At 41.6% G+C, this 57671-nt stretch carries 52 protein-coding genes, 1 other RNA gene and 1 pseudogene (1 of these 54 running past the window's edge); 23 read left to right on the top strand and 31 right to left on the bottom strand.

The window, feature by feature from the left end:
* Window positions 1-1277: the 3' portion of a galactarate dehydratase gene (gene garD, locus PJ15_RS14615; RefSeq protein WP_047431991.1), read on the top strand. 271 nt of this gene lie to the left of the window's left edge; only the last 1277 of its 1548 coding nucleotides appear in the window; its start codon lies beyond the left edge, outside the window; its stop codon occupies window positions 1275-1277.
* Between the two features lie 125 nt (window positions 1278-1402).
* Entirely contained in the window at window positions 1403-2278 is an 876-nt protein-coding gene (locus tag PJ15_RS14610; RefSeq protein WP_047431988.1) for a DMT family transporter, read from the top strand.
* Between the two features lie 146 nt (window positions 2279-2424).
* Here PJ15_RS14610 and ssrA read toward each other — a convergent pair.
* The 4 genes from ssrA to PJ15_RS14595 all read right to left on the bottom strand — a co-directional run bounded on the left by ssrA (window position 2425) and on the right by PJ15_RS14595 (window position 7927).
* Window positions 2425-2784: a transfer-messenger RNA gene (gene ssrA, locus PJ15_RS18465) on the bottom strand.
* Window positions 2785-2942: 158 nt separating this feature from the next.
* Window positions 2943-4937, bottom strand: coding sequence for a gamma-glutamyltransferase (gene ggt, locus PJ15_RS14605; protein WP_047431985.1), 1995 nt, complete (start codon window positions 4935-4937; stop codon window positions 2943-2945).
* Between the two features lie 308 nt (window positions 4938-5245).
* Window positions 5246-6772 carry a DHA2 family efflux MFS transporter permease subunit gene (locus PJ15_RS14600; RefSeq protein WP_047431981.1) on the bottom strand — a complete coding sequence of 509 codons (1527 nt, stop codon included), beginning with the start codon at window positions 6770-6772 and terminating at the stop codon, window positions 5246-5248.
* 6 nt (window positions 6773-6778) lie between these two features.
* The gene (locus PJ15_RS14595) at window positions 6779-7927 is read right to left on the bottom strand and encodes an HlyD family efflux transporter periplasmic adaptor subunit (RefSeq protein WP_005256433.1); all 1149 of its coding nucleotides are present in this window, start codon (window positions 7925-7927) and stop codon (window positions 6779-6781) included.
* 476 nt (window positions 7928-8403) lie between these two features.
* Between PJ15_RS14595 and PJ15_RS14590 the strand changes: the two genes are divergently transcribed.
* The gene (locus PJ15_RS14590; RefSeq protein WP_047431979.1) at window positions 8404-9387 is read left to right on the top strand and encodes an AraC family transcriptional regulator; all 984 of its coding nucleotides are present in this window, start codon (window positions 8404-8406) and stop codon (window positions 9385-9387) included.
* A gap of 59 nt (window positions 9388-9446) precedes the next feature.
* Here the strand turns inward: PJ15_RS14590 and PJ15_RS14585 are convergent, their stop codons facing one another.
* The 5 genes from PJ15_RS14585 to PJ15_RS14565 form a co-directional block, all read right to left on the bottom strand.
* Window positions 9447-10781: an MFS transporter gene (locus tag PJ15_RS14585; RefSeq protein ID WP_047431976.1), complete on the bottom strand. Its 1335-nt coding sequence runs from the start codon at window positions 10779-10781 to the stop codon at window positions 9447-9449.
* Between the two features lie 134 nt (window positions 10782-10915).
* Window positions 10916-11947 carry an anthranilate 1,2-dioxygenase electron transfer component AntC gene (gene antC, locus PJ15_RS14580; protein WP_047431974.1) on the bottom strand — a complete coding sequence of 344 codons (1032 nt, stop codon included), beginning with the start codon at window positions 11945-11947 and terminating at the stop codon, window positions 10916-10918.
* Between the two features lie 12 nt (window positions 11948-11959).
* Window positions 11960-12451, bottom strand: coding sequence for an anthranilate 1,2-dioxygenase small subunit (antB, locus tag PJ15_RS14575; protein WP_004771000.1), 492 nt, complete (start codon window positions 12449-12451; stop codon window positions 11960-11962).
* 3 nt (window positions 12452-12454) lie between these two features.
* A complete protein-coding gene (gene antA / locus PJ15_RS14570; protein WP_047431971.1) occupies window positions 12455-13870 on the bottom strand; it encodes an anthranilate 1,2-dioxygenase large subunit in 1416 nt (471 codons plus the stop codon).
* Between the two features lie 253 nt (window positions 13871-14123).
* Complete coding sequence (locus PJ15_RS14565) at window positions 14124-14621, bottom strand: thioesterase family protein (protein WP_004770998.1); 498 nt, start codon at window positions 14619-14621, stop codon at window positions 14124-14126.
* A gap of 169 nt (window positions 14622-14790) precedes the next feature.
* On the opposite strand from PJ15_RS14565, the gene hemB reads away from it, so the two are divergent.
* Both hemB and thiO read left to right on the top strand, forming a co-directional pair.
* Window positions 14791-15804, top strand: a complete 1014-nt coding sequence (gene hemB, locus PJ15_RS14560; protein WP_047431968.1) for a porphobilinogen synthase — start codon at window positions 14791-14793, stop codon at window positions 15802-15804.
* A 323-nt stretch (window positions 15805-16127) separates the two neighbouring features.
* Complete coding sequence (thiO, locus tag PJ15_RS14555; RefSeq protein ID WP_047431965.1) at window positions 16128-17249, top strand: glycine oxidase ThiO; 1122 nt, start codon at window positions 16128-16130, stop codon at window positions 17247-17249.
* On the opposite strand, the gene PJ15_RS14550 is transcribed toward thiO, so the two are convergent.
* The 3 genes from PJ15_RS14550 to PJ15_RS14540 all read right to left on the bottom strand — a co-directional run bounded on the left by PJ15_RS14550 (window position 17235) and on the right by PJ15_RS14540 (window position 19411).
* A complete protein-coding gene (locus tag PJ15_RS14550) occupies window positions 17235-18140 on the bottom strand; it encodes a TIGR01777 family oxidoreductase (protein WP_047431963.1) in 906 nt (301 codons plus the stop codon). The genes thiO and PJ15_RS14550 overlap by 15 nt on opposite strands.
* 85 nt (window positions 18141-18225) lie before the next feature.
* Window positions 18226-18672 (bottom strand): ABZJ_00895 family protein, encoded by a 447-nt coding sequence (locus tag PJ15_RS14545; RefSeq protein WP_047431961.1) that lies wholly within the window; start codon window positions 18670-18672, stop codon window positions 18226-18228.
* Window positions 18673-18958: 286 nt separating this feature from the next.
* The gene (locus PJ15_RS14540; RefSeq protein ID WP_047431958.1) at window positions 18959-19411 is read right to left on the bottom strand and encodes a GNAT family N-acetyltransferase; all 453 of its coding nucleotides are present in this window, start codon (window positions 19409-19411) and stop codon (window positions 18959-18961) included.
* Between the two features lie 161 nt (window positions 19412-19572).
* Between PJ15_RS14540 and PJ15_RS14535 the strand changes: the two genes are divergently transcribed.
* The gene (locus PJ15_RS14535; RefSeq protein WP_004770991.1) at window positions 19573-19950 is read left to right on the top strand and encodes a VOC family protein; all 378 of its coding nucleotides are present in this window, start codon (window positions 19573-19575) and stop codon (window positions 19948-19950) included.
* A 92-nt stretch (window positions 19951-20042) separates the two neighbouring features.
* Here PJ15_RS14535 and PJ15_RS14530 read toward each other — a convergent pair whose 3' ends face one another.
* A complete protein-coding gene (locus PJ15_RS14530; protein WP_047431955.1) occupies window positions 20043-20825 on the bottom strand; it encodes a crotonase/enoyl-CoA hydratase family protein in 783 nt (260 codons plus the stop codon).
* 163 nt (window positions 20826-20988) lie between these two features.
* Here PJ15_RS14530 and PJ15_RS14525 point away from each other — a divergent pair, with 163 nt between their 5' ends.
* Genes PJ15_RS14525 through PJ15_RS14515 form a run of 3 tightly spaced genes read left to right on the top strand, consistent with a single transcriptional unit; the run spans window position 20989 to window position 26552 of the window.
* Entirely contained in the window at window positions 20989-22239 is a 1251-nt protein-coding gene (locus PJ15_RS14525) for an exonuclease SbcCD subunit D (RefSeq protein WP_047431953.1), read from the top strand.
* Between the two features lie 9 nt (window positions 22240-22248).
* Entirely contained in the window at window positions 22249-25845 is a 3597-nt protein-coding gene (locus tag PJ15_RS14520) for an AAA family ATPase (protein ID WP_047431950.1), read from the top strand.
* Between the two features lie 41 nt (window positions 25846-25886).
* Window positions 25887-26552: an HAD family hydrolase gene (locus PJ15_RS14515; protein ID WP_047431949.1), complete on the top strand. Its 666-nt coding sequence runs from the start codon at window positions 25887-25889 to the stop codon at window positions 26550-26552.
* A 35-nt stretch (window positions 26553-26587) separates the two neighbouring features.
* Here PJ15_RS14515 and PJ15_RS14510 read toward each other — a convergent pair whose 3' ends face one another.
* Window positions 26588-27280 (bottom strand): YggS family pyridoxal phosphate-dependent enzyme, encoded by a 693-nt coding sequence (locus tag PJ15_RS14510; RefSeq protein WP_047431946.1) that lies wholly within the window; start codon window positions 27278-27280, stop codon window positions 26588-26590.
* A 126-nt stretch (window positions 27281-27406) separates the two neighbouring features.
* Between PJ15_RS14510 and PJ15_RS14505 the strand changes: the two genes are divergently transcribed.
* Both PJ15_RS14505 and PJ15_RS14500 read left to right on the top strand, forming a co-directional pair.
* Window positions 27407-28444, top strand: a complete 1038-nt coding sequence (locus PJ15_RS14505) for a type IV pilus twitching motility protein PilT (protein WP_004770978.1) — start codon at window positions 27407-27409, stop codon at window positions 28442-28444.
* Window positions 28445-28468: 24 nt separating this feature from the next.
* On the top strand, window positions 28469-29587 hold the full coding sequence (locus tag PJ15_RS14500; protein WP_004770977.1) for a PilT/PilU family type 4a pilus ATPase: 1119 nt from the start codon (window positions 28469-28471) through the stop codon (window positions 29585-29587).
* Window positions 29588-29683: 96 nt separating this feature from the next.
* Here PJ15_RS14500 and fur read toward each other — a convergent pair whose 3' ends face one another.
* Window positions 29684-30121 carry a ferric iron uptake transcriptional regulator gene (gene fur, locus PJ15_RS14495; protein WP_004770976.1) on the bottom strand — a complete coding sequence of 146 codons (438 nt, stop codon included), beginning with the start codon at window positions 30119-30121 and terminating at the stop codon, window positions 29684-29686.
* Between the two features lie 111 nt (window positions 30122-30232).
* On the opposite strand from fur, the gene PJ15_RS14490 reads away from it, so the two are divergent.
* The gene (locus tag PJ15_RS14490) at window positions 30233-30631 is read left to right on the top strand and encodes an outer membrane protein assembly factor BamE (protein ID WP_004655148.1); all 399 of its coding nucleotides are present in this window, start codon (window positions 30233-30235) and stop codon (window positions 30629-30631) included.
* A gap of 56 nt (window positions 30632-30687) precedes the next feature.
* Here PJ15_RS14490 and PJ15_RS14485 read toward each other — a convergent pair whose 3' ends face one another.
* The 10 genes from PJ15_RS14485 to PJ15_RS14440 form a co-directional block, all read right to left on the bottom strand.
* Window positions 30688-31008 (bottom strand): RnfH family protein, encoded by a 321-nt coding sequence (locus tag PJ15_RS14485; protein WP_047431942.1) that lies wholly within the window; start codon window positions 31006-31008, stop codon window positions 30688-30690.
* Window positions 31008-32090 carry a membrane protein gene (locus PJ15_RS14480; protein WP_047431940.1) on the bottom strand — a complete coding sequence of 361 codons (1083 nt, stop codon included), beginning with the start codon at window positions 32088-32090 and terminating at the stop codon, window positions 31008-31010. Before PJ15_RS14480 ends, PJ15_RS14485 begins: the two co-directional genes overlap by 1 nt.
* 246 nt (window positions 32091-32336) lie before the next feature.
* Complete coding sequence (locus PJ15_RS14475) at window positions 32337-32792, bottom strand: bacteriohemerythrin (RefSeq protein WP_004770972.1); 456 nt, start codon at window positions 32790-32792, stop codon at window positions 32337-32339.
* Window positions 32793-33075: 283 nt separating this feature from the next.
* Entirely contained in the window at window positions 33076-33924 is an 849-nt protein-coding gene (locus PJ15_RS14470) for a class II glutamine amidotransferase (protein WP_032863849.1), read from the bottom strand.
* A 99-nt stretch (window positions 33925-34023) separates the two neighbouring features.
* Window positions 34024-34800 (bottom strand): GNAT family N-acetyltransferase, encoded by a 777-nt coding sequence (locus tag PJ15_RS14465; RefSeq protein ID WP_004770970.1) that lies wholly within the window; start codon window positions 34798-34800, stop codon window positions 34024-34026.
* Between the two features lie 127 nt (window positions 34801-34927).
* Window positions 34928-35827 (bottom strand): acetylglutamate kinase, encoded by a 900-nt coding sequence (gene argB / locus PJ15_RS14460; protein ID WP_004770969.1) that lies wholly within the window; start codon window positions 35825-35827, stop codon window positions 34928-34930.
* A 13-nt stretch (window positions 35828-35840) separates the two neighbouring features.
* The gene (locus tag PJ15_RS14455) at window positions 35841-37262 is read right to left on the bottom strand and encodes a phosphomannomutase/phosphoglucomutase (protein ID WP_047431936.1); all 1422 of its coding nucleotides are present in this window, start codon (window positions 37260-37262) and stop codon (window positions 35841-35843) included.
* Window positions 37263-37455: 193 nt separating this feature from the next.
* Entirely contained in the window at window positions 37456-37908 is a 453-nt protein-coding gene (gene dut, locus PJ15_RS14450) for a dUTP diphosphatase (RefSeq protein ID WP_004770966.1), read from the bottom strand.
* 23 nt (window positions 37909-37931) lie between these two features.
* Window positions 37932-39971 carry a UvrD-helicase domain-containing protein gene (locus tag PJ15_RS14445; protein ID WP_047431934.1) on the bottom strand — a complete coding sequence of 680 codons (2040 nt, stop codon included), beginning with the start codon at window positions 39969-39971 and terminating at the stop codon, window positions 37932-37934.
* A 198-nt stretch (window positions 39972-40169) separates the two neighbouring features.
* Window positions 40170-40823, bottom strand: a complete 654-nt coding sequence (locus tag PJ15_RS14440) for an OmpA family protein (RefSeq protein WP_004770962.1) — start codon at window positions 40821-40823, stop codon at window positions 40170-40172.
* A 378-nt stretch (window positions 40824-41201) separates the two neighbouring features.
* Between PJ15_RS14440 and PJ15_RS14435 the strand changes: the two genes are divergently transcribed.
* The 7 genes from PJ15_RS14435 to PJ15_RS14405 all read left to right on the top strand — a co-directional run bounded on the left by PJ15_RS14435 (window position 41202) and on the right by PJ15_RS14405 (window position 46363).
* On the top strand, window positions 41202-42119 hold the full coding sequence (locus PJ15_RS14435) for an acyltransferase (protein WP_047431932.1): 918 nt from the start codon (window positions 41202-41204) through the stop codon (window positions 42117-42119).
* Between the two features lie 24 nt (window positions 42120-42143).
* A complete protein-coding gene (locus tag PJ15_RS14430; RefSeq protein WP_047431929.1) occupies window positions 42144-43202 on the top strand; it encodes a hypothetical protein in 1059 nt (352 codons plus the stop codon).
* Window positions 43203-43318: 116 nt separating this feature from the next.
* Window positions 43319-44038: a septum site-determining protein MinC gene (gene minC, locus PJ15_RS14425; RefSeq protein ID WP_047431926.1), complete on the top strand. Its 720-nt coding sequence runs from the start codon at window positions 43319-43321 to the stop codon at window positions 44036-44038.
* 65 nt (window positions 44039-44103) lie between these two features.
* The gene (gene minD, locus PJ15_RS14420; protein WP_004770954.1) at window positions 44104-44916 is read left to right on the top strand and encodes a septum site-determining protein MinD; all 813 of its coding nucleotides are present in this window, start codon (window positions 44104-44106) and stop codon (window positions 44914-44916) included.
* A gap of 2 nt (window positions 44917-44918) precedes the next feature.
* The gene (gene minE, locus PJ15_RS14415) at window positions 44919-45191 is read left to right on the top strand and encodes a cell division topological specificity factor MinE (protein ID WP_004655180.1); all 273 of its coding nucleotides are present in this window, start codon (window positions 44919-44921) and stop codon (window positions 45189-45191) included.
* Window positions 45192-45377: 186 nt separating this feature from the next.
* Window positions 45378-45665 carry a PA4642 family protein gene (locus PJ15_RS14410; protein ID WP_004770953.1) on the top strand — a complete coding sequence of 96 codons (288 nt, stop codon included), beginning with the start codon at window positions 45378-45380 and terminating at the stop codon, window positions 45663-45665.
* Window positions 45666-45823: 158 nt separating this feature from the next.
* The gene (locus PJ15_RS14405; protein ID WP_047431923.1) at window positions 45824-46363 is read left to right on the top strand and encodes a hypothetical protein; all 540 of its coding nucleotides are present in this window, start codon (window positions 45824-45826) and stop codon (window positions 46361-46363) included.
* 65 nt (window positions 46364-46428) lie between these two features.
* Here PJ15_RS14405 and rhtC read toward each other — a convergent pair whose 3' ends face one another.
* Window positions 46429-47046 (bottom strand): threonine export protein RhtC, encoded by a 618-nt coding sequence (gene rhtC, locus PJ15_RS14400; RefSeq protein ID WP_047431920.1) that lies wholly within the window; start codon window positions 47044-47046, stop codon window positions 46429-46431.
* A 128-nt stretch (window positions 47047-47174) separates the two neighbouring features.
* Window positions 47175-50258 carry a DNA translocase FtsK gene (locus PJ15_RS14395; RefSeq protein WP_047431918.1) on the bottom strand — a complete coding sequence of 1028 codons (3084 nt, stop codon included), beginning with the start codon at window positions 50256-50258 and terminating at the stop codon, window positions 47175-47177.
* A 252-nt stretch (window positions 50259-50510) separates the two neighbouring features.
* Between PJ15_RS14395 and trxB the strand changes: the two genes are divergently transcribed.
* From trxB to PJ15_RS14375, 4 genes are all read left to right on the top strand, one after another.
* The gene (gene trxB / locus PJ15_RS14390) at window positions 50511-51461 is read left to right on the top strand and encodes a thioredoxin-disulfide reductase (protein WP_004770946.1); all 951 of its coding nucleotides are present in this window, start codon (window positions 50511-50513) and stop codon (window positions 51459-51461) included.
* A 134-nt stretch (window positions 51462-51595) separates the two neighbouring features.
* Window positions 51596-53152, top strand: coding sequence for a class I SAM-dependent methyltransferase (locus tag PJ15_RS14385; protein ID WP_047431915.1), 1557 nt, complete (start codon window positions 51596-51598; stop codon window positions 53150-53152).
* Between the two features lie 86 nt (window positions 53153-53238).
* Window positions 53239-53970, top strand: coding sequence for a leucyl/phenylalanyl-tRNA--protein transferase (gene aat, locus PJ15_RS14380; RefSeq protein ID WP_047431912.1), 732 nt, complete (start codon window positions 53239-53241; stop codon window positions 53968-53970).
* Between the two features lie 28 nt (window positions 53971-53998).
* Window positions 53999-54814 carry an arginyltransferase gene (locus PJ15_RS14375; RefSeq protein WP_005256372.1) on the top strand — a complete coding sequence of 272 codons (816 nt, stop codon included), beginning with the start codon at window positions 53999-54001 and terminating at the stop codon, window positions 54812-54814.
* On the opposite strand, the gene rimI is transcribed toward PJ15_RS14375, so the two are convergent.
* From rimI to PJ15_RS18460, 4 genes and pseudogenes are all read right to left on the bottom strand, one after another.
* Window positions 54800-55261, bottom strand: a complete 462-nt coding sequence (rimI, locus tag PJ15_RS14370) for a ribosomal protein S18-alanine N-acetyltransferase (protein WP_205620026.1) — start codon at window positions 55259-55261, stop codon at window positions 54800-54802. The two genes, PJ15_RS14375 and rimI, sit on opposite strands and share 15 nt — an antisense overlap.
* A 92-nt stretch (window positions 55262-55353) precedes the next feature.
* Window positions 55354-56238: a metal-dependent hydrolase gene (locus tag PJ15_RS14365; RefSeq protein WP_047431905.1), complete on the bottom strand. Its 885-nt coding sequence runs from the start codon at window positions 56236-56238 to the stop codon at window positions 55354-55356.
* 217 nt (window positions 56239-56455) lie between these two features.
* Window positions 56456-57337, bottom strand: coding sequence for a metal-dependent hydrolase (locus tag PJ15_RS14360; protein WP_004770935.1), 882 nt, complete (start codon window positions 57335-57337; stop codon window positions 56456-56458).
* A gap of 201 nt (window positions 57338-57538) precedes the next feature.
* Window positions 57539-57671 (bottom strand): annotated as a pseudogene (locus tag PJ15_RS18460) (elongation factor Tu); the annotation flags it as partial.

The following is a 57671-nucleotide window of genomic DNA, read 5'->3' as shown; positions in this document are numbered from 1 at the left end:
TAGAGGATCTTGAGTTAGCAACTCGTCCTGATCCAAAGCTTCCAGCCTTGAGCGGATATACATTTAAAGGTTATAAAAATAAGGATGGCAGCGTCGGCACAAAGAATATTTTAGGTATTACGACCAGTGTGAATTGTGTCGAAGGTATTGTCGATTATGTCGTTAAAATTATTGAACGTGATTTACTTCCTAAATATCCAAATGTAGATGGTGTAGTCGGATTAAACCATTTATATGGTTGTGGTGTGGCAATTGATGCACCTGCTGCAATTGTTCCTATTCGTACAATTCATAATCTTGCACTCAACCCTAATTTTGGTGGAGAAATTATGGTTGTGAGTCTGGGCTGCGAAAAAATGCAACCCGAACGACTTTTAAATATTCCTAAAGAAAACAAATATATTCCCCTAGCAAACGAAGATATTATTCAGTTGCAAGATGAACGCCACAACGGTTTTGAAAGTATGGTCAACCATATTTTATCCGTGGCAGAACAACACCTTGAAAAGCTTAATCAACGTACTCGAGAAGAAGTTCCAGCATCTCATTTGGTTGTAGGCATGCAATGTGGCGGTAGTGATGCATTTTCTGGAGTCACCTCTAACCCTGCCGTTGGTTTCGCAGCTGACCTGATTGTACAGTGTGGCGGTACAGTCATGTTCTCTGAAGTTACGGAAGTCCGAGATGGTATTCACTTACTCACTCCACGTGCAGCAAGTGAACAAGTTGCCAAAGATCTAATTCGGGAAATGAAATGGTACGATGACTATTTAGCAGCAGGCCAAGTAGACCGAAGTGCCAACACCACACCAGGTAATAAAAAAGGTGGGTTGAATAACATTGTAGAAAAAGCGATGGGATCGATCGCCAAATCGGGTCGCTCACCGATTGTAGAAGTTCTCGCACCAGGTCAAAGACCGACTAAAAAAGGTTTAATCTTTGCGGCAACCCCTTCAAGCGACTTTATCTGTGGTACGCAGCAAATGGCCTCTGGAATTACAGTTCAAGTATTCACAACGGGCCGCGGTACACCTTATGGGTTGGCTGCCGTGCCGGTCATTAAAATGGCAAGTCGAAACAATATTGCAAACCGTTGGTATGACCTGATTGATATCAGTGCTGGCGATATCGCCATTGGGAAGAAAACCATTGAAGAAGTAGGTTGGGAACTTTTTGAACTGATTTTACAAGTGGCGAGTGGAGAGCAACAAACATGGTCAGACCGTTGGGGTATCCATAATTCACTCGCTGTATTTAACCCAGCACCAGTGACCTAATAAAGTTTAAAAGATGAGGCATATCACCTCATCTTTTTCACATTTCCCATATTAATTACGGCACATTTCCCTCAAACCAATCACTGCTGCTAAAATAATCCTGAAAACCAAGAACTCATTTGTATATGCAAAACCAGTCTGCTCCGACACAGCCCTCGACTCAAATTGGAAAAGCCTTGCTTTGTCTTTTGACATCAGCATTTTTGTTTTCCATTATGGGAGTGTGCATTCGTTTTGCTTCGCAAACCGTAGACAATGCCACAGTTGTGTTTTTTAGAAATGCAGTGGGTTTATTTATTTTTATCCCAATGCTGTTTAAACAAGGATTAGACTTCGTTAAAACAGATAAACTCTGGATGCACACTTGGCGAAGTTTGGTTGGTCTTGCTGCAATGTATGGTTTTTTCTATGCCATTGCCAACCTAAAACTCTCGAATGCTATGGTTTTCAGCTATTCCTCTCCTATTTTTATTCCACTGATTGCATGGCTTTTTTTAAAAGAAAAAATCACTAAATCAATGATTTTTGCTGCTCTTATCGGGTTGATTGGAGTTTTATTTGTTGCCAAACCCGATCAAGGCTTATTTAACGCGTTGTCTTTTATTGGCATAGGTGCGTGCTTTTTATCAGCCATGGCCTTTGTTACCGTAAGAGCCTTAACCAGTACAGAGCCACCTGAACGAATTGTATTTTACTTCTGCATTTTTGGTAGTTTAATTTCATCTATTCCAATGTTCTGGCACTGGCGTATTTTCACTTGGCACGAATTAAGCCTGCTCATTGCCGCAGGACTTTTAGCAAACATTAGCCAACTTTTTATGTCGTATGCTTATAGCTTAGCGCCAGCAGGACAAATTGGCCCAATGAATTATATTGCTATTATTTTTGCAGGGATTTGGGGATTTATTTTTTGGCATGAATTACCCGATCTGTTCAGTATTATTGGCATATGTATTATTTTATTTGCAATACTGCTTTGCAGCCCAAGATTTAGAAAGTAATTTACTGATTATTAAAAGTTAATGGATTGGGTTCTTTAATATTCAAATTCATTTATTGATTTAATTAAATACTATTCTTAATGCCTATCAAAAACCTATCCAATAAAAAAGCCACTTAGAATAAGTGGCTTTTTTATAGAGAATTTTGGTGGAGATGGCGGGAGTTGAACCCGCGTCCGCCAGCATTACGCTCGAGAATACTACATGCTTAGATATCGTCTATTGTTTTAACACTAAGCGACCCGACGAACAGGGTACAAAGCGCGATCCTCTAAGTTTGGTATAAAGCCCCGAGGCTTGACTCTATACGGACTTGTGTGCGTGCGCTTCAGTCGGGTTCACTGACCACAAGTATTCAGTGAAGCGGACAAGCTGCCCTTAGGCAGCTAGAGCGTATGATTCGTCGTTTGCGACTATTAAAATGCAAATTTTATTTACGAGAGAAAATGCGCTCTCGGCATGCATCTATGAGTTTCATCACCAGCGTCGAAGCCAGAAACATCCCCAAAGTACAGCGCAATCATAACATAGATCGTTAGAATTTAAATCTTAATTTCTAACCAATCAGCAAAATATACGCTTATTCTTCTATATTGTGACTGCACTTTATTTTTCAAGTTCAAAATTGAAAAGCCGCCACAAGGACAGCTTTTTTGAATTTTACCTATAGTGCGCCATTACCTAACACAATGCCCTCACGGCGTGGATCGACTCCACCCGCATATTTGCTTTGATTATCAATATTCACTTTCATAATCGTCGCAATCCCACTGGTTTGAGCGGTATTGGAAATACCATGTCCTTTTACTTTCAACGCATCAATCAGTTCAAGTAAGGACAACTGGTCATTCGAGCTATCAATATTGGTATTGGGACTATTGGTCGCCCCAAAGTTCACCAAAGACGTGGCTTGTTGTGCGTTCAAATTCCAGTCCAATGCACCGACCAGCGTTTTTACTACATATTGAATAATCGTGCCGCCACCCGGTGAACCTGTTGCCATATAAAAATCACCAGGTGCTGTTCCTTTAAATACCAGCGTTGGTGCCATGGTGCTGCGTGGACGCTTACCACCTTCTACCCGATTCGCCAATAATGCACCGGTTTGATCAACAGGATTGGCACTAAAATCAGTTAACTGGTTGGATAACAGGAAGCCATCTACCATATGGAATGAACCCATACTTGCTTCTACTGTCGATGTCATTGAAACCACATTGCCATACGCATCGACAATCGTGAATTGAGTTGTACCATGTTCAACCGTCTTATCAATCCCTGCATTGGAATCGAATTGGCCTGCTGGTGCAACGCCCATACTTTGATCTGGATTGATCAATGCCGCACGTTGTTTCAGATAGTTTTTGTCAATCAGACTAGCAATGCCCTTCGCAGGTAAAGGCACAAAATCTGTGTCTGCTACATATTTATCGCGGTCTGCATAAGCCAGTCGTTCCGTTTCAGAAACTAAATGTACGCCCATGACATCAGGGATCCCACCTTCATTCTCTGGATTTTTAGGCGGGTATTTACTCATCTCAAAGTTTTCTAAAATGCCCAGCGTTTGTGCAACCGCGATCCCACCTGATGATGGCGGTGGCATGGTACATACATAGTAACTGTCTCTGTAAGTGGTACAGATTGGCGTCCGTTTTTTAACTTGATAATTGGATAAGTCCTGTAAGGTCATCAAGCTTGGGGTAATTGGGGTACGGGCTGCATCATCCCCGACAGTTTGCCCTGCCTTAGCCACAATATTTTTCGCCATCGGCCCGCTGTACATGGCTTTCGCACCTTGGGTTGCAAGTGTTTCTAGCGTTTTGGCATAGGCTTTATTGGTCATGGTTTCACCCACTTTACGCGGTGTACCATCTGGATAAAAGTAGGTTGCGACTGCATTTGCATCGAGCGCCAGATGAGCGGCATTACTTGCAATTGCATCGGCCAGCCGTCCAGGAATACGGAAGCCATGATCTGCCAATACAATGGCTTGATCAAAAAGCTGATCCCATTTCAGTTTGCCATGTTCCTGTTGTGCCTGTTCCAGCAAACGCATTACCCCAGGCACACCAATAGAACGGCCACTGCGACGGGCACTCGGCACAGGTGCGGGAGATTCTGGATCATGTATATCCTGTCGAACCAGATAATATTCATTGGCAGCAGCAGGTGCAGTTTCCCGTCCATCATAGGCGGTAACCGTTTTGCTTTCTGCATCGTAATACATCATGAAACCACTGCCCGCAATGGTACTGGATTGTGGCTCCACCAAACCTAACACCGCTTGTACAGCTACAGCGGCATCCACCGCAGTTCCACCCGCTTTTAAAATTTCACATCCAGCTTTTACTGCCAATGGCGTATTCGCCACCACCATATATTTATCGGCATATTTGACTGTATTGTTTAAACGATAACCCGATGCACCTTCTGGTGCCGCAGGATCACCATTCTGATCCGAACCGACCACAATACTCGAGCCATCTTCTGCCAGTTTGCTACAACTACTTGGGTCCTGATCAATAATCAGATTAGGTTTTGAAGGTTGGCCTGTATTTGAGTCTTTGCCTGATTGATCTGATGAGGAATCATTCCCACATCCCTGTAATAAACCAACAGCCAATAAACTGCTGAAAAAAAATGAATATCTATGATTCACGTGATAACTCCATTATATATACCTGCCTATCCATGCAATTGCCATGCTAGTTTATTTATTCTCAGGTATAGAGGTTTTAATCTTTGATAAAAATAAATTTTTAATAATATTCAATGATTCTAGACTTTATCTCCTAAGCCCAGTAATATCCCTCCGTGTGATTACAATGCAATCCTTATCGCTTTCAACTGGATTCTGGCATGCTTTCTCTAGAAAAAAATAGGCAAAATCTATCAATTACAGCTTAAAACACTATTTTTATACATAAAAAAGCACCTCAGAAGAGATGCTTTTTTAGTTCATAATTTTTAGTGGGTCGGCATGCCACCCGTATTCCCTTTCGGTTTTGGACTCAGCCAGATCAAGGCACTGGCAAATACAAACACAATCGCCAACAGCATAAACACATGGTTGGCCGACATGGTAATCGCTTCTTTATCCACTAAATTGGCAATCACACCCAGCGTTGCATCAGGTGAGAATCCATTCTGAAGCAGACTATTTTGGACTTCTTGCGGATGCAGATTATTGACCATTTCGCTACGTGCGACTTTGGCATGATCATCCCAAATGGTGACTGCAATCGACGCACCAATCGCACCAGCCATAGTTCGAAGGAAGTTCATTAAGCCTGCGGCAGATGCCATTTCTTGTGGCAATACTGAGCCCATTGCAATATTCGACAACGGAATAAAGAAGAATGGCACCGCAAAACCTTGCAGGATTTGAGGCCACGCCAAGGCCATAAAGTCAGCATCAGTCACCCAGAATGCACGCATCAGAGTGACAACGCCAAGCAAGGCCAACCCAAAACTTGCCAATGCCCGCGGATCATATTTGGTCGATAACTTCGCCACAATCGGAGACATGGTTAAACTACCAAAGCCCATCGTGGCAGTGAGATAACCCGCCCATGTCGCGGTATAGCCCAGATTGATCTGCAACCACTGTGGAATGAGTACGATACTGCCAAAGAAGGAACCGAAGCCAAAGGCCAACGCCAGTACCGAAACAGCAAAGCCCCGATGCCTGAACACATAAAGATTGACCACCGGGTGCTTTTCGGTCAGCTCCCAGATCATAAAGACAATAAAGCCTACTGCTGCGACCAGCGCCAGAATAATGATGCTGGTGTTATTAAACCAGTCTCGTTCATGTCCGAGATCCAGCATTAATTGCAGTGCGCCAATCCACAACACCAATAAACCTAGACCAATAGCATCAATCCGTAGTTTTTCGGTTTTGGTTTCAGCCACAGACAATAAGCGTATGGCAGCTAAGGTACAGACAATACCAACTGGAATATTAATGAAGAATATCCAGTGCCAAGACAAATTATCACTGATCAAGCCCCCGAGGATCGGCCCTAAAATTGGCCCAATAACCGTGGTCATCGCCCAAAGCCCCATTGCCTGAGCATGCTTTTCTGGTGGGAAAATTCGCATGAGCAAGGTTTGACTGAGCGGCATCAGTGGGCCACCACAAAGACCTTGTCCAATTCGGAAAAACACCAACATTTCCAGTGAAGTCGCTAAACCACAAAGGAATGAGAAAATGGTGAAACCAATCAATCCGAAGACAAATACCCGAACCGTACCAAAACGTCCTGCCAGCCAACCTGTTAAAGGGACACAAATTGCTTCTGCAACAGCATAAGAAGTAATGACCCATGTCCCTTGAGAGCTAGAAACTGCAAGGTTCCCTGTAATATGAGGCACAGAAACGTTAGCAATGGTGGTATCCAGTACCACCATAAAATTTGAAAGGGCGATCACAAAAGCTGCAAGCAGTAAGCGCCCACCACTGAGTTCTGCAAAAGGAGTTTGCGTTTTCATGGCTGATTACTTCGATGCGAGATCAATATCCGCTTGCATCGACAACCCGACGCGCAATGGATGTTGTGCAAGTTCTTTTGGATCAAGAGTAATACGTACGGGTAAACGCTGTACCACTTTAATCCAGTTGCCTGTCGCATTTTGTGCTGGAATCAAAGCAAATGCCGCCCCTGTTCCACCCGAGAAACCTTGCACAGTCCCGTGATACACCACATCATCGCCATAAAGATCTGATCGTAGCGTAACTTGCTGACCTTCTCTCACTTTCGCCAGTTGGCTTTCTTTAAAGTTTGCATCGACATACAGTGCAGATAAAGGCACCACCGACATCATGACTGTACCTGGTGCTACACGTTGACCAATCTGAATATTACGACGGGCAATCACACCATCCACAGGTGCACGAATCACGGTACGTTCCAAATCCAGCGCAGCTTGTTCTACATGAGCTTTTGCGACGAGCACATCTGGTGTTGACGCTTCATTTACCCCTTGAATCAAGGCTTCATTGGCAGCAAAGGTACTTTCAGCGGCTTTACGGCTAGAGGTTGCCTGAGCTAAACCTGCTTGAGCCAGCTCTAGACTGGCTTTTGCAGTCGAAACGGCACTTTGCGCTTTACTTAATTCTTCTTTAGAGATTGCACCTGTCGCAGCAAGCTCATTACGGCGTTTGAGTTCCAATGCCGCACGATCATAATCCGCTTGGGCTTTGGTCACTTGTGCTTGCGCACTGCTGATCTCATCATTACGCACAACAACCTGAGAGTTTAAAGAACTGCTATTTGCCTGAGTCTGCTTATATTGACGTTGTGCTTTGGCAAGTTCAGCTTGCGCCTGTGCTAATTGAATCTTGGCATCCCGCTCATCAACTCGCACCAGCACATCGCCTTTTTTTACCTGTTGGGTATCTTTCACCAATACTTCAGAAACTTGCCCACTCACCATTGAGGTAATTTGCGCTGTTTCAGCTCCCACATAAGCATTATCGGTACTGACAGAATGATTAAAGAATAACGCCCAGATGCCATACAGAATTGCAGCAAGAATGAGAATGAGCGCGAAAAATCCGAGAAATTTTTTACGTTTTGCTTTCATTGCATCATCTGATGCCGAATCTGAAGCAGCATCCTGTGGGTTGGCTTGAGCGTCAGTCATAAGTTATTCCTGAAAATTAAAGAGATTTTTAACTTTTGGTTTAATCAGCCGATCAGTTTAATTTTGAAAACTTAACTGAATGTTAAAAACCAAAGCGCAAAAAAATAGGAGCAAAAATTATTTCGCATTTTACCGATAAAAAATCATATGGCGAGATTAAAAAAAATAACTGATGCGTTCAATTCTTATAAATTGATATTTTATGAATGATTTAAAACTTAAAGTTTGGCTATTTAGCCATTGCACAAATCAATACCCTACGCTCGAGACCTGCATTTAACATACCTATAAAGCATAAAGATATATTCCCTACGGGCTTGTATATTTGCTTGAGTTTGCTCTAATGAAACAAGCTGGAACAGCATTTCTGTTCAATTGCCCTTCCAGAGAGCTAAGAATAAATACGCTCATTTATGGATCAAAATGGCATTTTTCTTGCTGCTAAAACAATAAGCACTTCGCTAGGTGAAAGGACTATGACATCACTCAGCCAAAACATGGATCTTATCCATCATTCGCATCAAGCCGATTTTGCACAAAATGTAATGTCGATGATTTGTGGCGAGCATCGTCTGGATACCTTGTGTCGGGAGACACTCGACTTTCATTATGACGGCATGCGACTTCCTCATAAAAAAATGGCGATCGGGACTATTAGTTATGGTGCCAACGTTGCAATCAACATTTCCAATCTAAAAGCCTATAGCATCAGCCTGCCGTTTCATGGCAAGCAAACACTGAGCATTCGTGGTGCCAAATATCAATCCGATGCGAATACTGGGCTCATCGTTTCCAATCAGGATTTACAGGACTTGGTTATTAATCAGGATTGTCAAAAGTTTCAGGTGGTGATTCCCGAAAAAAGTCTGCATCTGGTGCTATCAGAGCTCCTCAATCAACCACTTGAACAGGCGCTGGTCTTTAACCCTGAAATCTCGCTCAGCATGACTGGGCTGATGAAAGCTTGGTGGAATAACATTGAAAACTTTTTACAACTCAAATCACATTATGCAGACTTTTCGGGTTTGTCGATGTTTTCTGAAGACTATGAAAATTTTGTGATTAAAGCCCTGCTGCTGTCTCAGGAAAATAATTATTCTGCGGCATTGCATGACCGTAGCAATCAGATGGAGCCAGCATATATCCGAAAAGTGAAGAATTTTATTGTACAACACGCACAGGAATCCTTCGATGCCGAGAGTTTACAACGTTTGGCGGGTGTCTCTAAATCCAAACTGTATGAAGAGTTTCAACAATATTATGGACTCAGTCCAATGGCCTATTTACGTAAATATCGGCTTCAGCAAATCTATAAAATATTGAGTCATGCAAGTAAACAGCAAAAAATTTCCATTTCCAAACTCGCTTATGATTGGGGCTTTAATCACCTCAGCCGTTTTGCGCAAGAATACAAAGAGGAGTTTGGCGAAAAACCGAGTGAAACCCGAAATAAAATCTAGTGCGATGTATTCATAAAATCAAAGCCCAGTGTCAAAAAGCACTGGGCTTTTTTAACGTCTTAACTGGTGCTTAAGACAGGATTGGCTTTATTGTTTTGACGCATCGCTTTTAAACTTAACGCAATAAAGGCAATAAACGTCGGTAAGGCCAAGAGGTAGAAAATACCACCAAGGCTGATTTCATAGGTAAAGATATACGAACCGAAAAATGCCCCAAAAATTGCGCCAACTCGTCCAATCCCATGCATCCATGACACGCCGACTGCACGACACTGCGATGGATAAAATAAAGCAGCCAAAGGTAACAGTGACGATTGAGCGCCCGTCAACAAAGCACCAATCAGGAAAATGCTGATTCCGAGCAACAAAATACTTGAGCTGACGAAACCCGCAACGATAAACAGCATAAATGCCATTAAATATGCATATTTGATCACGATGGTTGGATTCAACTTATCCATATACCAGCCCATAATCACAGCACCGACCACTCCACCAAATGGGAAAATAGACGCAATCAAGCTAAATTGCTGGGTACTGAAACCAGCAGTTTTTAAAATCGTAGGCATCCAGCTGGTGAGTAGATAAAACACTAACAGGCTCATGAAACAGCACAGCCACAGCATGACTGATCCCCAGAGATATTTCGTTAATACGGTTTTGACTGGACTATCAGTATGATTGACATCGACTTGAGCTAACTCAATTTTGACGGCGTCAGCAAAAGCATGACCTTGAACTTTTTCCAGAATGCTTTGAGCTTTATTTTGCTGCTCTTTTTTAATCAGATACGGTACAGATTCTGGCAATTTCAAGATTAAAGCGACCACTAAAAATAAAGGAATAATCCCACCTAGAATTACCACTTTGGCCCAACCTAAATTTTCCAGTAAATAGGCCGACAACACCCCACCACAAGAAATGCCCAGCATAAAACCACAACCTGCCAGTCCCGTGAGGAAAGCTTTGCGTTTTGCAGGCATATATTCTGAAACGATAGTACTGATATTCGGCATGGCCGCGCCTAATCCAACGCCTGTGATGAAGCGGTAAATCATCAGGTCTTGTGTAGAAGAAGCAAAACCACACAGAATGGTAAATATAGAGAATAATAAAGTCGTGGACACAATCACGCCTTTACGTCCAAATTTATCCGCCAATGGCCCAGAAATAATCGCACCAATCGACATACCTACCAGTGCCGCACTCAGGACTGGCGCCAATTCAGGTTTACTAATCCCCCAGTCATCCAGTAACGCAGGCGCAATAAAACCGATAATCCCGGTATCCAAACCATCACAGAAAAACACCAGAAAGCCCAATGCAAAAACCAGCCATTGCAAGGGCGACAGCCGATCCCGATTGATCACATGATTCACATCAATTGTCTTCATTTTTATTCCCTTAAAGTAGATGTTTCAACGTATGCTCACGTTGAGATTTTTAATTTTTCAAACGGCTTATTTATCTTAAACAGGGGGATTTCCTCTCCCCCTGTTTTGTGTCAATCGTTTGGCAACGCAGCCGATCAATTGCGAGCCGTATTGCTTTGTAAAAACTTTTCGCTATACAAACGATAGTTGTCTAATGCTTGTCCATCCAGCCAGCCTTTAACAGCCTCGATCATCGGTGGCGGACCACATAGATACATGTCAAAGGCTTGTTCCGCGAGTTGTTCCCGATTCAGATGCTCGTGGATATAACCTGTTTTGCCTACCCAAGTCTCCGAAGCTTGTGTGACAATAGGTTGATAATTGAAATTTGGTAAACGTTCAGCATAGCCTTGCAAACGGGATTGTTCACATAAATCAGTTTCCTGATTGACCCCGTAATACAGCTGGATTGCAGGTGCATTCGTTTGTTCCGCAATATTGTCCAGCATGCCTAAAAATGCCGATAAACCTGTTCCACCCGCAATAAACACCAATGGACGCTCAACCTCACGCAAATAGAAACTGCCGAGAGGTGCTTCCATCATGATGGTTTGACCTACTTGGCAACGATCACGTAAATAATTACTCATCACGCCATCGGGTAATAAGCGAATTAAAAACTGCAATTGATTGGTCTGATTCGGACGATTGGCAAAAGAATAAGAACGCCAGTCATCAGTCTCAGGGATCTGCAAACGTGCATACTGACCAGGTAAAAACTCTAACTGCTTGGCGGATGAACTGGCGTCGACATGCAAAATCGCAGTTGTCTCGGACACCAGCTCAACCTGAGTCACTTGCGTTGCAATTTTCAATGTCTCGCCAGCGTTGCAGATTTCAGAACTATGATCGAAATAGAATGCAGCATTGGATTTAACTCGAGTTTGGCAAGCCAACATCTTGCGCTCTGCCAAATCACGTTCACTTAAAGCATCTTCATCCACATATTCCTGTTCATAAATGCCTGTTTCACACTGTCCCTGACAGGTTCCGCACACCCCTTCACGGCAATCCAGCGGTAAATTAATGCCCTGACGAATGGCAGCATTAAGTAACAGTTCATCTTCATGTACCGAAATAAAGAAGGTTTTCCCATCGGCAAAATTAAGTGCAACTGAATGTCCCATCATGACGCTCCCTTAAACATGATAAAAATCCAACACCGAATCAATTTTGTCATTTAGCAAAATCGTGTGCTGACGGCGAATACGGAATCCTTCAGCCGTTTGTCTTAACACGTAAGTGGCATGTCCATAGAAACAACCTTCCAGCCCTTGACGGTTATATAAGGTGCTCCATCCGACTCTGGCTTCAATCAAACCATCTGGCAGGCTTTTGACCTGTACATTTTGAATACTGTGCTGAGTGCGTGGTAATGGTGTCGCCGATGCTGCTTTCCCTGTACGGATACGGAATACACGGTCTTCCAGCCCCGAACGGTCTGCATAATAGATATAAGACAAACCCTGATTTGGATCTTCGACATACTGATGATCATCAATCCATTGTGGAATGTGATATTCACTATCTTCATCATACAGTTCCAGATAGGCATCCCAGTCATAACGGTCGCATAACTCTGATTTTTGATAAAGGAATTGTGAAACAGCAAAATGTAATTCAGCAGTCATGACTTATACCTCTTCCGTTGCTGTATCAAGTTGATAAGTAATATCCTGCATTTTTAAAGCTTTGCGATTTAAACCATCCAGCATTAAACGTTGCCAATGACCATGCTGATTGACATATAAACCTTCATGCGTCAGCTCACACCCCGTAATCACAGGTCGGATTCCAAGATCTTGTGCATTTTGAGTCATGTCATAACACCAATTATGGTGACCGCGAGAAATATCACTCCAGCGTTCCAGACGCGCTTGGAAACCTTTTTGCTGTTCACGGAACTCCACCAAATCATCTGGCGTACCTAATCCAGAGACATTGAAAAAGTCTTCAAACTGGCGAATACGGTTACGACGCGCTTCGGTTGACTCCCCTTTTACAGCGAGACACTGGCTAATCACTTCTGTTTTATTCCATGCCACTGGACGCACAATGCGCAGCTGTGAACTGATCTGATCCATAAAGAATAAACTTGGATAAAGATTCAAATTTCTTAGGCGATGCATGGCCCATTCCGCACGCTTAGCACCATATTTTTCCAGCAGATAAGGCATGACGGTGTCATAACCAGGACGGACCGCAGGATTTGGCATATCGCTGAATAAAACGCTGTGACCATTTTTAAAACTGAACCAGCCATCATCGGTCTGGTTATCACCTGCGCCTAATTTGCTGTAATCCAGAGTATCCAGATCATCACCTTTAGCTGCATTGACTTGCTGACGATGTTGCACAGTGGAGACATAGTTATAGTGCACGGTACTGACGTGATAGCCATCCAGTCCATTTTCATTTTGCAGCTTCCAGTTTCCTGCAAAGGTATAGGCCGACTTGCCTTGCAGGACTTCTAACTCGCCAGTCGGTGACTGCTCTACCATTAAATCGAGGAATACTTTGGCATCCCCCAAGAAGTCTTCAAGGCTATCCGTTGCCTGTGTATCTAGACTCACAAAAACAAAACCACGATAACTGGCAATGCGTCCTTGCTTGAGGCCACGGCTGGACTTATCAAAATCTTCACAATATTCAGCAGGCGCTTTGACTTTGACCAGACGGCCATCTGACTTATAGCACCACGCATGGAACGGACAGGTAAAAGTGGATTGATTGCCTTTGGCAACGCGCGTCAAGGTCGCACCCCGATGTTCACAGGCATTGATCATGGCATGCAGTTGGCCTTGACCATCACGGCTAATGATTAACGGTTGGCGTCCAATTTGAACCGTCAGGAAATCATGATTGTTAGGAATTTCGCTTTCGTGGCAGGCATAAATCCAGACTTTTTCAAAAATGAATTCCATTTCCAAATCGAAAAGTTCAGCTTCAGTGAACATATCACGTGCGATACGAAATACCCCATCCTTAGGGCGAAAGTCGAGACAGCCTGTAATAAAATCCTGCCATTCGGCAATATTACGTGTCGTCATTTTTATGTCCTCCAATCAATAAAAACCTTTTCTTGATTGAAGCGTGATTCAGCCTCAGGCTCTATCCACTTTTTCCAGATCTCTATCCAGTTTGTGAATAATTTTGGATCAGCTCGCCATGACATGTTTCACGGGAGAACAGCAGAATTGACTCGTATAAAAATAGAATTGAAAGGAACAAAAGATGGACTTAGAAATGAAAGCCACCTCTCACACTTTACATGAGAGGTGCTTAATATTTTTATTTTAAGAATTAATAAGCATACGATGCGATTGCAGTCGCAATGGGTTTATCTTCATCATTCACCATGGTCATGCGCATAGTGCATCCTTTACGCCCCAAACGTAAGGTTTCGGCACGGGCAATAAAATATTTACCACGCCCTGGCGCCAGATAATCGACACGCATATCTACCGTGGCTAAGCGTGATACTTTTTTGATGGTATCAGGCAAATCTTCTGGTGAGGCACGGCGATAAAGCTGCTCCATGGCCGCCACACCACCAATACTGTCCAGAATCGTGGCAGCCACACCACCATGTAAAATCTGAAATGCCAGATTCCCGACCAGTTCTGGCTGCATCTCCACATAGGCTTCAATTTGATCATCGACTACTCGCATGACCATGCCACTGTATTTAAAAAATGGACAGGCATTAAATGCTTTACATAACTGTTTCAAGACCACTTGGTGATCTGCCTTTGCACCTAACTGAATATTGCCAGTCCAGTTTTTCTTTACATCATTCATACGCGGCCTACACTCAATGGAAAGAATAACTTTCCATTATTTTGCACAAATCTAAAAATATGGGGCTACAATAGCGAGGTTCGTAATTGAGCGAAGTCGCCAAGCTCTCCCTCGCGTGACTTAATACCTCAATTATTCCCCTAGTGTAATACTGAACATCGAGATTGTTATGACTTATACGTTCAATCGTCCAGCTTTTCCTGCGACTCGCATGCGCCGTATCCGTAAAAATGACCAACTTCGTGCCATGGTCAGCGAAACACATTTAACGGCAGATCACTTGATTTATCCAGTGTTTGTATTACCAGGACAACAACAAACTCAAGACATTCCAAGCATGCCAAATGTGCAGCGTTTGTCAGCTGATTTACTACTTAAAAAAGCAGAAACCCTGCTTGAACTCGGTGTATCCAAACTTGCTTTATTCCCTGTAACACCACAAGAAGATAAAAGTTTAACAGCGGAAGCCGCTTGGGACGAAAATGGTTTAGTTCAAACGACTTGCCGTCTACTCAAAAAAGAATTACCAGAAATGGTGCTAATTACCGATGGCGCTCTTGACCCTTATACCACACATGGTCAAGACGGCATTATTGATGACACAGGTTATGTGTTAAATGATGAAACTGTCGAATGCCTAGTGAAACAGGCACTCAGTCATGCTGCGGCTGGCGCCGATGTAATTGCACCCAGTGACATGATGGATGGCCGTATCGGTGCGATCCGCCAAGCGCTTGAGCAAAATGATTTTATCTACACCAATATCATGGCGTACTCAGCAAAATATGCTTCTAGTTTCTACGGCCCTTTCCGTGATGCGGTCGGCTCTGCCAGCAACCTGAAAGGCGGCAATAAATACAATTACCAAATGGATATTGGCAACCGTGCCGAAGCACTTCATGAAATTGCACTTGATCTACAAGAAGGTGCGGATATGGTGATTGTTAAACCGGGTATGCCTTATCTAGATGTGGTGCGTGAAGTAAAAGATACTTTTGGCGTACCAACTTTCCTCTATCAGGTGAGTGGTGAATATGCCATGCTTGCAGGTGCGATTCAGAATGGTTGGTTATCTGACAGCGTGATTCTGGAATCTTTGATGTGCTGCCGTCGTGCAGGTGCTGATGGGATCTGGACGTATTTTGCTGAAGATGCAGCACGTAGATTAAAAGAGATGAGATAATTTCTTTTAATCTAGAATGTTCTTAAATTTGATACGCGGAAACGTCATCTGCAACCTGAACGAGGTTTAACAAAGCAAAGCTTTGTCCGAGTGTAAGACAAACGCAGTGCGTAGTTTATATCGAAAGATAACCATGACCTTAAGTTTTGCAGATGACAATGCCTTTGCTTACTTTGGGCAAAACCAAAGTAAGTCCAGCTGAAGGCTAAGCCTAAAATAGATTGAGAACTCGGCAAGACTCTGCCGTGTATTTATTCTTATTAATTTAGATCAAATTTGGGTGCTCAACAAAATTAAGCAAATAAAACTGGTTTAACTTTATCATGCATATTGCCATCATTGGTGCGGGTATTAGCGGCTTAATGTCAGCATTGGAACTAGCTGAACAAGGCTGCTCTGTCGATATTTTTGACCAACAACTTGCAGGTCAAGCTGCCTCATGGGCAGGTGGCGGTATTCTCTCCCCAATGTATCCATGGCGTTATGCACCCGAAGTCAATCAACTGGCGCAATACGGAAAATCACTCTACCAGACATGGAATGAGAAGCTCCTCCCTATTACTGGCATTGATTTTCAGATCCACGATACAGGCATGCTGATCTTTGATCAGGAAGATTTCGAAGTTGGCTTGAATTATGCCACTCGATATCAGGAACCAATGCAGCAATGTGAGTTGCTCAATCGCTCCAAACTCGAACAGATTAATCCTTATATTTCCCAACAATTCCAACAAGCAATCTATTTTCCCCAACTCTCGAATGTCCGCAATCCACGTTTATTACAATCCTTGATCAGCTATTTAAAACAACATCCATGCGTCCGTTTTTTTGAACATTGTCCTGTTGAAAAATTAATTATTCAGAATAAGAAAGTGCTCGGAATTGAAACTGAAGATGGTCAGAAATTTACCGCGGGTCATGTGGTCATCACTTCAGGTGCATGGAGTCAGCAATGGGCCGAGCAACTACAACGCCATATTCCTATACAGCCCGTACAAGGACAAATGCTATTATTTAAAACCCCTGAAAACTGGTTACCGACCATGTGTATGAATCGGGTGATGTACCTGATTCCACGTCAAGATGGTCACATTGTTTGTGGTTCTAGTATGGCCGAAACTGGCTTTAGTACAGAAGTTGATGAGCAAACCCAGCAGGATATTTTAACTGCATGTCTGGAAATGGTGCCTGAGCTACAACACTTCCCTATTGTGAAACATTGGGCAGGCCTACGCCCAAGTTCGCCACAAGGCATTCCTTATATTGGTGCCATGCCTGAACTGGAAAATCTTTGGGCCAATTTTGGACATTTCCGTAATGGCTTATGTATGGGTTCTGGCTCGGCGCGACTGTTGCGCCAACTTATGTTAGGACAAGAGACCATTGTCGATCCTCAAGCGTATTCACCGCTGCGCCTAAAGCAACAGAATTTAATGTCTTGCTAGAATTTCGGTCAAAGCTCCATTCAAATCTGGATATTGAAATTGGAAGCCCTGTTCGAGCAAAGCCTGAGGAATCACATACTGTCCATTTAAAATCAATTGCGATTGTTCGCCCAATATCAATTCGAAGATACATTTTGGAGCCGTCATAAAAGGTTTGCGCTTTAAAATATGAGCAGCTATTTGAGCAAACTTTTGTTGATTGATTTGATCAGGTGCAACAAGATTATATACCTGTTGAGGATGAGTGGATTGCAGCAAGAAAAGGATGGCATTCAATACATCTTGAATATGAATCCACACTACCGGTTGCTGTCCTGAACCAATTTTTGCCACAGTATTCAAGCGAATTGGTAACAGCATCTGCGGCAAAATCCCACCCTGTCCAAAAACCACACCTAAACGAATAATCTTGGTATTTTGTTGGCTAAACTTTAAAGCCGTTTGCTCCCACACTTGGCAAAGCTCAGACATAAAAATGGATTGCGGCGCTGTATTTTCATCACAAATCAGCTGCCATTGCTGTTGAGGATCAATACCGTAATAGCCAATCGCAGAACCTGAGATAATACACTTCGGAAAAATTTGCTTACGCTCCAGCCATTGATACAGTTGCTCGGTTACCGCAACACGGCTGTGTATTAATTGCTGCTTACGCTTTTCAGTCCAGCGTTTTGCGCCAATATTTTCACCAGCCAGATTAATCACATAATCAATCTGTTGAGTTTCAATTTGATCAAGATCATTTACCCACCGCAACGCAGAATGCTCAGCATCCCGATTTGGCTGTCGGGTTAAAGCAATGATCTGAAAGTTTCGCTCTAACAGGAGGGGCAACAAATGCGAACCAATAAAACCACTTGCGCCTGTGATTAAAACAGTCTGCTTTTGCATCTTACCCTCATCCCGCATGATTTTGATTCGTTCTATATTTAAGTCTTAGCAGAATAAAACTGAATAACAAGTAAACTTTCTTTAATTAGTGAAACATCTTATTGGCCATTCTTTGTGCTTGCGGCCCATAGAACCAGTACGTAATTAAAAATAACGGCAACGCAATCACCAACCACATGGCTAAAACGGCAAGTAAAAATTGCGGCTGTTTTAAATAGAGTAAGAAATTCTGCCAGATTTCAGGATCTTTACGCGCAAAAATATACAGCCCCAGTAATAAACCACATGCGTTGTAGCCCCAAAAGATCAGACTAAAACCGATACTTAAGCGTTTCTTCTCTTGCTGCGTCGGGGCACGGCGTTGTTGCTTGAGAAATTTAAACAAAACAAAAATGATGGCAATGAGATAAGGAATCGCGGTGAGCACACCGCCCAGACTATTTGGTAAAATCGCAGCCAGCACACCTGCGAATAAAGTCGAGGCCAAACAAATAATAAAAAACCAGAGATAATACAAACGCAATGAAATCATAAAGATAAACCTAATTAGACTGGCTTTAAGAAATAATTATAAATTTTTTTCACTTTTTTTTCATTTTTATGTCAACCAATCCTCAACCAGCAGCGTTATATAGGGTACAAGGTCGCAGCAACCGATTGGACATTGCACGGCATCCGCAATGTTTTCGGTGACCTTTCATTATGACTCTCCATCTTTAACAATGGTTGTGTTAGCAGCCAGAACCATTGGAAAAGATTTTGACCGACGATTTATCATCACTCGAATCGTCGGTTTTTATTTGCCTAAAATTTGTGTTTTAAAGCGTATCTGCAACATACATTTTGATCGGCTCACCTTCATCACCCTGAACCGTGGTTAAAAATGTCCAGCCACACTTTTCATAGAAATCATTTAGCTCTGTCACCAGATACAACTTTTCGAATCCTGCTCTTTTCATATCTGTTCGAGCGAAATCTAACAACTGTTTGGCAATATTTTGCCTGCGATAAGCCTCTTCAACAAATAAAGCACATAAATTTGGTGCAAGGTCTTTGCGGTCATGGAAATCGTTTTCGATTATCCCTGCTCCTGCAATAATTTGCTGCTCATCATTTAGAATCACATACCATTGCGGAACACCATCCTGCTGTTCAATCGACATCTGAATGCTGTCACGGTACGCTTCAACAGGAATGCCCCATTGATTGGCAAACCAATTTGCCGCTTGATCTAACCATTCAGGATAATCAGCTAACTTCATTATATTCATCAATGTTTAATCAATCTCCGCTATTCGAGTTAAACTCATAAAATTTACTTGAGTACTCAATCCAGTTCGGACAAGTTTACTCATTTACATAAAGCTTCAGCACGCTCATTCCAGTTCTATTTAAAATAAGTTAAGCACAATAAAGATAAAGGAATCGAATCATGAACGCAGTCACTTATTTTGAAATTCAGTCATCCAATCCACAACGTGACGTCCATTTTTACCAGTCTGCATTTGGCTGGAATTTCGAAAAAGTGGAAGGCCTCCCGATTGAATATTATCGCATTGAAACAGAGGGAATTCACGGCGGCTTATTACAACGCCCAGTGGCGATTCCACCAACAGGATGCGGAACCAATGCATTTACCTGCACCATTGAAGTTGAAAATTTTGATGAAACAGCAGCTAAAATTCTCAGTCTAGGTGGCATTGTGGCGATGGATAAATTCGCGATTCCAAATCGCTGCTGGCAAGGCTATTTTCTTGATCCCGACCATAATACTTTTGGTATTTGTGAAATCGATGAAAATGCCCAATAGCGGGTTTTTAGGTATTTAAAGAAAGCTTCTCAGTATTCCAAATAACTGAATAAAAATATTTACTGAAAATGACACCATATTTCTTTTGTCAGTTATTGCCCTTTAAACTGCGGTGGACGTTTTTCTAACATGGCACGAACGCCCTCTTGTGCATCTTGCGATTCAAACAGCGGCATCAAATAACGGTTCATTTTATCAAATGCCACTGTCTGTCCTTGCGTTACCGCATCGGTTGCAGAGGCCAATAAAGCCTGTACCGCAAGCGGGGCTGAAATACAGATGTCTTTGGCAATTTCGATGGCACGCTGCAACTGTTGCCCATTTTCTACAATTTCAGAAATCAGGTTCAGTTGGTCTGCTGTTTTAGCATCAAAAGTTTTGCCTGTTAATAAATATGGCATGGCTTTTTGCCATCCCGCAGCTTGCACAAAACGTACCGTTGCCCCGCCAAATGGCATGATGCCACGTAATACTTCAAGCTGACCAAATACTGTATTTTCACTGGCAATCACGACATCGGCATTGAGCATCAACTCCACTCCAGCGGTATAACAAATTCCCTGCACCGCCACCACAACAGGTTTGGTTCGATGTCGGCCTGCTGTTCCCCACGGGTTAATTTGTTCTTCAGCAAAGTTAAAAATGCCTTCGGATATTTTAGGCTGTAGCTCAACCAGATCCAAGCCCGCTGTAAAATGGTCACCATGCGCAAAAATCACAGCACAACGGAGTTCTGGATCATTTTCATATTCCGTCAATGCCAGCGACAAATCCTGAATCATATGGCTATCAAAGGCATTCCGTTTATCGGCGCGGTCTAGGCCAATCAACATGATCTGATCCCTAATTTCGCGGCTTACTTTACCTAAGCTCATTGATATGTCCTCATTTTTTAAATCATGACTTTATCTTCAAACTAGAGGAACGTTTAAAAATGATCAAGCGGTATCATGTACTGCTTTTCTGCTGAGTAAGATTCTCCTTTCCGCTTAAATACGTGCTACCTTATTCTGGTTCAATTCATTTTTAGATTCATTTATGACTGTGCGTTTTTTTCATACTTCTGACTGGCATTTGGGGCAATTCTTTTATAATCATTCCCGCCATTATGAACATGAACAATTTCTGGCATGGTTACTTGAGCAAATCAAACAGAAACAACCGCATGCCTTGCTGATCGCGGGCGATATTTTTGATGTCATCAATCCAAGCTCTCAGGCACAAAAGCAGCTCTACCAATTCCTTGCCGATGCTCATGAACTTGCACCGCATATGCAAACCCTCATGATCGCAGGCAATCACGATTCAGGCTATCGAATTGAACAGGTTGAGCCATTATTGGCGAAATATAATGCCAAAACGGTTGGTGTAATTCGCTGGAATGCAGATAAAACACTGGATCTGGAACGTTTAATTCTGCCGATTTATGATGAGCAAAAACAGATTGTCGCGTGGTGTATTGCCCTACCTTTCTTGCGTTCAGCCGAAATCACAGGCTTTAATGAGCACACCACCAATAGCCAAAATGCGATTGCTTATCTGCACCAACAGTTAATCGAAGAAGCCAAACGTCGCAAATCTGATGATCAGGCCTTGATTCTGATGTCACATGCACATATGCAAGGTGGAGAAACTTCGGATTCAGAGCGTCCGATTATTATTGGCAATGAAGAAGCACTTTCTACCAGCCTGTTTGATGACAGTATCGATTATGTGGCACTTGGACATCTGCATAAACCGCAAAAGGTACAGCATCCCCATATTCGTTATAGTGGCTCTCCGATTCCACTGTCATTTAGTGAAATCAACTATAAGCACCAAGTGGTCGAAGTCACCGTTGATTCGACCCAACCAGAAAATAAGCTGGATTTTGAAGCATTGGCAATTCCGCGAAGTATTCAACTGCATAAAATTAAAGATGAACTCACAGCGGTCATGCAGCAGCTTAAAAACCTACCCAGTGGCCCTATCGAAAATATTGACCATCGAGAATTTGTCGATATCGAATATCATACCGCGATTCCTCCACAGCCGAATTTGCGCCAACAATTCGAAGATGCCTTGCCGAAGGATCGCTACCGTCTGGTGCGTATTTCCAGACAATATTTATCGAATGAAAGTAATGCTGAAAACAAGCAGCGCATTAGCCTAGAGCCACCCACACCAGAAAAATTATTCCAGCAGATCTGGGAGAAAAAGGGCTATCACGCTGATGATGAAGTCACCAAAGATTTTTTAAGTCTGGTGAATGAAGCACAGAAAAAACTTGAAGATGATCAAAGTTCTTAAGGATTTGCCATGAAAATTTTATCGATTCGACTAAAAAATCTGGCATCTCTTGCGGGTGAGCACTTTATTGATTTTGAGTGTGATCCTTTAGCCAATGCAGGCTTGATCGCGATTGTCGGGAAAACAGGTGCAGGTAAATCCACCATTTTAGATGCCATGTGTCTGGCACTCTTTAATAAAATTCCCCGCCTTAAAGAAAGTGATGGCAAACTTCTGGACGTGGACGGTTCGGAGCTGCTAACCAACTCTCCCCTGACCGTTTTACGTCGCGGTACAGGGCACGGCTTTGCTGAATTGTGTTTTGTGGCACAAGACCAAAAACATTATCAGGCGCGTTGGGAAATTAAGCGTGCCCGTGAAAATGCCAGTGGCAAACTGCAAAGTGTACAACGCTCGCTTAAATGCCTGACGGATGGCGTGGTGGTTGCAGACAAAACCAAAGCCGTCGAAAGCCATATCCAGCAAATTACCCAACTCAGTTTTGAACAATTCACCCGTGCCGTTTTACTAGCACAATCGGAAGTTACCGCTTTTTTAAAGGCGCGTGATACTGAACGAGGCGAATTACTGGAATACCTGACCAACTCCAGTATTTTTGCCAAAATTGGGCAACTGGCGTTTGAAAAAACCCGTGAAATGACCAACCAGCGCAAACAACTGGAAAATGTTTTAGGTCATATTGAAATTCGTTCCGATGAGGAAGTTGCTGCCTTACAAACTCAATTTCAACAGACACAACAACAGGTCCAGCAGCTTGAAACCGAACGGACTCAACTCAAGCAACAACAGCAGTGGTTTGAGCAAAAACAAAAGCTTGAAAGTGAAATTATCTTCAAACAACAGCAGTATGAAACGCAGCTCAATGCCCATACCGCCCTCGCAACAGATCGCCAGTTGCTTGAACAATTGGAAATCTTTTCCGAGATTCGTCCTGTTGTGTTTCAACAGCAGCACATCCAAAAAACACTGCAACAACTCGAGCCACAGCTTCAACAAAAACAACAACATTTTAGTCGCTTAACCACAGAGTTCGAGCAGGAAAAAGTCCGCTATACGCAAGCAGAAACAGCGCTGCAACAGTTCCAGAATTTTGAGCTGCAACATCAAGATGATTTGAGTCAGGTTCGTAAATACGTTCAGGAACGTGACTATATTGCCGAAGATTATAAAAAGACCAAAAGCAGACTGACGCATATCGAAACCCAGCTACAACCTTTGCTACAACAGCAACAACAGCTTGAGCAGAGCCTCCAGAATATAGGCACACAACAGACATCCTGCCTTGAGCAATTACAGCAAAGTGCCCACTTCTCAACTTTAGATAAGGGCCTGCATGCTCATGTACAACAATTAGAGCAGTTTATTCTGCATTATCAAAAAGTTGAAAATACGCTGGGGAATATTCAACAGGCTCAAAGCAAACTTGAGCAAGATAAAAGTCAACTTGAGCAATTGATCACGCAGTTTGGTACAACACAGCAGATTGATCATACCCTTGAGCAGAAACAGGCACAGAAAGAGCAAGTGTTGACTCTGCTGAATCAACTGGATGTGATTCAACAAAAACTACAGCATCATTTTCAATTAAAAAATGAAGTCTCAGAGCTGCAACACACATTAAATACGATACAATTCCAATATCAACAGCTCGAGCAAAATACTCAAAAAGCAGAAAGTGAATTTCAGGCAGCAAAAACCGAGCGGGAAAAATTACAGCTTATCCTGCAACAGCAACGCTTACTCCATGCCGAGAATATTGAACATTTACGGGCTGAACTAAAACAAGGTGAAGCTTGTCTGGTCTGTGGCAGTACTGAACATCCCTATCGTGAGGATGAAAGTCCAGTTTCGAAAGCCTTATATGCATTACAGCAACAGCAGGAACAACAGGCGCTACAACAAGAGCAACAGTGCTTCCAGCTTTGGCAGAATACTCAGCAACAATTTACCCAACTGCAATCTGAGCAAAAACAGCGCCAAACAGCCTTGCAACAAACTCAGGAAAAATTACACGCTCAACAACAAGAGTTACAGCAATATTTGACTCAAAGTCATATTCAACTCGATTTCAATTTAGCTCAACACGAGCTTGAGGCATCGTTAAAGCACTTAAGCACTCAATCTATACAAACGAAACAACAGATTGATCAGCAATTACAACAGCTCAATCAGGCCAGTAAACAGCAGTTTAATTTAAATCAGTCTATCCAGAACACGGCCTACCAACTGGAAACCGTACAGCAATTACAACGTCAGATTCAGCATATTGTGGATTGTCTCGATTCACATGAGAAAACACTTTGGCTGGAGCAACCGCTTCGCCAAGCACAACAGATTGTGCAGCGTTTAAAACAACGCCTGCAACAGCTTGATCATGCCGATGGACTCAGCAAACAACAGCAGCACAGCACACAACAACTCAATTTATTAATATCAAATCTGAATAGTTTAAGCACGCAACATACTGAGCTAAATCAGCAATTGCAGGAAATTGCGAAAAAGGGTCAACAAAATAGTGAGGCTGCCAATCAACTCATTCTGGCAATGGCTGGTTCAACTGAATTGAAAGCCAATGAATGGTTGCATCAACATGATCAACAACGCCAGCAAGTGCAACATCAATATCAGCAGGTAAAGCAGAATTTTGAACAGGCACGACAAAACTTTGAGCAACACAAGAATGAACTAGAGCAGCTCAAAGCACAGCATCAGCATAACCAACAATCATTCACACAATGCACAACAGAAATCGGTGCATGGTTGAAGCAGCATGTGCATTTTGAAGAACAGCAACTCAGTCAGTTGCTAGCCATTTCTTCAACGCAGGAACAGCAGATTCGCTTAACCCTCCAAAACGCGGATCGTGTCTTGAGTGAAGCAGCCTATGCACTTAAAACCGCGCAGCAGCTATCCAATGAGCATCAGCAGCAACAGCCTGAGATTCAACATGAACAATTGATCGAATTGATTCAGTTAAATCAGGAAAAACTACAACAGCAACTTGAACAACGTGATCAATATAAAGTTCAACTCGAATTACATCAGCAAAACCTTGCCAAGCAAAAACAGTTTGCCGACCAGATCCAGCAAATTCAGCAACAGGAACATCGCTGGAATAAGATTTCGAGCTTGATTGGCGATTCTAAAGGCAAAGATTTCCGTGATTTGGCCCAACAATATAATCTGGATATTTTGCTGGAATATGCCAATCAGCAATTGGCGATGTTATCGCAACGTTACACATTAAAGCGCTTGGAAAACTCACTCAGTCTGGCAATTATCGACCATGATATGGATGGTGAAACCCGTTCGGTTGCCTCTCTCTCTGGTGGAGAATCCTTCCTGACTGCCCTTGCGATTTCACTGGCGATTGCCAATATGGCCTCTGGCTCTATGAAAATCGAATCCCTGTTTATTGATGAAGGTTTTGGGACACTGGATGCCTCATCTTTGCACATGGTGATGAATGCGCTGGATCAGCTGCAAAGCCAAGGTCGTAAAGTAATCTTAATTTCGCATATTCAGGAAATGCATGAACGGATTCCTGTACAGATTCAGGTACAACCTGTTGGATCAGGTTCGAGTCGGATTGAAGTAGTTGGTTAAAGCATTTTATGATGATTGAATAATCACAGTATTGAGATCTAATGAATCAGAAGAAAGCTGTTATCTTTGACCTTGATCAAACCTTACTGGATAGAACAACCTCCTTAAAAAAATTCTTAAGGTGGCAGATCAATTTTTTCCAATTAATTCCTACTATGAAAAAGGAGTTTTTCATTCAGCGTTTTCTTGAACTGGATGATAATGGAAAAAATTGGAAAGATAGAGTTTATGAACAAATTATTCATGAGTTTTCAATTGATCACGTTTCACAAAACACCCTCTTAGCAAGCTATATTAATGATTTTAATAAATTTTCATGTTGCTTTGAGAGTGTAGAAAATACGATTATTAAATTAAAAGAACAAGGTTATCTGATTGGATTAATTTCTAATGGTAGAACCCCCTTTCAAGAACATAATTTTTATGCACTAGGTCTGACGGAGTTCTTTTCAAGCATTATTGTTTCTGAGGCCGTTGGACTTAGAAAACCAGACCCCGCAATTTTTCTCTTATCATGTCGGCAACTTAACGTCAGTCCTCAAGATTGCACCTTTGTCGGAGATAATGAATTAGCAGATATACAAGGTGCAAAAGCTGTAGGAATGAAAACGATTTTCTTTCATCCTGATCCACGAATATCATCATTAATGGCTGATGCAAATTTACACGATTATGCAAGACTCATCGAAATTCTGGAACACCTCTAACCATACTTTCAAGCGAATATCAGCAAATCATCATTTTAGCTTTTAGTTGAATAATCCCTTGCACCAAACAATGCAGTTCCTATTCTTACCATCGTAGAACCCGCTGCAATCGCAGCTTCTAGATCAGCCGACATCCCCATACTCAAGGTATCCCAATCTTGCGGTTGTGCATGCAAGGCTTTCATCTGATCAAATAAAACTTTGGCATCTGCAAATGCAGCATGATTTTCAGGGGCTGGAATGACCATCAAACCACGTAAACAAATATTAGGCAGCTGGCTGATGTGCTGAACCAGTTCAGCGACTTCTTTTGGCTGACAACCATCTTTAGAATCTTGCCCATCAATATTCACTTGTAGGCAAATATTTAACGGCGCTTGCGATTCCAAACGCTGGCTAGATAAACGCTCGGCAATAATCAAACGGTCAACCCCGTGTACCCAATCAAATTTCTCAGCCAAATGCTTGGTTTTATTACGTTGCACATGACCAATAAAATGCCACTCAATCCCCAGCTCTTTGAGTTCTTCAATTTTTTCCAGCGCTTCCTGTAAATAATTTTCACCAAAACAGCGCTGCCCCACTGCGTACATTTCACGCAGGCTTGAAGCGGGATGGGTCTTTGAAACGGCTAACAATTGCACAGTCGCAGGATCACGTTGAACACGCTGACAGGCCTGTTCTATTTGATTTAAAACAGTTTGACGGGATTGTTGCGATTGATTCATTGACACAGTTCTCATTTACGAAATGTTTTTTTGCTTTCCCATTCTTTAAGGTGTTGGTAAGCCTGAATGAAAGCCTTATATTATTCTACAAAATAATGAGACTTTTGAGTTTGTTTCGGGGAAATTATGGATATTACAGAATTACTCGCCTTTTCGGTTAAAAACGGTGCATCAGATTTACACCTTTCAGCGGGTATGCCTCCGATGATTCGTGTAGATGGTGAAGTACGTCGTATCAATTTACCAGCACTTGAACATAAAGATGTACACCGTTTAGTGTACGACATTATGAATGATAAACAACGTCGTGATTTTGAAGAAGATCTAGAAACTGATTTTTCATTTGAAGTACCGAATATTGCCCGTTTCCGTGTCAATGCATTTAATCAGAACCGTGGTGCTGGAGCGGTATTCCGTACCATTCCATCGAAAGTGTTGACCATGGAAGATTTGGGACTCGGCACAATTTTCAAGGAAATTTGTGATTATCCTCGTGGGATTGTGCTTGTCACAGGCCCAACAGGTTCGGGTAAGTCGACAACGCTTGCAGCAATGATCGACTATATTAATGAAAACCGTTATGACCATATTTTAACGGTAGAAGATCCTATCGAATTTGTACACCAGTCGAAAAAATGTCTGATCAACCAGCGTGAAGTACACCGCGATACACATGGTTTTAATGCCGCACTTCGTTCTGCCCTCCGTGAAGACCCTGACATTATTCTGGTTGGTGAGATGCGTGACCTTGAAACGATTCGCTTGGCATTGACCGCTGCGGAAACAGGTCACTTGGTTTTTGGTACCCTGCATACGACTTCTGCCGCAAAAACCATTGACCGTGTGATCGACGTCTTCCCTGCTGAAGAAAAAGATATGGTTCGTGCCATGTTGTCTGAATCTTTACAAGCTGTCATTTCACAAACGCTATTAAAGAAAAATGGCGGTGGTCGTGTGGCTGCACATGAAATCATGATCGGGATTCCTGCAATCCGTAACCTTGTGCGTGAAAATAAAGTCGCACAAATGTACTCTGCCATTCAAACTGGCGCCAACTACGGCATGACCACTTTGGATCAAAGTTTAAAAACATTGGTGTCTAAAGGTTTAATTAGCCCACAAACGGCTCGTACAGTGGCGAAACAGCCTGAGTCATTCCTATAAAAATAAAGGGATTAGAGAAATATCATGGACTTTAATGATTTACTCAATTTGATGATTCAACAGAATGCCTCGGACTTATTTGTCACGGCAGACGTTGAACCTTCAATGAAAATTAACGGGCAGATTGTGCCTGTTTCAAAAACCAAGTTGTCAGGGGAAATTGTAGGTCAGCTGGTACAGTCCATTATGACGGACAAACAGCGTAAAGAATTTGCAGATACACGCGAATGTAACTTTGCGATCATGAACCGTGAAAAGACCGCACGTTTCCGTGTCAGTGCCTTTCAGCAACGTGATATGCCGGGCATGGTGTTACGTAAAATCGAAACCCACATCCCAACCATGGATGACCTGAAACTGCCTGAAGTTCTGAAAGAACTGGCGATGACCAAACGCGGCATCATCATTTTTGTAGGGGCAACAGGTACAGGTAAGTCGACTTCCCTCGCTTCAATGATTGGTTTCCGCAACCAGAATTCTAAAGGTCATATCATTACCATTGAAGATCCGATCGAATTTGTACATCAGCATGCAGGTTGCATTGTGACACAGCGTGAAGTGGGCATTGATACCGATTCATTTGAAGTGGCATTGAAAAATACCCTACGTCAAGCACCAGATGTGATCCTGATTGGTGAGATTCGCTCTCGTGAAACCATGGACTACGCGATTGCCTTCGCAGAAACAGGTCACTTGGTACTCGCGACCTTGCACGCCAACAATGCCAACCAAGCCTTAGACCGTATTATTCACTTCTTTGAAGCTGATCGTCATAGCCAGCTGTATATGGACTTGTCATTGAACTTAAAAGCATTGGTAGCACAACAGTTAATTCCAACGCCTGACGGCAATTCGCGTCGTGCTGCGATTGAGATTCTGATTAACACCCCGCTTCTGGCCGACTATATCCGTAAGGGTGAAATTCATGAGATTAAAGATCTGATGAAACGTTCACGCGAGCTAGGCATGCAGACCTTCGATCAGGCTTTATTTGACCTTTATAAAGCAGGTCAGATTACTTACAAGGATGCATTGAAGCATGCAGACTCACCAAACGATTTACGTCTCACCATCAAACTTTCAGAAGAAGGCGCAGACCAGTTATTAAGTGCCAGCCGCAACATTACCTTTGATGGTCAATAATTCAAACTAAGCCATTAAAAAAAGGGAAGGTTTTTGTAACCTTCCCTTTTTATTTGTTCAATTTTCGTGAACTTTAAATTTTTAACTCAATTCAGCTTATTTTTTACGATAAGCCTCTTGGCATTCTGCATCACTGCAATAACCGTAAAGGTTTAAAGAATGGCCAGTTAAAGCAAATTGATGTTTATCAGCAACAGCGTGTTGTTCTTGCTCGATAATATCATTAGTAAATTCAACAACTTTGTTACAGTTCAAGCAAACGAGGTGATCATGGTGATCTTCTTGCATGATTTCGAAAACAGAATGGTTGTTTTCAAAATGGTGACGCTGAATGATACCGGCAGCTTCGAATTGTGTTAACACACGGTAAACCGTTGCTAGACCCACATCTTCACCCTGCTCAAGCAAAGTTTTATAAATATCTTCAGCACTTAAATGATGTTGTTTTGAATTTTCTAATAATTCCAAAATCTTAATACGAGGAAGGGTAACTTTAAGTCCAGCTTTGCGTAAGTCTTGATTGGAAATCGGCATAAAAAAAGGTCTCTCAACAAATCTTAAGTTGGAATAGGCAATAGAGTTTAGATGCAGTATGATCTATCCTTGAACCAAATGCATCATCATTTATCAGGATAGTGTAGCAAAATGCAAAAAATCATGCTGGCGTTGTTCGTCACTTCAGTACTTAGCGGTTGTTCAGTCTTTGGTGTTTATAAAGTCGATATTCCACAGGGAACACCATTAACCAAAGCACAAGCATCTCAAGTACAAGTGGGCATGAGCTTTCAGCAAGTCCGTTTCTTGCTTGGTAGCCCAACAGTTACAGATCCTTTGAACCCACAACGTTGGGACTATATCTACAACTACATCCCGGGAACTTATGCCAAAAAAGCAAAAATACCTGCGGCACACGGTCAGCATTTAAAAGTTTATTTTGATGCGAATGGTAATGTTGAACGTCTGGAAGGCTTAGATACGATTCCAGAATCACAACCTGGTTTACCGGCATCAAAAGAAGCGATTTTGACTGCGCCCCCACTATAACGGCTTTGCAGTAAAAAGAAACCCCTCATCGAGATAATCGTGAGGGGTTTTCTTTATTAGCTTGATGGTCTAAAACGATTACCTTTGATAAATCGCCCAACAGGATTCTTTTCAGCCCGTTTACGGCGGATATCTTTGGGATTGATGGTCAAAGGCCGATAAATCTCAACACGATCACCAGCTTGTAGCAAAGTCTCTGCTTCAATCTTGTTGCCAAAAATCCCCAAGAGTAAAACTTCTGGCAGGCTCACCTGCTCGGCTAAGCCACTGGCATCAATTGCCTGCTGAGCCGTCATTCCCTCACTAAATGCAACAGTCAGATGAAATTGCTGTTCAGGCGTTGTATAAGCCACCCAAACTTGTTTTGCCTGTTCCATTAGATCAGTTGCCCAACAACCGCAATAATTGCGACTACAATTGAAAGCGGTAAGATGATACGGATCGCAATACGCCAGATGTTATAGAACAATTCATTGCTAAAGCCCATCGCTTTACGTAAATGACTGATCTTCATGATCCAGCCAGCAAACAACGCATAGACTAGGCAAATGATGAGACCCCATAACATCAACAAGGTATTAAAAATTTGCTCAACTTGTGGCACAGCCCATACCGCAACCGCTGCAAGCAAAATTGCCCATTGAACCACAACTGCCAGCTGGCGCTGCGCCAGTTGCTCTTTTGCAAACTGGATTAATAAGGCAGCCGACATCAGTGCAGCAAAACCCCATGCCAAAGCAGGAAGCTGAGCCTGAACAGAGAAGAAGCCAAATGCAATCACGGCAAGAAGCTGAGCAATCCAAATCGGTAAAACTGAAGTGGTTGCAGCTTCCTGCTTTTTCACCACAGCTAGGCTACTCTGCCAATATAAACCCAAACCTAAACCACTTGCGACCAAGGCAAGTACTGTCGCATTGCCCCACTCGCTAAACTCCACACCTGTCCAGTGCCATGCCTGTAACTGAGTCCCCATCACATTGGCAAGGATAAACGCAGCAACGACACCGATGGTTGTCAAAGCAATGAGGAATTGACGAGGGATAAAAGAAAGTGCAAATGCAACAACAGCAAGAATCGCGAATAGAATCTGGCTCGAAATATTTAATGCCAGTTGTTCATTCACCACATGGCTTGCAGTATTTAATACACTACCAGCAAAAAACGGGACGAAAACAACTGCTAACCAACCGACAACACGCCATCTTGGTGAAGCATCAGCATCACGTGTAAGGCTTGAAAGTGCTTGTAATGCGGTCGTTTGCGAACGCTTTGCTAAAGCGATTTCAAGATAACCGATTGGCAGTGCCAATAAAATCATGGTGCCTAACCACAGCAACCAGAAATCGAACTGACGATCAATCTGGATACCTACAGTTGGTGCCAATGTGGTAATCATGACAAAAGATAGGCAAAACGCCATCACTGGGGCAAACCAGCGTGACAGAGTTGTGTCCTGCATAATGCATTCCTTGAAAAATCTTTGAACTCATTGCGCTTTATGGTGTTTGCAATGAAATATTCAATCTATTTTGCCTTTCTCACGCTTGAAAATCAAAACAAAAGATATCGAAAGAAAAAAGCAAATCACCCAGTCAAGATGATTTGCTGCGCACCAGTTATTATTTTTTAATTAGATCCCTTGTATATCACTCATACCAACCTTATTATTTTTTATAACAAGGGATCTTTTTTTATTATCTTTTTATTATGAGAAGAATCGAGAAAACCAGTTCTTCCCTTTTTTCTTTTCATTTTCTTTAATAATACCAATCATATTTTCTTTGACAGCACCAACATAATCAGCATCATCATGACGAATATGATTAATCAACCACTTTGATAGTGCTTCATGCAACTCACTATCAATTTCCTGCCCCAACTCAAAACGCTGACGATAAGTCTCTATCTTTTTGATAAATAAGTCATGTACTCGCTTATGTGGTACACGATACTTATAGTTCGCTTCTTCCTGCAAACTTTCTTCAAAGGTAAAATGAGACTGGGTATAATCAATAATATTATCCAGAATCCCCTTTAACTTCGCACGGTCATCGTCTTCTTTTAATTCATCAATTTCATTAATATAATCTAGAATACGACGATGTTGATCATCAATTACTTCTATTCCTGTATTATATTCGACAGACCATTTCATCCCCATATCAAACCCCAAACCATATTTGATTTATTGAATACAAATATAATATCGACAAAAGATTTAAATAAAAACGCAGCATTTTTGTCAGGTTTGCAATTTTTATGTATAAAATAAAATAAGCTATTGTTTTATATTTAATTTAATATTTTCACCGACCAAAACGCTCAAGTATTTTTTAACCAACAAGAAAAACTATCTATCTAATTTTATTGATATAACCAAAAAAATGAGAACTAATTTTTTAATAAAAAAAGTTCAAACATATATTCTGGTTATATCTTCTATATTAATACTGATCTGCTTTAGTTATTCGTTTTAATGCAGGATTTTCTGCTTCGCGGATTAAACGTTCTACTCGTGTTAAAGCATGCAAAATCGGTTTACCACACTGGAATAAGATCATTTCTCCAGGCTGATATGCAGTCCATGCTTCGTTATGCGTTAAAGGCTCAGTGGTAATCACCGCCACACGATCTTCAGGTGTCGTGACCTGACTAAAATCGACCTCTACGTCCAGATCAATTAAATGCGCATGTTGAAAAGGATATTCACGTACCAGCCAATGCAATTTAGTGGTGGCATAGCTATACAGCGCCTTACCATTCGACAAGCAGAAATTAAACGTTCCATGCTCGGCAATTTGTGGAGAAATACGCTCCAATAGTGAAAAAATCTCTTCTAAACTTGGCTCAGTATAGCCAAATGCCTCAACCATCTGATCTAGTAAATAGCAAAATGCCAGCTCACTATCCGTATTGCCGACAGGTTCAAAACGCCCGCTAAGCTCAGGTTTAAAGTCATGCAAATCGCCATTATGGGCAAAAATCCAGTGTCTGCCCCATAACTCACGCAAGAAAGGATGTGAATTCTCTAAATTGATTTTGCCTTGTGTGGCTTTACGGATATGGGCAATGACATTACGAGACTTGATCGGATAGTTACGAATCAGATCTGCAATTGGAGATTCTACCGCCGATTGATTATCAACAAACAAACGGCAGGCTTTGTCTTCAAAGAATGCGATACCAAAGCCATCACAATGATCAGACGTGACCCCTGCTCGTTGGGAGAACCCACGAAACGAAAAGGTAATATCTGTCGGGGTAGCACAATTCATTCCTAATAGCTGGCACATATCTTTTAACTATCTAACATCTACGCCTATTGTGCATGAGGTTGAGATCGCTTGTAAATCTTAATATGTGCTCACTATTGGACAAGGAATGATATAAGACTAACGTTGCACCATTTTGTTCATGACAAAAGACATGGCGATCTTATTCACTTCCAAAAACACAAAATAATCCAGACATTTAAAATCTTCATCATAAAATGCCTGTTTTGAAAGTTTCGATTGCATGCCTAAATAGGTTTGGAATAATTTTGGCATCCGTTCATCTTGTGGAAAACTATAATCAGGACGTTCAGGTTCAAAAATACGTTTTGAACGGATATCAATGCTTTGATGTTCGCCCAATTGCTGAATCTGGCGATGGGTGTAATAAGCACGCGCCAGATTATCGTCTAAATGAATACTGACACAGCCCATTAAATATTTGGCACGCATTGACCATAATACTTTAGGCACCAGATTTAACCACAGCATGGAAAGTGCTTTACCAGAACGGAATTGAGGGTGAACGCAAGTTCGTCCAATTTCTAAAACACTCGGTAAATGTGATAAATGCGGAACAATTTCGAATTCCTGAGCGCTATAACTCTGCCCGATTTCATGGCCTTGAAATAATTTTAATCGAGTATAGGCAACAATTTCACCTGTCCACTTCTCACGTAAAACGGCATGTTCACAGCCAAAATCATAAAGGTCTTGATCTAAACCATCTTCAAAATGCATCCCAAATTGATGGCTAAATTGTGTAGCTCTAAAACGTTGTACATCTTGTAATTCTTTTAAATTATCCACCCATTCAAAACGGAACTGGTTTTGAGCTGGTTTGTGGCGTAAAGGTAAAGTCAATGTCTGGCGATATTGATTTAATTTTTCTAGCATAATGAAAGCTCCTTATGGCTAGATTTACCTTAAAGCGCTTAAATGACATTGAGATGACTAAAACATGAACAACACATGACGAAAAAAAGAGGCCGAATTAAGGCCCCTTTTGTTTTCATCAGCAGAATTAATGCTTGACGCGATTGGTAATTAAAGTACCTACACCATGATCAGTAAAGATTTCTAACAAACTTGCATGTGGTACACGTCCATCAACGATATGCGCACTGACCACACCACCTTTTACCGCATCGAGTGCACAACCCACTTTTGGAATCATGCCACCATAAATCACGCCTGTTTCAATCAGACGATCAACTTCTTGCGTAGTCAGCCCCGTTAACAAGTTTTTATTTTCGTCCAGTACACCAGTGATATTGGTCAATAAAATCAGTTTTTCTGCGCCTAATGCTTCTGCAACTTTTCCAGCCACAAGGTCAGCATTGATATTATAAGTATTGCCATCCTCATCTACACCAAGTGGTGCAATGACAGGAATAAAATCACTTTGGGTAAACATTTCAAGGACATCGGTTTTTACACCTGTAACTTCGCCAACCATGCCCAAGTCAATCTGTGAAACGGAACCATCTGCTTCCTGTTTTTCCATCAACAATTTACGTGCACGCAGCAAATTGCCATCTTTACCCGTTAAACCAATGGCACGACCACCATGTTTATTGATCAGATTCACGATCGATTTATTGACGCTACCGCCGAGTACCATCTCAACCACTTCCATGGTTGCTTCATCAGTCACGCGCATGCCATCAATACGGTCAGATTCTTGCCCTAAACGTTTTAATAATGAATCCACTTGTGGGCCGCCACCATGTACAACGATTGGATTTAAACCTACTGTTTTTAACAACACAATGTCGCGGGCAAATGAACTTTCCAACTCAGGATCAGTCATCGCATTACCACCATATTTTACAACCAACGTTTTTCCTGCAAATCGTTGGATATACGGCAAAGCTTCAATCAAAATTTTTGCTTTATCAATGCCGATATGTTCATGTGGCATGCGTCTCTCCTTATTAAGCCTGTGCGAGTTCTTGTGCAATCTGTGGATAATGGTCTTGCAGCATGGAAACAAATGTCTGGCGAATTTCAACTAACCGATCCGGATTGTCTGCATCGAAGCGGACGGTAAAATATTCACCAGTATTTGATGCTCGAATAATGCCAAAACCATCATCAAAATCAAGTCTTACACCATCTATTTTACTTAAACGTGCACCTAAACGGTGACTTAAAATCTCGATCTCATCTAAAACCTGTTTCGGATTAGCATCATGCGTGCTGATATAAGTATCTTCGGTGCAGTAACGTTCAGGATAAATACTCAATAATTCAGACAAGCTTTTTGCTGTTGATTGTGTGAGATATTCCATCACACGCAAAGCCGCATAGAGACCATCATCATAGCCATAACCACGTCCGTCGTTAAAGACATAATGGCCTGCATATTCGCCACCAAAGACCGCAGCACCTTTGGATTGAGATAAATAAGCCCGTAAAAAACTGCTTCCTGTACGGATCATTTTAGCCTGTCCCGCAAGTTGCTGAACCGTGTCAGACACCATACGCGAACATTTCACATCAAAAACAATTTCTTTTTGTGGATGCTGCTGTAAACAGATCTGTGCAAATAAGGACAGCAAGCGATCAGGACTAATAATCGTGGCCTGCTCATCTAGCAAAACAACACGATCACCATCCCCATCTAAGGCGATACCAAGATCTGCCTGTTCTGACAAAATCGCTGCCTGTAATTGCTTTAAATGCTCAGCATGAGAAGGATCTGGTGCATGATCGGGGAAATGTCCATTGGCTTCACAACGTAATGCAATCACCTCACAACCTAACTGTTGCAGCACCAGTTTTGCACAATGGCCTGCTGAACCATGTAAACCATCAAGAGCAACTTTTAACGGTCGAGCCAATTGAATATCATCAATTAATGCGTGTTGATACTGTAAACAATATTGCGGAATAGTGTGATGCGAGCGGATATCTGAGGTAAAACTTTCTTTGGCTGTCGGTAGAGAAATTTGCGCGAGCTGACCAACGGATTGAATCGTTTCAGGACTCGGAGGCTCTCCTTTGACAATCCACTTAATTCCGTTATCAGACTTTGGATTATGGCTTGCAGTCACCATAATGCCATTCCCACCAAAATCACGGGCAATGTAATACATCATCGGTGATGAGCAGCAACCAATACTAGTCACTTGCAGACCTTCTTGTTGAAGCGCGTGCTGAATAATTTCAGCATAATGAGGGCTGGTTAATCGCGCATCATAACCAACAACAACCTGATTCTGTCCAGCGTTTTTATATTGTAAAGCTAAGGCGTGGGCAATTGAACAAATAATATTTGGCGTGAGATTTGAAAGTTTTCCGCGAATATCATAAGCACGAAAAATATTCAAAGGAAATGTTTGTTGTATATTCACAGCAAGCCCCTATTTTTATAATCATTCGATTATTCAAAAATGGCGAAATTATTAAGTAATTAATTAACCCTTGTTCAGAAAAATTAAAATAATTAATCAGTTGCTTTGTAATATACTTTAAACAAACAATCAATATGAAAAATGCAATGTTTTCCAGTAAAACATTGCATTTTAAGTGATATTTACCGGAAAATTATTGCTTGCCCGTATGTCCGAAACCACCAGCACCGCGCTCAGTTGCAACAAATTCACTCACTTGTTCAAACTCGGCTTGTACGACTGGTACAAGAACATATTGAGCCAAACGCTCACCTGGTTCTAAACGGAATGTATTTTGACCACGGTTCCAGACAGATACCATCAATTCACCTTGATAATCTGAATCAATCAAACCCACCAAGTTACCTAAAACGATACCGTGTTTATGACCTAGACCTGAACGAGGCAAAATCAAACCAGCAAAGTTTGGATCTTCGATATAAATCGCCAAACCAGTTTTAACCAAAACAGTTTCACCTGGCGCAATATCAATCGCTGCATCTAAACATGCACGTAAATCTAAACCTGCTGAACCTGTGGTTGCATAAGAAGGCAAAGCCCACTCTTGACCTAAACGCGCATCTAATACTTTAACTTGGACTTTCATTACAACTTCCTACTTACAAACTTTTATCGTTTCAACAATGCTTTTAAATTGGCAAGATACTGCTGCGCTTGCTCTTTTGGATCAACATTCGGCGCCAGTTTCTTTTTACGACCATGCCATTCCAGATCATCTTGTGGCATTTCGTCCAAGAAGCGACTTGGCGTCATCTGACGCATTTGTCCACCGTTCTTACGCTGTTCTGCTAGTGTCAAAGTCAGCCCTTGGCGCGCACGGGTAATTCCCACGTACATCAAACGGCGTTCTTCTTCGATAGTTTCTGATGCAATCGAGTTCTTGTGTGGTAACAGTTCTTCTTCCAGACCAATCATATACACATAAGGGAACTCCAGACCTTTTGCCGCATGCAAAGTCAACAAGTTCACTTTATCGGTGTCTTCTTCTTCCTGTTGCTGCTCAAGCATATCCAGCAGTACCAGTTTACGAATCACGCTTTCAATATTTTTCTCATCGACATCGTCAGTACGATTCAATAAGTTTTGAATACTGCTATATAAACTTTCGATGCTATCGAGCTTGGTTTTTTCCTGAGCAGGTGTCGCCGCCTGTTCACGAATATAATCGATATAACCTGCTTCATTGATCATCTGACGAACCTTTGGCATCGGCTCATCATCGTCAAGTAACTCACGGGTAAATGTCGCAATAAAATCAGCAAACTCATGTAATTGTGTAGCTGCTTTCTTCGGTAACACCATGGTTAAACGCTGATCAGCAGATGCTGTGAGCAAAGACAAAGTATTTTCTTGGGCAAATAAACCCAGCTTTTCCAAAGTCACAGGCCCAATCGCACGTTTTGGCGTATTAATAATACGTAGGAATGCACTGTCATCTTCTGGGTTAATGATGAGACGTAAATAGCTCATCACATCCTTAATCTCTGCACGCGCGAAGAACGACTGACCGCCCGACAGTTTATAAGGGATTTGCATCTGACGTAATTGGGTTTCAATGACACGCGCCTGGAAGTTTCCGCGGTATAGCACCGCATAATCTTTCCAGTTTTTACCGTTCATCAATTTGTGCGTGATCAGGTCTTTGACCACGCGTTCTGCTTCATCATCGTCATTTAAACAGGTAATGACACGAATGGTTTCGCCATGACCTTTATCACTCCACAATTTCTTATCGAAAATATGCGGGTTGTTCTCAATCACGGCATTGGCCGCTTTTAGAATACGACTGGTTGAACGATAGTTCTGCTCAAGTTTGATGACTTTAAGATTATGGAAGTCATCCTTCAATAACGCCATGTTTTCAGGCTTTGCACCACGCCATGCATAAATGGACTGGTCATCATCACCTACGGCGGTGAACTGCCCCATCACCCCAACCAACAGCTTAACCAAGGTATATTGCGCAGTATTGGTATCCTGATATTCATCGACCAGTAAATAGCGAACGCGGTTTTGCCATTTGTCACGCACTTCAGCATTTTCCTGAAGCAAACGTGTCGGCATCACGATCAGGTCATCAAAGTCTACGGCGTTATAGGCACGTAAGTTACGCTCATAAAGCTGATAAAGATGTGCAAACTGGACATCTTCAACCGTTTCACAAGTTGAATGTGCTTGTTCTGGAACGATCAGATCGTTTTTCCAGTCTGAAATTTTCTTCATTGCCTTGGCAAGAAGTTCTTTACTCTCTGCCCCTGACAAATTATCTCGCTGCATCAAATCCATCAGGATTCGCTTACAGTCATCCGCATCTAGAATAGAAAAGTTGTTTTTAAGCGGTAAATGTTTTAATTCAAGACGAAGTAAATTCAAACCAAAAGTATGGAAGGTCGAAACCGAAAGTCCTTTTGCCTCTTCACGTGAAAGTAATTTACCTACACGTTCTTTCATTTCACGTGCAGCCTTATTGGTAAAGGTCATTGCCGTAATACGATAGGCTGGAATACCACATTGTTGTACCAAGAAAGCCACTTTTCGGGTAATTACTGAAGTTTTACCCGAACCTGCACCTGCGAGTACCAACAAAGGCCCCTGAACATATTTCATGGCTTCAAGTTGCTTGTCATTAAGTTGACTGGCAGATGACATTGGTTATTCCTCTCTCGTTTCCGAGCCTGATTTTTCGAGCACAATTATAGACATCTATGTTTTAGAATCCCAATAGTAAATCTAGGGATATGTATAAATTATGATGCCTTATACAAATGGTGCGCCACGGCTTGTCGCCTGACTGGATCGACAATAAAAAAAACCACCCGAAGGTGGTTTTTTAGAAATCAGTAAAAATTACTGTTTTGCGTAAATGCTGATTTCTACACGACGGTTTTGCTCTTTACCAGCAGCAGTCGCGTTTGAAGCGATCGGGTTAGAAGAACCATAACCTTGCGCATCGATACGGCTAGAAGATACGCCTTGACCAGCTAAGTAGTTTTTAACTGATTGAGCACGTGCTTGAGATAATGGGATGTTGATTGAATCGTTGCCCGTATTATCTGTATAACCCGTTACAAGAATCGCACTCTTGTTATCTTCACCTAAAGTTTGCGCTACTTTGTTTAAAGTGCTGTAGAAGTTAGGTTTGATGTTTGATTTGTTGGTATCAAAGGTAATGCTACCAGGCATGATTAACTGAACAGAACCATCTGGGTTACGGCCTACTTCTACGCCAGTACCAGCCATTTGCTCACGTAATTTTTTCTCTTTATTGTCGAGATATAAACCACCAGCAGCACCAAGAACAGCACCGATTGCCGCAGCACGGTTGTTTTGTTTACTTGTATTTGCGTTACCTTTAGATACGCCATAACCTGCTGCTGCACCAATTAATGCACCTAGAGCAGATTTGTCATATTCTACGCCACCGATGTTATTACCTGTAGTTTGGCAACCAGAAAGTACCAATCCAGCCCCTACGAGTGTTGAAATTACTAATGCACGCATTGCGTAGCTCCTGTCTATGTATTTTGTTGTCTGGACAAATAATGAATGAGAAAACTGGCCTAGACCATTGATATTTTGTTAATAATAAACACTTTATTTGTATTTTTGTAATATTTTGATGCATTTTACTTGAATAAAGCACCACAATTTCTTCATGTTTATGGTTTTCACACAATAAATGTTTTGTGTGATACTCATCACACAGCTAAAAATCCGCTTTCCCCCTTCAAAAATCACATTTAGTCGGAAAAAGCAGTGTTAACCCGCCTAAATATATAAAAATTGTCAACATCTGAAAATATACAGTTGTATTTCAACATCTGTTGTTTATAGTTGGAACATCTCTTTTTTCAAACATCTGCACTCAAGGCTCGATTTATGTCTAACGCCAATAAAAAAGCGTCCTTATTGCAAAAAGTCAGTAAAGGATTAACCGTTAGTTCAGTCATTACAGGAAGTACATTTTTTCATGGCCCACCTGTACTGGCATTAGGTTTAACCAAATTATTTAAAAAATCATCAAAAGTAGACGAAACCAATATTCAGATTACCAACAGTTGGTTAGGGGTAAATAACTGGTTAATTGACAATGTATTGCCAGATTTACACTGGGATATCAGTATTGATAAAAACCTCGACCTGAATCTGCAAGGTCGATATATGATGATGTGTAACCATCAAAGCTGGGTCGATACTACAGTCAATCAGTATTTTGGCCTAACCCGTATGCCACTGACCCGCTTCTTTACCAAATGGGAACTTATTTTTATTCCATTTGTCGGGCAAGCATTTAAAATCCTCGGCTTCCCGATGATGAAACGTCATACCAAAGAGCAAATCGCGAAGAATCCCGAACTAAAATCACGCGATATGCTGGAAGCACGTAAAGCCTGTGAACAGTTACTTAGTCAGCCTTTTACCTTACTCAACTATTTAGAAGGGACCCGTTTTACTCCTGAAAAACATGCTGCACAGCAATCCCCTTATCAAAACCTGCTTAAACCTAAAGCAGGCGGTCTTGCATTAGCATTAAATATTCTTGGGGATAAAATTGATGCATTGGTCGATATGACTATTGTTTATCCAGAGGGCGCGCCTGGTTACGGCGAATTCTGGCTCGGTGATGTGTCTCGTATTGCAGTAGATTTACGTAAAATAGATATTCCAGAGTGGGTACTTGGTGGTAATTATGAGGATGATCCCGTTTATCGTGAACGCTTCCAGAAATGGGTGGATCAGATCTGGACTGAAAAAGACCAGCTCATTAGCCAAATGAAAGCCAAATACCAGCAATAGTTTCAAAAGGAATTGTAGTAAGACATGACCCAGCAGGACTCAGGAAAGAACTCTAAATATAACTATGTCAATCCGAACAGCAAGTTCTTTAAGCTGTTTTTGGTCTATGACATTTTTATGGTCTTTATTATTGTTTTTAACCTGTTCTGCTTAGGCATGAACTTTTTCCTGATGAGCAATATCGGGTCTTGGTTTTTTAATACCATCCAACTCCCGACGGTGCTAGAGTTTTATCGAACCCATTTACACCCGTGGGTAATTACCACTGAAGCATGGTTTATTATCTTTTTAATTGTAGAACTGGTCATTCGTTGGTTTCTTTCAATTGTACAAAAACACCATGCACGCTGGTGGTTCTTCCCTTTCATTCACTGGTATGAAATTCTTGCGGTGATCCCGCATTTCCGTTTTTTACGTTTATTCCGTGCCGGGATCATCGCTTATCGTTTGTATGAGCTGGGCTACAAAGTCGTACCAGATGGAATCCGGATTAAGGCCGTCTTTTATTATCGCGTAGTCATGGAAGAATTATCAGATCGTGTGGTCATTACGGTGATTGATGGCATTCGTCATGAGCTGCAAACCAGTTCACAGCACAAAAAAATCATTCATGACCTCGTTGATCATCATCGACAGCTGTTTACCATCACCTTGGCATCCCTGCTACAAGAGTCTCTTGCAACAGCGTTACAACAACAGCAACCTTTAATTACCCAAAAAGTCGGCGTTATTGTCAATCAGGCCATTGAAGATACGCCTGAACTGACGCAACTCTTACGCCTGATTCCGATTGTTGGCGGAAGAATCGAGCAACAGATTCAAAGTATTGGTCAACGTTTAGGTGAGAATATCAGTGCAGGTTTGATCGAGCCATTTACAGCAGGCTCAACTCAACGACCGAATGAAAATTATCAATATATTGCAGAGCAAGTCAGCCAGTTGAATATTGATAATCAATATCTGGAAGAACTGGTCGAATCGGTCGTATTTGAAAGCCTTGAAGCGATAAGAAAACAAGTAAAAGTGAAGCAATGGCAGCAGATTTTGCAAGAATCTGATCAATTGGATAAAAAAGCGGAATGATTACAAGAAAAATTACCAATCGAGCTAGAGAATTCGTGTAATTTGTTCTAGCATTTGCTTTTATTTACAACTGCTTTAACACAATAGAGCGCTTAAAAAGCCCTGAAGGATAAATTATGGCTGATATACGGATTACGGGCAGAATGGTGAATTTTAGTCGACTCACGTTCGACACAAATGACCATAATGCAATCCGACAGCAACTTACCAGCACGCTGAATGAAGGTTCTTATATCGGTACATTGGTCATTATTGACAGTACTGTTGAGCAAGAACTGATTGCATTAATTCAGCTCTTGATTGATCTGGGTTTACAGCCTATGGCTGTGATTGATGGCATTCTGGGTGATGAAGCCCGCGCCATTCAATTCCCTGTTCTACCCGTAGATCAGCCATTGCAACGTATCAAAGCATCTAAAGAACAGGTAGTTGATCCAGCTCCAGCGAAAGCAGCGGATAATTCAGCAATACAAACACCACAAAAAAACACATCGAATGCATATATCACCTCGTATCATGATGAAATTTTGCGTACAGGCCAATGTTTGGTGCAAGATCAGGGTGATATCATTTTAAATGCAGGCATGAATAGTGGTTCGGAAGTCATTGCATCTGGAAATATTCACATTTATGGCAATGCTCGTGGTAGAGTCATTGCAGGTGCAGGTGGACAAGCTGCAGCACGTATTTTCTGCCACTCGTTAGAAGCCGAATTAATCTCGATTGCAGGAACGTATTGTGTTGCAGATGATATTCCAAAAGATATGATCAAAAAGTCTGTACATATTTATTTAAATAACAAGCAAGAACTTGAATTTGAGGCCTTGCAGTTTTAATTTATCTCATTAAACACCAAAAAAGCCCTTTTAGGGGCGTATGACCATAAATAGGAGTGGATTCGGTGGCCAAAATTGTTGTCGTAACGTCAGGCAAAGGTGGTGTAGGTAAAACTACAACAAGCGCATCTTTTGCAACAGGTTTAGCCCTACGTGGTCATAAAACTGTTGTGATCGATTTCGATGTGGGTTTACGTAATCTTGATTTGATCATGGGCTGCGAACGACGTGTAGTTTATGACTTTGTCAATGTCATCAATAATGAAGCTCGCTTACAACAAGCACTCATCCGTGATAAAGATATTGAAAACTTATATATTCTCCCTGCGTCACAAACCCGCGATAAAGATGCGTTGAGTGATGAAGGTGTTGCACGTGTGATCGACGAACTTTCTCAAGAATTCGACTACATCATCTGTGATTCACCTGCTGGTATCGAGCGTGGTGCGATTTTAGCAATGTATCATGCAGATGAAGCGATCATTGTGACGAATCCTGAAATCTCATCAGTACGTGACTCTGACCGTATTATTGGTATGCTTGATAGCAAGACCAAAAAAGTTGAACAAAACGAAGGTCGTATCCGTAAGCATTTATGTATCACCCGTTTCAATCCGGAACGTGCTGATAAACAGGAAATGTTAACGATCGACGATATTTCTAAAGATATTTTACGTGTGCCGACTCTGGGTGTAATTCCTGAGTGCCCAAGCGTACTTCAAGCATCAAACGAAGGTAAACCAGTGATTCTGTATTCAGAAGAAAAAGCTGGACAAGCGTATGATGACTTAGTGGCTCGCTTCCTTGGCGAAGACCGTCCTTATCGACACATTGCAGTACAGCCAAAAGGTTGGTTAGCTAGACTATTTGGAGCGTAATTATGGCAGGATTCTGGAGTAAACTTTTTAGCAGTGATGAAAAACCATCAAGTGCACAAACTGCCAAAGATCGTTTAAAAGTTATTGTTGCCTCTGAACAAGGCTTGGGCCGTCGCTTAGGCCAAGACAAAATCGACCAAATGAAAAAAGAAATCATGCAGGTCGTGAGTCGTTATGTTCGTGGTGTGGATGAACAGCATATTCAAATGCAGGTTCGCTCAGAAGCAAACATTGAAATGCTAGAAATGAATATCAATTTACCTGAAGATCGTTAGAAGTTTTTTCATTAGCGATTTTTCGTAAATAAGGGCAAAATACGTCGTAGAATTTGAAAAGTATGACTTTTCTTTTCCCTCCCCACTTGAAGCCTAGCTTCTGGTCTTGTGGCAGGGAAAAGTGATACTTCTCTCATCCTGCCTCATATTTTGCCTTTATTATTTTATAAGACTGAGGAGATTGTCATGGCATTATCACAGCCAGCAACTTTCAATGAAGAATGGTCAGATGAGCGTGTGTTTGCCTACCTTAACCAGCTTCCTCCAGCTGGCGTAAATGCCGACTTTCATGTACTTTATCATGCCTTCAAACATATGCGCCCAAATGACTATGAGCGCTTGATTACCAAGTTTTTGGCAGATGGTCGTGACTTGAATGCAACCAATCCTGAAGGCCAACGCATTCATGATGTGATTGCACAATTTCCTCGCCAGAAAGAGGGTTTTCTGGAAGTTTTAGCGAAATTTGCTTAATCAATTCTAGAATAAAGGCCACATAATTTATCAATATCAACAAATTGAAGCGTAAATTATGTGGTTTTAATTTAAATAATGATATTTTTGACATGCTCTGATTAATAACTCCAACTCATAATTTTTATATTTTTAACCTCTCTATTCTAAGAAAGACAATGACTGACCAAAACACAAGCGTAATTGAAAATGCTCCTGTAAATCATCATCTAGCCGATTTAACAATCATTAGCCTAAAGAAATTTATCTTTTTATCGGTTATCTCTTTAGGCCTATATGAACTGTGGTGGATCTTTAAAGCATGGCGTTTTCTGGCACTAAAAGATAATTTAAATATCATGCCTGCTGCCCGGGCTATTTTTTCTATTTTCTTCTTATATTCACTCTTCAAGAGAATCAGGGAATATGCCAAAGAAAAAGACTATGCTCAAGATTTTTCTCCAAGCTGGATGTATGTCGGCTATCTCGTTTTCGCTCTCTTGCTGGCTCGCTTACCTGACCCTTATTGGTTAATTTCTTCGCTCAGTTTTATTTTCCTTGTCCCCGCATTTTTAGCACTCAATGATGCAAAAAGACAGTCGCATGAATTCAATGTGGTAATACAGGAAAAATTTAATACTGCTCAAATTATTGTCATTATTATTGGCTCTATCTTCTGGATACTCTTATTGATGGGGCTGTTTCTTAATATTGAATAATGAAAGCGTGACGAATAATCCATTTATAAAAAAGCCTGCATGTTGCAGGCTTTTTGATTTCTTGATTAACGACTTCCAATCAGATAAACACCCAATAAGGTAAATATCCCACCAGACACGCCATCAATCCATTTTGAAAAGTTTTGGTATGCATTGCGGAATGTCGGTAGAGAAAATACAAAAGCGACCAAGACAAACCATAGAATTGTCTCAATCGAAACAATAATAAAAAGTAGAGAATGGTGCTGATCAAATAAAGGATTTGCCAAAAACAGTGAGAAGACACTACCGAAGTAGATAATCGCTTTAGGATTGGAAAGGTTGGTCAACAAGCCTTTCATAAAGAATAAATAAGGTGACTGAGGTAAGCTAATTGGATTTATGGTTTGATTATTTTTAGAGAAGGCAGAGCGAAGCATTTGAAAGCCGAGCCAACACAAGTATAGGCCACCCGCAATAAGCAGTCCTTGTTTAAGCCACGCCATTTTTTCAAAAATAATATTGAGTCCCATCAAAGCAAGGAGTGACCACAGCATTGCCCCTAAACAAATGCCCAGTACCACCAGAAGCGCTTCTTTACGAGAGCGGCTAATAGCCGTTTGTGAAACCAGAAAAAAGTCTGGTCCCGGTGTAATCAATGCACAGAAATGAATAAAAATTAGCGTACTTAATGCAACTAACACGACTCACCTCAACGTTGAGATTTTAAAGGGCAAGCTTAAATAAAAAATGTGATTTTTACCACATAAAAATACGAAAATCTAAAGCAAAAAAGCCTCTATAAAGAGGCTTTTTTTAGTCATAATTTTCGTTAAACGAGAATATCTCGCTTACCATTGGCACCCATCGAGCTTACGATTCCATTCTCTTCCATCTGGTCAATGATCCGTGCTGCGCGGTTGTAACCTAAGCTAAATTTACGCTGCAATGAAGAGGTTGATGCTTTACGTGTTTCTAAAACGAAAGAGACACATTGGTCATAAAGCGCATCTCGGCTCGGATCACCATCACCATCTTCAAAACCACGCGATGAAGGTTCTTCATCAAATGGCGTGAGAATCTCATCCACGTAATCTGGCTCACCACGTTCGCGCCACGCGTCACAAATACGGTTTACTTCATCATCGCTAATGAAGGCCCCATGTACACGCTCAGGCTCGATTTTACCAGGGCCGAGGAACAACATATCACCATGACCGAGCAAGTCTTCTGCCCCACCCGCATCCAGAATGGTACGTGAGTCAATCTTACTGTTCACACGTAATGCAACACGCGTTGGAATATTCGCCTTGATCAGACCAGTAATAACATCCACCGAAGGACGTTGCGTCGCAAGTAAAAGGTGAATACCTGCGGCACGAGATTTCTGCGCCAAACGGGTAATCATTTCTTCGGCCTTTTTACCGACCTGCATAATCATGTCGGCAAACTCATCGGCAACGATCACAATTGAAGGTAACGGCGTTAAACGCGGCGCACGCTCACCCACAACTGAATCACTGGCTTTCCACGTTGGATCAATCAGGTCTTCGCCGTTGGCAATCGCTTCTTCAACTTTACGGTTATAGTCACTGAGCTTACGGATTTTCAGGAATGACATTAGTTTATAACGGCGTTCCATCTCATTTACACACCAGTTTAATGCGCTAACCGCATCTTTCATGTCGGTTACAACAGGTGTGAGTAGATGAGGAATATCGTTATAGTTGGCCAATTCAAGCTGTTTTGGATCGATCAGAATCAAGCGAAGCTGATCTGGTGTATATTTCAGCAACATCGACAAAATCATCGAGTTCACTGCAACCGACTTACCAGAACCTGTCGTTCCCGCAACCAACATATGCGGTGCTTTGCCGAGGTCAGTAATGACTGGATTGCCTGAAATGTCTTTACCCATCGCCATAGAGAGCAAACCAGCAGGGTCTTCAAAAGCTGGCGTTTTTAACAGCTCAATCAACCGCACCATTTCACGGCTACTATTCGGTACTTCAATTCCGATATACGGTTTTCCTGCAATCACTTCAACCACACGAACAGATGCCATCGACATTGAACGTGCCAAATCGCGTGAAATATTGGTCACTTTAGAGGCTTTTACACCCGGCGCAAGATCCAGTTCAAAACGGGTAACGACTGGGCCAGGTTGAGCTTCGACCACTTGCGCTTTGACATTAAACTCTTGCAGTTTGATTTCCAGCAATTCAGAAAGACGTGCTAATTGCTCGGCAGTGAAGTTCACTTTTTTGTTTGGATCAACTTCATCCAGCAATTCCAGACCTGGTAAGGTTGGCAAATCAAGACGTTTTTTCGCCACTTGCATGGCACGAGACATTGGACGGCCAAATGCATCTGTTAATGGGGCATCTAAATCAAAATCTTCTTCAAGATCCAAATCGTTTTCAGGCTCTGCTTTACCCGCAGTTTCTTGCCATGCTTCGATAAAGGCTTCTTTAGACAATGCTTCTTTCGGTGCATTTGATACTTCAATCGGCGCTTTTACAAAAGCAGACGATTGCGCATAACTTGTGGTACGCGGAGTGGTTTGTTCACGCTCCTCTTCAACCAAAAGATCGTTAAACTCATCAATCTCTTCAGCAACAAAATTATGTTTGTCTTCTTGAAGTGGATTTTGCACAGCAGCGCTGTGATTTTGAGTCATATTCACCTGATTAGACTCACTAATCAAAGCTTCAATATCTGCTTCAAACTCGTTTTCCTGCTCAACAGGTGTGTGTGTCATTGCTGGCACAGCCTGAATGATCGGTGTATGCGCATCTGTTGCTGTTTTACTGTTTGGTACCGCAGCCAATAACTCATCAAAAATCTGGTCATCATTCCAGTCCAGACTGCTAGGATTGCCTTTTTGCATGACTGCATCAGCATGTGCTGCAGGTTCAAGTTGAGGCGCTACATGGGCTGACTCATCAGCAGCACGCAGTAATGCATCAATTTCCTGTTTATGGCTGGCATCATCACGTTGTAATGCACGCCATACTTCACCTGTTTTCACTAAACGCTGGCTTTCAGTTTCAAATTGATGCGCACGCTGTAAGGTTTGCTCAAAGTCATCATCAGGTGCCGTTGTTTGTTGTGGTTCAGCGCTTTGTTGCTGTTCTTTCGCAACCACATCGGCAAATAATTTTTCTGCCATGAGTTGATGATGTGAATCATCAATTTTAATTAGCTTCGCTTGAACCTGATTGGTCTTGGTCTCATTTTTATCATCCGAGCTTTCAGTCGCAGCTTGGGCTTTACTTGTGACAGCTGGAGTTTCAGCGGGCGTCAACTGCTCAGTTAAATCATATGCAGATTCATTTTGTGGTACGTTTTTATAGAATAGATCTTGAAGATACGCTGGGGTATTTTTCAATGTTACCCAAGTCTTGTTCCACTGAATGCCAAAAGCCAAAGTCAGCAACAAAATACTGAATGCGAGTAAAAACAAGGTCGCGCCATAAATCGTCAGCAACTGGGATAAGCTCGCACCCAGCTCATAACCAATGATACCGCCAGCTGCATTGTCCAAAGTATCTGCGGGCATGTTCCAGTGCAAATACAACAAGCTTGAAATCGAAAGAATTAAGAAAAACTGGGCAGCATAACGAAATGGGCGGTTTAAAAAGCTTCTTGGCCACCAGACTTGAATGGCTTCTATAAACAGGAACAAAGGAATAAGCAAACTCGCCCACCCCAGAAATCCAAAGAGTAAATCTGCGATCCAAGCACCTGCCACACCGCTTGCATTCGAAACCTGTTGGGTATCGCTGGAAATGTGCATCCACCCAGGATCAAACGGTGTATAAGTTACTGTGGCAAGAAATAAATAAATGCCAAAGGAAATCAAAAATAATGTCATTAAAAAGCGTTGTGCATAAACACTTGACACCGCAGTCATATACAGTCCTGTAACCCAATTCGTTATTTGTTGGTATCTTTTAAGGTCTAACTTACCTTAATCAATAAGTTTTATATTATGCACTCGTTCTTACAAAAAAGATGCACGATTGTTTACTGTTGTTGTTAACATTCTGCACTGATATAGCCCAATTCGATTGAGTTAATCAATATTATCCGGATCGATTTACCCCACTCCCCTCTCGATTCACGTATAATTTTAGCAGTTTCAATATAAAAAGGATGTTCTTTAATGAGCGCTCGTCACTCACGGTTAATTATTTTGGGTTCTGGTCCTGCAGGTTATAGCGCAGCAGTCTATGCAGCACGTGCTAACCTCAAACCGACACTCATTGCTGGTATACAACTTGGTGGTCAATTAACGACGACGACTGAAGTTGATAACTGGCCTGGTGACCCTGAAGGATTAACTGGTCCTGTACTTATGGAACGTATGCAAGCTCATGCAGAACGTTTTGGTACAGAAATTGTCTATGATCATATCAATGAAGTTGATCTTAAGACTCGTCCATTCGTCCTTAAAGGTGATATGGAAGAGTACACATGTGATGCGCTGATTATTGCAACAGGTGCAACTGCACAATATTTAGGTCTTGAATCTGAAGCAGCTTTCATGGGTCAAGGCGTAAGCGCATGTGCAACCTGTGATGGTTTCTTCTATAAGAACCAGAATGTCATGGTTGTTGGTGGCGGTAACACAGCAGTTGAAGAAGCACTTTATCTTTCGAATATTGCAGCGCATGTCACACTTGTTCACCGTCGTGATAGCTTACGTTCAGAAAAGATCTTGCAAGATCACCTTTTTGCCAAAGAAAAAGAAGGCAAAATCAGCATTATCTGGAATCATCAGGTCGATGAAGTCTTGGGCGACAATACCGGCGTAACATCTGTTCGCATTAAATCAACTCAAGATGAAAGCACTCAGGACGTTCAGGTACAAGGTCTGTTTGTTGCAATCGGTCATAAACCAAATACGGGTATGTTTGATGGTCAGTTGAATTTACGCGATGGCTATATCCAAGTACACAGTGGTACGGCGGGTAATGCAACTGCTGCTTCAATTGAAGGTGTATTCGCTGCAGGTGATGTTGCAGATAGCGTTTACCGTCAAGCGATTACTTCAGCGGGTTCAGGTTGTATGGCAGCCCTCGATGCAGAGAAATATCTCGATAATTTAAACTAATCGGGCCACAATTTAAAAACCACCAGACATTGGTGGTTTTTTTATGCCAGCATCCCTACAATCAAAAATGATGACTTTTTAGACAAAGCTGCTTTTTTAATAGATAGAAATACATTGATGAATAGGATAGATAAATGACAACGACCTGGACAAATGGCTATCAAACAGAAGTGAATTATACCTACGGTTATTATCGAGATCTCAGCCCGAATTTCCAAAAGTTTTGTTTATTATTAAATGGGATCGATAGTCCAGACTTTCAGGAAAATCAGAATCACTGCGAACTTGGATTTGGGCAAGGCGTCAGTATTAATATTCATGCCACTAGCAACCAATCCAGCTTTTATGGCACCGACTTCAACCCTGCGCATGCCGCACATGCCAACCAGCTGGCAGAACAAAGTAAGGTTGAGCATTATTTTTATGACGATAGTTTTGAAGAGTTACTCAACCGCCAAGATTTACCCATGTTTGACTCGATCAGCTTACATGGCATCTGGAGCTGGATTAGCCATGAAAACCAGCACATTATTTTAAAATTTATCCGTCAGTTCTTAAAGCCCAATGGCATTGTCTATATCAGCTACAACTGCGTCACAGGCTGGGCAGCCAATATGCCAATCCGTGAACTGTTTCATAGTCATTTCAAATTTAATAGCAAAAGTACCAATCCCCTGCAAAAGGTCAATGAAGCGCTCAGCTTTAGCGAAGACCTGCTCAAACAGAATCCGATTTTTGCACAACGTAATCCCAATGCGGTTCAGAAAGTTGCCGATCTTAAACAACAAAATCCCAACTACTTGATTCATGAATATCTCAATCAGGACTGGCAATGCTTCTCTTTCCAGCAAGTGGTGCGAATTTTAGATGAGATCAAATTATCTTATGCAGGCTCTACTGATTTAAATACCCATTTAGATAGCATTAACTTCTCCCAAGAGCATCAGAACTTTTTAAATGCGATAGAACATCCTATTTTCAAAGAACAATGTCGTGATTATTTTGCCAATACTCAATTTAGACGCGATTTATTTATCCGCGGTAAGAATAATTTGACCCCATTGCAAGTTCAGGAGCGTTTGAGAAAAACAGCCTTCGTTTTACTGACTGCCAAAGAAAAACTGCCTCATAGTATCAATGGACTTTTAGGAACATTTAATTTAATTGAAGATATCTATACCCCGATCGGCAATAAATTTGCAGAAGAAAACTATCGTCCAATCACTATTGCTGAACTGGAACAAAGTTTTCCAGAACTGAATTACGCTCAGATTCTCAATGCTTTGGTGATTTTATCGCATCTAGGTTTGGCCCAACCCTGTCAGACACTGGAACCGAATAATGACATAATGCAGCAAAGTCATCGCTTAAATCATTATTTATTGGAACAGGCGAGTTTTCATCAAAACTATAATGTCTTAATTAGCCCGATTACAGGTATCGGTATTCCAGCCGATCATTTCCAGCAATTGTTCTACCGCGCACATTTCATTGATGGCTTAGAATCAGCAACTGAGTTTGCACACTATGTTCAAAATGTCATTAGCCAGCTCAACTGGCTAGTACTGGATAGTGAAGGTAAAACTGTATCTGATCGAGAAAAGAGTCTGGAGGTCATTCAAGCCAAGGCTCAATTTTTCCTAGACAGCAAAAAGCTGCAAATTGCCAAACAACTGCGCCTATTTAGTTAAAGGCTTAGTGCGAATGGCAATCTTCAAGATTGCCATTCCTGCTCAGTTCAGTTAGTTTAGAATCATTCCTATTTACTTTCTTTGCTATGCAACAGCTTCCACCCTCGCAATATATTTTTCCAGATCCTGTAGAAGCAGATCCAGAAAGCCAAGGCTTTATCTGTATCGGTGCTGATCTTAGTCCGTCTACATTATTTGAAGCCTACACACACGGTCTGTTCCCCTGGTTCAATGAAGATGAGCCGATCTGCTGGTGGAGTCCTGAACCGCGCTGTGTGATTGAACCACAACAATATAGGCCGAGTAAGTCACTCATTCGCAATATGAAAAAGCATGATTACCGAATTACCATTAACCATGCTTTTGAAGATGTTATTCGTTCCTGTTCCTTACCGCGCAGTTATGCCAATGAAACTTGGATCAGTGAAGACATTATTCAAGGCTACTGTGACTTATTTAAAGCGGGCTATGCCTATAGTGTTGAAGTCTGGCAACAAGAGAAGCTGGTAGGTGGCTTATATGGCGTTACCATAGGCAAAGGCTGTTTTGGTGAGTCGATGTTTAGTACTGAAACCGATGTTTCGAAAATGGCGTTCTATACCTTAATGCTGATCGGGCAGGAAAATCAGCTTCCGTGGATTGATTGCCAACTGGTCAATGATCATCTTTTAAGCCTTGGTGCGAGTACACTTTCTCGCCAAGCCTATCTTAAATCGTTACAAGATGTAATTATTGCCCCCTCTATCAATTGGAAAAGTTATCAAGAACGTGTATTTTCAAGTAAAACAATAGCAGTTTTTGGCACATTAGACGGTTAACGGATTAACACCTTGGAGGGACAGATTAATGAAATCATACCAACCCAAGTCCCTTTTAAATGACTTACAGTACTACATTACACCACCGCATGATTGTAGTTATCTCGATAATAAATCTGCCCGGATGGTATTTCTGGACCCGATTCACCGTATTGATGTGGTGACATTGTCAGAACTTTCTCGGGTTGGTTTCCGTCGTAGTGGTGATTTTGTTTACCGTCCTGAATGTCACTTATGTCGCCAATGTCTATCTTGCCGCGTCCCTGTTCAGGAATTCAGCATGAATAGCAGCCAGAAAAAGGCTTGGAAACGTAATCAAGATTTAGAAATGAGTATTTTGCCGACCTCGCAAGCCACTCAACAGCATTATGACTTGTACGAACGTTATATCAATGAACGCCACTCAGATGGTGATATGTATCCCGCCAGTCTGGATCAATTTGAAAAGTTTCTAGTGCATAGCTGCACAGAAAGCTTCTTTATCGAACTCTGGAAAGACCAAAAATTAATTGCTGTCTCAACCTGTGATTTGATGGATGATGGTCTTTCTGCGGTTTACACCTTCTTCGATCCAGATGAACAACGCCGTTCACTGGGTGTATTCGCCATCCTTAAACAGATTGAATATGTACGTAGCTTGAATCTGGATTATTTATATCTGGGTTATTGGGTACCGCATTCAGATAAAATGAATTATAAATCGCAATATACACCACTCGAATTATTATTGGATGGACAATGGCGCAGACTCAATCGTCCACTTTCAGACAATGAAATTCATCAATTAGGAAATTCATTGATGAGTACACTGCCTTCCGAGTGGAATAATTTAATTATTAAATAACGCAGCAAAATCATCTGTGCATGTCTTGACCATAATCACGGCATGCTCTCTGGAACCATCAGGATTCGGATAATAATTTTTGCGCAAATCAATTTGATGAAATCCTGTTTTTTCATATAAACGAATTGCAGCGCTATTACTCTCACGCACTTCTAAAAAAATCTGAATCGGATTGTTCTTTAACTGCTGAATAGAATCATCCAATAAAGTATAACCAAGTCCTTTGCCCTGCTGACTTGGATGAATTGCCATAAGCAACAGGTTTGCCTCATCCAGAACAGGTTGCAAAATACAGAACCCCACCACCTGATTGGCTTGCTCATACACAGTACATTGATACGAAGCTAAAGATTCCTGAAATTGTTGCTTGCTCCATGGATGTGTTTGCACTAAGCGCTCAATGGCTGCCACGCTTTCCAGATCACGCTCCTGCATCAATCGAATCACAATCTTTCACTCTATAAAATACTGATGCAAATTATCGACAATTTCAGCTAAAAATTGAATAAAAAAATGGGCAGTTTTACTGCCCGTTGGAGTTAACTCAGATTAAAACCTAATTCGGCCCGCCATTTATTGAGTAATTCAGTCGTATCATCGTCATTTGGATGAAACTTCGGTCTCAAGAACGAAAGTAAAGTTGGAATCTGACGCGTCATAAAACCTTTATAACCATACATAAATTTCAACATGTATCGGGTATCACGCCATGTCAACTTACCATCGACTTTCAATAGTTTTGCAGTGAAATAAGATTGGGTAATAAAGATCAGGCCCATCGCGATAACCAACGCCAATGACCGCATGAAATAGGCTTTAGCGCCCTGCCCATACATAGATTCATACACATCAAAGGCCACTGCTTTATGTTCATTTTCTTCGACCGCATGCCACATCCATAAATGGTACATGGTCTCATCCATAAACATCGCTTGAATGTCTGGATTACTCAATAATTCTTCGGCAATGGTCGAGGTAAAGTGCTCTAAAGCACACGTACCAGTCAAACTGATCATTTCTTTGGTGAAACCAAAAGGTTTCAATAGTTTAGATGTTATACCGATGGTTCGATTAATCAGGCGTCCTGTTTGCTCTTCCATCTCACGGACATTATATCCATAAGCTTGTGCTGACGCATTGAAGGCTAAATGCTCTTTCGAATGCATGGCTTCCTGACCAATGAAAGCACTGATTTCTTTCTGCAATCTAGGATCAGCCAACTTAGGATCGTTACGCACTGCACGTGTACTATTCACAAAGAATTGTTCACCTTCTGGAAATAGTGCTGAAAGCGCAGTCATAAAATGTGTTAAGGCAGCATCTCCATTTGCCCAATAACGTGGCACTTCACCAAATTCAAAATCCATTCGGCGTACAGGAAAACTGGCGCCAGCTCGGTTTGAAATATTGACTTTAGCATTCATACGCTTTTCTCCTATCCGTGAATATTCTTCATAAAACATATCTGATACTTCTTTTATACGCCCTTTTCAGTGCATCGAATAAGTGCAGATAAGGTCAGAAAAGCATCATCTTAGGACATGTCTTCACACTGAAAATCATCTATGAAATGAATGAGTAAAAAAGAAAAAGGGCAATTCTAATTGCCCTTTTACATCGATTTATTTGAAGATAAGAAAATTAGAAACCGAGTTTCGCTTTCCAGTCTTTTAACAACTGTACCGTATCCAGATCATTTGGATGGAAGCCTGGTTTAAAGTAAGCCAGCATCTCACCTGCCATACCAGTAATAATCCCTTTTGAAGGACTATAGCCATATTTATAAATCATCGCCAATTCTTTAAAGTTCAGCTTTTTATCTTGTTGAAGCAAACGTAAAGTGAAATAAGACTGAAGAATAAAAATCAGGGCCATCGCAAAAACCAGCGCAGAGGTACGCAAACTATAAGCTTTTAAACCTTTGCCAAATACGGCTTCATAAACATCATAAGCTACGGCTTTGTGCTCATTTTCCTCGACTGCATGCCAGAACCACATATACGACATGGTCTCATCGGTCATTAAGTCCTGAATATGCTGATTACGCAATAACTCAGAAGCAATGGTCGCAGTGAAATGCTCTAAGGCAGTTGTTGCGGTGAGGTTGACCATTTCTCTGGTCATACCAAACGGTTTAACCACTTTAGAAAAATTCTTTAAGGCAAATTGAATATAACGTCCAGTGATTTGCTCTAAAGTTCTTACATCATGACCATATTTTTGTGCAGAAGCATTAAAGTTAACATGCTCTTGTGTATGCATGGCTTCTTGACCAATAAACGCACTGATTTCTTTTTGTAGTTCTTCGTTGTCTTTAATCGCTGGGTAGTAACGAACTGCACGTACCGCATCAATAAATAATTTCTCACCATCTGGAAACAGTGCAGATAAACCTGTCATAAAATGGGTTAAACCTGCTGAACCATCCATCCAGTATTCTGGTACTTGATCGAAATCAAAATTCATACGACGGACTGGGAAGCTTGCACCCGCACGATTTGAAATATTTACTTTAGCATTCATGCTGCCAACTCCTTTTTCAGTGAAACATTCCACTGAGCACTTTTATTTGTTTCTTGCGTTTTATATTACGTTTTTATGCAAATCAAATAAGTGCAGTTTGGGACAGCAAGCTATCAGTTAAGGACACTCTTACAAAAGGATTGTCTAACAATAGGCAAAAAAAAACACCCCAAAGGGGTGTTTTTTTATCACTCTAGGCGATTATGCAGTTACTTTAGCAACAACACCAGCACCTACAGTACGACCACCTTCACGGATCGCAAAACGTAGACCTGGGTCCATTGCGATCGGGTGGATTAACTCTACTGACATTTCTACGTTGTCACCAGGCATT

Source organism: Acinetobacter sp. neg1 (assembly GCF_000788125.1).
GTDB classification, from domain to species: Bacteria; Pseudomonadota; Gammaproteobacteria; order Pseudomonadales; family Moraxellaceae; genus Acinetobacter; species Acinetobacter vivianii.
This window is presented reverse-complemented; position numbering and strand designations above follow the sequence as displayed.

Coding starts and splice junctions, on each gene's coding strand:
- PJ15_RS14610 (WP_047431988.1), top strand. CDS start 1,403: ATGCAAAACCAGTCTGCTCCGACACAGCCCTCGACTCAAATTGGAAAA.
- PJ15_RS14600 (WP_047431981.1), bottom strand. CDS start 6,772: ATGAAAACGCAAACTCCTTTTGCAGAACTCAGTGGTGGGCGCTTACTG.
- PJ15_RS14595 (WP_005256433.1), bottom strand. CDS start 7,927: ATGACTGACGCTCAAGCCAACCCACAGGATGCTGCTTCAGATTCGGCA.
- PJ15_RS14590 (WP_047431979.1), top strand. CDS start 8,404: ATGACATCACTCAGCCAAAACATGGATCTTATCCATCATTCGCATCAA.
- PJ15_RS14585 (WP_047431976.1), bottom strand. CDS start 10,781: ATGAAGACAATTGATGTGAATCATGTGATCAATCGGGATCGGCTGTCG.
- antC (WP_047431974.1), bottom strand. CDS start 11,947: ATGGGACATTCAGTTGCACTTAATTTTGCCGATGGGAAAACCTTCTTT.
- antB (WP_004771000.1), bottom strand. CDS start 12,451: ATGACTGCTGAATTACATTTTGCTGTTTCACAATTCCTTTATCAAAAA.
- antA (WP_047431971.1), bottom strand. CDS start 13,870: ATGACGACACGTAATATTGCCGAATGGCAGGATTTTATTACAGGCTGT.
- PJ15_RS14565 (WP_004770998.1), bottom strand. CDS start 14,621: ATGAATGATGTAAAGAAAAACTGGACTGGCAATATTCAGTTAGGTGCA.
- hemB (WP_047431968.1), top strand. CDS start 14,791: ATGACTTATACGTTCAATCGTCCAGCTTTTCCTGCGACTCGCATGCGC.
- thiO (WP_047431965.1), top strand. CDS start 16,128: ATGCATATTGCCATCATTGGTGCGGGTATTAGCGGCTTAATGTCAGCA.
- PJ15_RS14550 (WP_047431963.1), bottom strand. CDS start 18,140: ATGCAAAAGCAGACTGTTTTAATCACAGGCGCAAGTGGTTTTATTGGT.
- PJ15_RS14545 (WP_047431961.1), bottom strand. CDS start 18,672: ATGATTTCATTGCGTTTGTATTATCTCTGGTTTTTTATTATTTGTTTG.
- PJ15_RS14540 (WP_047431958.1), bottom strand. CDS start 19,411: ATGAATATAATGAAGTTAGCTGATTATCCTGAATGGTTAGATCAAGCG.
- PJ15_RS14535 (WP_004770991.1), top strand. CDS start 19,573: ATGAACGCAGTCACTTATTTTGAAATTCAGTCATCCAATCCACAACGT.
- PJ15_RS14530 (WP_047431955.1), bottom strand. CDS start 20,825: ATGAGCTTAGGTAAAGTAAGCCGCGAAATTAGGGATCAGATCATGTTG.
- PJ15_RS14525 (WP_047431953.1), top strand. CDS start 20,989: ATGACTGTGCGTTTTTTTCATACTTCTGACTGGCATTTGGGGCAATTC.
- PJ15_RS14520 (WP_047431950.1), top strand. CDS start 22,249: ATGAAAATTTTATCGATTCGACTAAAAAATCTGGCATCTCTTGCGGGT.
- PJ15_RS14515 (WP_047431949.1), top strand. CDS start 25,887: ATGAATCAGAAGAAAGCTGTTATCTTTGACCTTGATCAAACCTTACTG.
- PJ15_RS14510 (WP_047431946.1), bottom strand. CDS start 27,280: ATGAATCAATCGCAACAATCCCGTCAAACTGTTTTAAATCAAATAGAA.
- PJ15_RS14505 (WP_004770978.1), top strand. CDS start 27,407: ATGGATATTACAGAATTACTCGCCTTTTCGGTTAAAAACGGTGCATCA.
- PJ15_RS14500 (WP_004770977.1), top strand. CDS start 28,469: ATGGACTTTAATGATTTACTCAATTTGATGATTCAACAGAATGCCTCG.
- fur (WP_004770976.1), bottom strand. CDS start 30,121: ATGCCGATTTCCAATCAAGACTTACGCAAAGCTGGACTTAAAGTTACC.
- PJ15_RS14490 (WP_004655148.1), top strand. CDS start 30,233: ATGCAAAAAATCATGCTGGCGTTGTTCGTCACTTCAGTACTTAGCGGT.
- PJ15_RS14485 (WP_047431942.1), bottom strand. CDS start 31,008: ATGGAACAGGCAAAACAAGTTTGGGTGGCTTATACAACGCCTGAACAG.
- PJ15_RS14480 (WP_047431940.1), bottom strand. CDS start 32,090: ATGCAGGACACAACTCTGTCACGCTGGTTTGCCCCAGTGATGGCGTTT.
- PJ15_RS14475 (WP_004770972.1), bottom strand. CDS start 32,792: ATGGGGATGAAATGGTCTGTCGAATATAATACAGGAATAGAAGTAATT.
- PJ15_RS14470 (WP_032863849.1), bottom strand. CDS start 33,924: ATGTGCCAGCTATTAGGAATGAATTGTGCTACCCCGACAGATATTACC.
- PJ15_RS14465 (WP_004770970.1), bottom strand. CDS start 34,800: ATGCTAGAAAAATTAAATCAATATCGCCAGACATTGACTTTACCTTTA.
- argB (WP_004770969.1), bottom strand. CDS start 35,827: ATGCCACATGAACATATCGGCATTGATAAAGCAAAAATTTTGATTGAA.
- dut (WP_004770966.1), bottom strand. CDS start 37,908: ATGAAAGTCCAAGTTAAAGTATTAGATGCGCGTTTAGGTCAAGAGTGG.
- PJ15_RS14445 (WP_047431934.1), bottom strand. CDS start 39,971: ATGTCATCTGCCAGTCAACTTAATGACAAGCAACTTGAAGCCATGAAA.
- PJ15_RS14440 (WP_004770962.1), bottom strand. CDS start 40,823: ATGCGTGCATTAGTAATTTCAACACTCGTAGGGGCTGGATTGGTACTT.
- PJ15_RS14435 (WP_047431932.1), top strand. CDS start 41,202: ATGTCTAACGCCAATAAAAAAGCGTCCTTATTGCAAAAAGTCAGTAAA.
- PJ15_RS14430 (WP_047431929.1), top strand. CDS start 42,144: ATGACCCAGCAGGACTCAGGAAAGAACTCTAAATATAACTATGTCAAT.
- minC (WP_047431926.1), top strand. CDS start 43,319: ATGGCTGATATACGGATTACGGGCAGAATGGTGAATTTTAGTCGACTC.
- minE (WP_004655180.1), top strand. CDS start 44,919: ATGGCAGGATTCTGGAGTAAACTTTTTAGCAGTGATGAAAAACCATCA.
- PJ15_RS14410 (WP_004770953.1), top strand. CDS start 45,378: ATGGCATTATCACAGCCAGCAACTTTCAATGAAGAATGGTCAGATGAG.
- PJ15_RS14405 (WP_047431923.1), top strand. CDS start 45,824: ATGACTGACCAAAACACAAGCGTAATTGAAAATGCTCCTGTAAATCAT.
- PJ15_RS14395 (WP_047431918.1), bottom strand. CDS start 50,258: ATGACTGCGGTGTCAAGTGTTTATGCACAACGCTTTTTAATGACATTA.
- trxB (WP_004770946.1), top strand. CDS start 50,511: ATGAGCGCTCGTCACTCACGGTTAATTATTTTGGGTTCTGGTCCTGCA.
- PJ15_RS14385 (WP_047431915.1), top strand. CDS start 51,596: ATGACAACGACCTGGACAAATGGCTATCAAACAGAAGTGAATTATACC.
- aat (WP_047431912.1), top strand. CDS start 53,239: ATGCAACAGCTTCCACCCTCGCAATATATTTTTCCAGATCCTGTAGAA.
- PJ15_RS14375 (WP_005256372.1), top strand. CDS start 53,999: ATGAAATCATACCAACCCAAGTCCCTTTTAAATGACTTACAGTACTAC.
- PJ15_RS14365 (WP_047431905.1), bottom strand. CDS start 56,238: ATGAATGCTAAAGTCAATATTTCAAACCGAGCTGGCGCCAGTTTTCCT.
- PJ15_RS14360 (WP_004770935.1), bottom strand. CDS start 57,337: ATGAATGCTAAAGTAAATATTTCAAATCGTGCGGGTGCAAGCTTCCCA.